A 55,663-nucleotide genomic window follows, 5' to 3' on the forward strand; every position below is an offset into this window, starting at 1 on the left:
CGTTGCCACACGCCCGCACGAGGCTCCGTGCGCTGGTGGTCGCCGCCCTGGCGATCGCGATCACCGGGAGCATCGCGACCGCCGCACACGCGGAACCGTCGACGAGTGAGCTGACCAAGAAGATCGACAAGGCGTCCGACCAGCTCGAGGACGTCGTTGAGTCGTACAACAAGATGAACCTCAGCCTGAAGCAGACCAAGGCCGAGGAGAAGAAGCTGGCCGCGTCGCTGGGCCCGGCCAAGGCCGCCTTGGAGGCCGCCGGCGCGCAGATGGACACCATCGCGCAGTCGGCCTACATGACCGGCAACGTCGGCACCATGAATGTCCTGCTCGAGGGCTCGGACAACCTCATGGACCGGATGAGCTTCCTCGAGCAGATCTCCCGCAGCCGCAGCCGCGACATCGCGGAATACCGCGCCACCACGGAGAACTACGCCGAGCGCCAGGCCGCCCTCAAGGCCACGCAGAAGAAGCAGGAGGCCGAGTCCAAGGAGTTGGCCGGCCGCAAGAAGAAGATCGAGGGCAACCTCAAGGAGCTCTACGCGATGCGGACGGCCGCCTACGGCTCGCCGACCGAGAAGGGCACCAAGTACAGCGGCACCATCCCGAACATCGCGGGTTCGGCGGGCAAGGCGGTCACCTTCGCCTACAACGCCATCGGCAAGATGTACGAGTACGGCGCGGACGGTCCAGGCACTTACGACTGTTCGGGGCTGACCTCCGCGGCCTGGCGGGCCGCGGGCAAGTCCTTGCCGCACAACGCCGCGGCGCAGTACAGCGCGACAACCCGGATCTCCCGGTCCGAGCTCGAGCCGGGCGACCTGGTCTTCTACCGGGGCAACCAGCACGTCGGCATCTTTGTCGGCGGTGGTCAGATCATCGACGCCTCCCGCGCGGGCCAGCCCGTCAAGAAGCGGACGATCGACATCATGACCCCGAACGGCTACGGCCGCGTCAGCTGAGTCAACGGGCACAGTTAAAGGCCGGTGTCCCCCTCGGGGGGCACCGGCCTTAGCCGTTGCTGACTTCCGCCTACGCGGCCTGCAGGCCCTCGGCCCGGGCCAGCTCACGCAGCCGGCCGAGCGCCTGGATCTCGAGCTGGCGGATCCGCTCGCGGGAGAGCGAGAAGCGCGACGCCACCTCGGTCAGCGAGTGCTCGCGACCGTCCTCGAGGCCGTACCGGGCGCGCATGATGCCCGCCGAGCGGTCGTCGAGGTGGTTCAGCAGGCCCTCGATGCGCTGACGCTCCAGCGCGGTCAGGACGATCTCCTCGGGCGACGGCGCGTCGCTGTCGGCGACCAGGTCGCCGAGGTTGGTGTCACCGTCGTCGCCGACCGGGGTGTCCAGCGACACGGTGTCCTGGGCCCAGCGGGTCAGCTCGGTCACGCGCTCGACCGTCACGCCCAGCGCGGCGGCGACCTGCGCGGGCTCCGGGTCGGCGCCGAGCTCACGGACGAGCTGGCGGGTGACGTTGCGCATCCGGTTGACGTCCTCGACCAGGTGCACGGGCAGGCGCACGGTGCGCTCCTGCTGGGCGATGGCCCGGCTGATGGCCTGGCGGACCCACCACGTCGCGTAGGTCGAGAACTTGTAGCCACGCTCGTAGTCGAACTTCTCGACGGCACGCACGAGGCCGGTGTTGCCCTCCTGAATGAGGTCGAGCATCGGCATGCCCGAGCGCACGTAGCGGCGGGCGATCGACACGACCAGTCGCAGGTTGGCGCGAATGAAGAGATCCTTCGCCCGCTTGCCCTCAGTGACCAGCCGCTCCAGTTCCTCCCGGCTCACGCCGCGACGGACCTCGCCGGTGTCGAGCAAGTGCTCGGCGTAGAGGCCGGCCTCGATTGCCTTGGAGAGGTCGACCTCCCTGGCAGCATCCAACAGCGGCGTCCGGGAGATTTCGTGCAGGTAGACTCCGACGAGGTCGCGCTCCTCGGCGACCTGGTCGGTCCTCATCACGGTGTTCTTCTCCACGTTGCCCACGGTCCCCTCATTGCCTTCACTAACCCTGTTACGGGCAATACCTGCGTCCATCAGCTCTCCCCGTAACGTCCGCAGTTCATGCATTGCGGTGCTGACACTTACCTGAACAGTTCGCGCCCTGCGATGATTCCGGCTGGTGAGTCGAAAGTGTCACGAGTGTCTGAGCGCCAGCTGAGAGCCGCGTGGATACTTACTGAAGAGGGCTCTCAGGGAGGTATTCGGAGCCGCACCCGTCTGTGGATGCGTGGTGAGGCGCATACCCTCTGACCGCTTCATGACACCACCGGCCCCTCATTCGTCGCAGCGACCGGCATCACGGATCTGGCTGCGATGCTCGTCACTACCCAGTACGGCCTGGTAGCCGAATGGGTTCACGTCCAGCATCGACAGGTTGCCGTTCGGCATGAACCAAACGCCACGGCAAAAGATCCCGTCGCTGACCGGAGAACGGGACCACCTGCCACGATGCGGCACGACAAGCCGCAGTTCACTCGCCCGTACGGGTGACACACGCATGGATGACGGCCGTTCGGCCAGCCCCGCCACGCCGTCCCACCGACTCCGGGTCGCAGTGATGTAAAACACACCGTTACGGTTCACGATATGGAACGCAGTGTGCTGGTAACCGGCGGTGCGGGCGGGCTCGGTGGAGCCGTCCTCGAGGTGCTCCGGGATCAGGGCTGGCGCGTGGTCGCCCCGGTCCGGGCCGGCGCCACCGGACGGTTGCCGAAGGACGTGGTCCCCGTCGAGGCCGATCTGGTCGACTCCGACGAGGTGGCGGCCGCGGTGGCCACCGCGGCCGCCGAGCCCGGTGCGCCGCTGCGCGCCGTGGTGAACCTGGCCGGCGGGTATGCGGGCGGCGGCCTGGTGCACGAGACGCCGATCGGCGACTTCGAGGCGATCCTGCGGTCCAATCTGCGCCCGACCTACCTGGTGACCGCGGCGGCGCTGCCCCATCTGGTGGCCGCCGGCGGCGGTTCTGTGGTGTGTGTCTCATCCCGGGCGGCGGTGGCCCCGTTCGCCGGGGCCGCCGGATACGCGACCGCCAAGGCCGCCGTGCTGGCCTTCGCGAACGCCGTCGCCGTCGAATATTCCAAGAGCGGTGTGCGCTGCAACACCGTGCTGCCGAGCGTCATCGACACCCCCGGCAACCGGGCCGGCCAGCCGGACGCCGACTTCTCCCGCTGGGTCACCCCGGCCGAGATCGCCCAGGTGATCGCCTTCCTGGCCGGTGACGGCTCCGCGCCGACCAGCGGCGCCGCGATTCCCGTCTACGGCCGGGCCTAGTCTCTGTCGCTCCGCAACGCGAAGCGGCCCTAAGCGGGAGGAAGTAGGTCTACTTCCGAGTTAGAAGCCCTCCGCCAGCTGGTAGGTGAGCACCGAGGCGGCCGCGGCCAGGGTGGCGACCGTCACCAGCAGCACCCGGGCGTGCGCCACGAGCAGCGCCCGGGGGCGCCGCGGGCCGGCCGGCACCCGCGGCTTCGGGACGGCGGCCGGCACAAATGCGCCGAGATGGGCCAGCAGCGCCTGCCGCACCTGCTCCGGGGTGCCGTTCGCGTCGATGACCACGAAACCGGCGTGCTCGGGGAGAGCCTGGTATGCGGCCGTGGCCGCGCGCAGGTAGTCCATCTCCTCGTGGTCGTAGCCGCGCTGCTCGATCCGGTCGTAGGCGACGGCTGGGTCGACCGCCAGCAGGAACGTCACGTCCGGCTGCGGAAACACCCGGTAGGCCAGCCGGGCCCGGCGCTCGGCCCGGTTGAGCCGTTCGGGGCGGGGGGTCTTGGCGTGTGCGCGGATGCTCGCGAACTGGCAGACGGCATACCTGTCCATGATCGCGACCTCCCGGGTGACCGAGCGGCGCAGCAGGGTGCGCAGGATCGCGAGCCAGCGCAGCACCGACTCGACGAAGAGCATCGTCTTGCGGCCGAGCAGGTGCTCACCGTCTCGGCGGCCCAGCGCCGTGGCCAGCCGGCCGAACCAGCGGCGGCCGCCGGCATTGCGCCGGTAGGTCGCCGGCAGGCCCCACTCGGCCAGCGCGGTCGCCAGCTGACGGGCCTGGGTGGTCTTGCCGGAGCCGTCGATGCCGACCAGCGCCACCGTGCGCAGGGGGCGGACCGCGGCGTTGCGGGGGCGCTGATCGTCGAAAGCGGAGCGGGCGGAATCAAGGTCAGGGACCATACCCACCAACGGTACCCGGAGCGGACACCCCCGGTTCCTCCCCCGAACGGCTCCCCGGGTGTGAAGGTGAGCAGGTCCGGGTAGTCGGGAGGTGCCAAATGCACGCCAAACGACGCAGGGAGACGCCATGCCGCACCGGGTGGACGAGGGCCTGGTCAACACGCTCAAACGGGTCGCCTCCGTGCTGAAACAGGCGGAAGTTCCGTTCGCGCTCGGCGGCAGTTTCGCGGTGTACGCCCACGGCGGGCACTCCAGCGATCACGACGTCGACTTCCTGATCCGCGAGCAGGACAAGGCGCGGGCGCTGGAAGAACTGGCCGCGGTCGGCTTCGAGGTGGTGCAGCCGCCCGAGGACTGGCTGGTCAAGGTCTTCGACGACGGCCGGATGGTGGACCTGATCTACCGCCCGGTCGAGTCGCCGGTGACCGACGCCACACTGCGCGACACCGTGATGCGTCCGGTCGAGGCGATCAACATGCCGGTGCTGTCGGCGACCCAGCTGATGGTGCACAAGCTGCTGAGCTACACCCAGCACTACTGCGACTTCGCCACCGGTCTGCCGGTCGCCCGCTCGCTGCGCGAGCAGATCGACTGGGACCGGGTCCGGAGGGAGACCGCGAAGTCGCCGTACGCGGAAGCGTTCCTGGTCCTGCTCGACCGCCTGGACGTGGTCGCGCAGCCGGGGGAAGCCCGACTGACAGTGGGGGGATGACGATGGCACCACAGCTCGACGAATACGTGGAGGCGGAGATCCAGCGCCTGCTCACCGAGAGCGGGGCGATCGCCGAACAGGGCATCACCCTGCGCCGCCGCGACCACCTGCTGGTGCTCGGCGGCGAGGTGGAGAGCGCCCAGCGCCGCGACGAGATCTGCCGGCAGATCACGGCGAACTTCCCGGACGTGGAGATCGCCTGCGACATCGGCATCGTGCGCGCCGCGGCGCCCAGTGAGGTGGAGGAGATCTCATGATCCGGATCGCCGCCGTGGGCGACGTCCACGTCGACAAGGACGTCCTGGGCCGCTACCGGCCCGCCCTGGAACAGCTGCCCGGGGTCGCCGACGCGCTGCTGGTCGCCGGAGACCTGACCCGGCACGGCACCGTCGAGGAGGCCGAGTGCATGGCGACCGAGTTCGGCGACCTGGGCGTACCGGTGGTGGTCGTGCTCGGCAACCACGACCACCAGAGCGACCAGCAGGACGCGGTCAGCGACGTGCTCCGGCGGGCCGGCCTGACCGTGCTGGAGGGCGACGCGACAGTCCTGGAGATCAACGGTCACCGGCTCGGCATCGCCGGGGTCAAGGGCTTCGGCGGCGGGTTCGCCGGCGCGTGCGCCAGCTCGTTCGGCGAGCGGGAGATGAAGAACTTCGTCGGTACGACCGAGGCGGTCGCCGAGCGTCTCGGTGCGGCGCTGCGCGGGCTCGACTGCGACGCCCTGGTGGCGCTGACCCACTACGCGCCGATCCCCGAGACCCTGGTCGGGGAGCCGCTGGAGATCTATCCGTTCCTGGGGTCGTACCTGCTGGGGCAGGCGATCGACTCGGCGCCCACCGCGCTCGCCCTGCACGGGCACGCGCACCACGGCAGCGAGCGGGGACGGACGCCCGGCGGCGTGCCCGTGCGCAACGTGGCGCACCCGGTGATCAAGCAGGCGTACAACGTCTATCAGCTGCTGTCCGCCGACGTCGACGCCGGTCTCGCACGGGTCTAGCCGTACCGGGTCAAAGGTTTTCGATTTCCGGCCGTCGGGTACCAGATCGCCATGACACTGTTGCTCTGGATCCTCGCAGTCATCCTCGTGGTCGCCGGCATCCTCGCGCTGTTCCGGCGGCAGGTCCTCTGGGGCGTCGTCCTCATCATCGTGGGCCTTCTCGTCGGTCCCGGCGGCGTCAGCATCTTCACCAATTAATCCCCTCGGTTGCCGGGGCTGCCCTACGGCGGCCCCGGTTCTCGTTGCGTAGTGGGCCGCACACGAGGTGCGACGCCCCACATCGGACGTATGGCTCAATCCTCAGCGAACTGTTCCCGATGTTCGTGAGGGCGTGACGACAAAGTGGCCGAGGTCCATCACTTCACCTACGGGGCCTTCAATCCGATCGCGGCGTACCTGGTCGCGGTCCTGGGGTCGTTCCTCGGCCTGCTCGCCACCGGCCGGGCCCGCAGCGCCCGTTCCCGCGGCCGGCGCAACCGCTGGCTGATCATCGCGGCGTTCGCGATCGGCGGGGCCGGCGTCTGGCTCATGCATTTCACCGCGATGCTCGGCTTCGACGTGCCGCAGAGCCCGGTGCGCTACAACCCCTGGCTCACCATGTCCAGCCTGGGCCTGGCCGTCGTCGCCGTGGGCATGGGGCTGATGATCGTCGGCCACGGCCGGCGCAGCATGCCGAAGATCGTGCTGGCCGGCCTGTGCACCGGTGCCGGCGTGCTGGCCATGCACTACACCGGGATGGCCGCGCTGCACGTCTCCGGCACGATTCACCTCGACCGGACGCTGGTCGTCGCCTCCGGCATCATCGCGTTCGCGGCCTGCACCGCCGCGCTCTGGTTCGCCGTCTCCGTGCGGGGGCTGGCCCCGATGACCGGCGCCTCGGCCCTGATGGGCCTGGCCATCTTCGGCATGCACTACACCGGGATGGCCAGCGTGTCCGTCGAGCTCAGCTCGTCCGTCTCGACGACGGTCGAGGGCATCAAGCCGCTGCTCATGATCGTGCCGATCACGCTGTGCAGCGCCGCGATGATCCTCGGCGTCGCGCTCAGCGCCCTGCAGGCCATGACCGACGAGGAGTTCACCGAGGGCGACGGCATGCCGCGGCGCGGCATGCACGCCGAGAACCCCTGGTCGCTCAAGCAGGCCTCGATGTCGGCGATGCGGCGCGACCCCGGCAGCCGCCCGTCGCCCGGTGCCCGGCCCTCGCCGCGCCCCGTTCCGCCGCGCCCGAAGCCCCTGCTGGACGAGCCGCTGATCGACATCCGTTCCTGATCGCGGACCCACGCGGCGGCCGCGTCCGGTATACCTGATCGGCATGGCGCCAAGGATGCTGCTGTCGATGCCGTTGCACGCGATCACCGAGGTGTACGGCGAGGCCGGCCTGCGCGAGCGGTTCTCTCTCGAGCTGCTCGAGTTCCCGCCCGACGACCGCCGCCAGCTCGAGGAGGCGCTGGAGCTGGCGGCCCGGCTGCACGCCGACGACCGGCGGGTCCGGGAGCCGTACCTGAACCATCTGCTGCGGGTCGCGATCCGGATCATCCGCTACTACGGCATCCAGGACGTGGACGTGCTCACGGCCGCGCTGCTGCACGACGCCGTCGAGGACCATCCGGCTGAGCTGGCCGGTCTCGACCCCGCGCTCGGCCACCAGGTGCTGACCGACGCCGCGGTGGCCGAGCTGGCGCGGCGGTTCAACCCGCGGATGGCCGGGCTGGTCCGGTCGGTGACCAACCCGGAGTACGACCCGGAGCGCGACAAGCACGAGCAGTACCGCGCGCACGTGGCGGACAGCCTGGAGCGCGATCCGTGGGCCCGGGTCATCAAGGTCTCGGACTTCACCGACAACGGCGTCGGAGTCATCCACACCACATATGACAAGGCTCGCAGCTCGGCGATCAAGTACCGGCCGCTGGTGCCGAAGCTGCGTGAGCTGGTCGGGCGCCCGGACACCCCGCTGTCGCTCGCCGCGAAGGACCACATCCTGGACCAGCTCGATCTGGCGGAGGAGCGGTTCGCCGCGATTCTCGACGGCTGAGCCGGGAGAGCCTGCCGTCGCGGTTAGCCTGGAGCTCATGCCATCCCCCACCGATCCCGATCCGCGGCGGAAAACCCATGCAAATTCGTCAGGTGACTGGTGGCGCGACGCCGTCATCTACCAGATCTATCCGCGCTCCTTCGCCGACAGCAACGGCGACGGGATGGGCGACCTGCCCGGCATCACGACCCGACTGAGCAGCCTGCGCGAACTCGGGGTGGACGCGGTGTGGCTGTCGCCGTTCTACCCTTCTCCGCAGCACGACGCGGGCTACGACGTGGCCGACTACCGCGCGGTCGATCCGCTCTTCGGCGATCTGGGTGACGCCGACAAGATGATCGGCGAGGCCCGGTCCCTGGGCCTGCGGGTCATCGTCGACCTGGTGCCGAACCACACCTCCAGCGAGCACGCCTGGTTCCGGGCCGCCCTCGCCGCGGCGCCGGGCAGCCCGGAGCGCGAGCGGTACATCTTCCGGGACGGCAGGGGCCCAGATGGCAGCGAGCCGCCGAACGGCTGGCGGAGCGTCTTCGGCGGCCCCGCCTGGGACCGGGTCGCCGACGGCCAGTGGTATCTGCACCTGTTCGACGTCTCGCAGCCGGATCTCAACTGGGGAAACCCGGACGTCCGCGCGGAGTTCGTCGACGTGCTGCGGTTCTGGCTCGACCGGGGCGTCGACGGCTTCCGGGTCGACGTGGCGCACGGCCTGATCAAGGACAAGGATCTCGCCGAGTGGCACTACGCCGGCGAGCTGCTCGGCGGTCTGGCGCCCGCGGGTGCCCCGCCGCCGCCGATGTGGGACCAGGACGGCGTGCACGAGATCTACCGGCAGTGGCGCGAGGTCCTGGACAGCTACGAGGGCGACCGCATCCTGGTCGCCGAGGCGTGGGTGCAGCCCGCCGACCGGCTGGCCCGCTACGTCCGCCCGGACGAGATGCACCAGGCGTTCAACTTCGAATACCTGGACACGCCCTGGTCCGCCGACCCGCTGCGCAAGGTCATCGACAACACCACGGCCGCCAACGCCGCAGTCGGCGCCCCGACCACCTGGGTGCTCTCCAACCACGACGTGGTGCGGCACGCGACCCGGCTGGGTTACCCGGTCGGCGAGCCCCGCCGGCACGGCATCGGCATCGGCGACCCGCAGCCCGACGTGGCGCTGGGCCTGCGCCGGGCTCGCGCGGCGACGCTGCAGATGCTGGCGCTGCCCGGCTCGGCATATCTCTACCAGGGCGAGGAGCTGGGGCTGCCGGAGGCCACCGAGATCCCGGACTCCTACCGGCAGGATCCGGCCTGGGAGCGCTCCGGGCACGCCGAGCGGGGTCGCGACGGCTGCCGGGTGCCGATCCCGTGGGAGGCCGACGCGCCCTCGTACGGCTTCGGGCCCGCCGACGCGAGCTGGCTGCCGCAGCCGGATGTCTGGGCCGAGTACGCCCTGGACCGGCAGCGGGGCGTCAACGGGTCGACGTTCGAGCTCTACCGGGCGGCGCTGCGCCTGCGCGCCGGGCACAACCTCGGCGGCGGCACGCTGCGCTGGGTGGACACCCCGGCCGACGTGCTCGCGTTCCGCAACGGCGACCTGCTGGTGCTGACCAACTTCGGCGACGCCCCCGCCGAGCTGCCGCTCAGCGCCCGGGTGCAGCTCGCCAGCGAGCCGCTGACCGCCGACGGCCGGGTGCCGCAGGACGTCACGGTGTGGGCGCGGGTCTGACCCCGTCCTGTTCCCGCTCGCGATAGGTGGCCAGGGCCGCATGGGTGTCCGCCATGTCCCTGGCCACCGTCCGGCTGGCCAGCCAGTACATGACGCCGGTCGGGATGAAGAAGAACTGGAACGCGGCCAGGCCGATCGCGTAGTTGAGCGGCGGCGGGAACGCGCCGGCCAGGTTCCGGAAGACGACCCCGACCAGGGCGTTGCCGCCGGCCCGGCCGAAGCCGTTGGCCAGGTTGCCCAGGCTGTAGACCGTGCCGCGGTGTTCCGGCGGGTTGACGTCGGCGATCAGCGCGAACCAGTTCGGCGAGTTCGCCGAGGTCAGGGCGAGCGCGAAGATCGCGGTGGCGAGGCTCAGCCCGACCGTCGGCTCGGTGACCACATCGCTGAGGATGGCCAGCACGACCGCGCCGGCGCTGCCGCCGTCCGGCACGTCGATGCGGAACGGCACGAAATACAGGACCACGTAGAACGGCACGGCGGCGAGGACGCCCACGGCCGCGACCAGGGCCCGGCCCCGGGGGGTACGGCGCTGCAGCCGGTCGCCGATCAGGCCGCCCAGGATCGACAGCGCCCCGCCGAGCTGGAACAGGGTGGCGAACACGCTGCCCACGATCACCGCCGTGGCGGTCGAGTAGCCCTGGTCCTCGGCCCGGGAACGGAACAGCACCGGCAGCCAGACCAGCGAGCCGAAGGCCACCTGGGCGGTGAAGCCCTGCAGGATCAGCCAGATGTTGGTGCGCCGGGCCAGGATCCGGGGCAGGTCGTCGCGGTGGATCCGCTCGTCGTATTCCACGCCGGCCAGTTCCGGTTGGCTGTCGCCGCGGGGCACGTCGAAGGTGAAGATGTAGGCCACCGTGGCGACCACCCCGGCCACGGCCACCACCAGGAACGGCTGCCGCCAGCCGGACGAGCCGAGCACCCCCGCCAGGAGCGTGCCGATCAGGGTGCCGACGCCCTGCGACAGGCCCCAGAAGCTCATCACCAGGCCCCGGCGCCGCGGTGAGATCAGGTCGCTGACCACGGAGAAGCTGACGCTGGCCACCCCGCCCAGGCCGATCGCCGCCAGCACCTGCGAGAACAGGAACGACGGGTAGCTGCCCGCCAGGCCGGACCAGGCGGTGCCGGCCACCCAGACCAGGGTGCCGGCGATCAGCACGGGTTTGCGGTTCAGCCGGTCGCCCGCGTACGCCCAGGCGATCGCCGCCACCGCGCTGATCAGGAACATCACCGTGGTGGCGAGGGCGATGTGGCCCTCGCCCACGGAGTATTCGTCGGCGATGCTGCCGTACAGCGGCGGGACGAGGTTGATCGCCACGTTGTCCAGGGACGCCAGGACGACGAAGACGATCACGCTGTACGCGCGATGCGCCGGCCCTCCGCCCACCTTCACGCCGGTAGGTTAGCCGGACTCCCCGTCCCACCACCCTTCACCGGACCGAAGGCCTCGTCCGACCCCCTGCACCGGACTACAGGCTTTTTCTGTCGATCACCGCGTCCCGGGCGGCGGCGTACTGCTCCCGGATGAGTGGGACGCTGCTGTCCTCGTACACCTCGGGGGTCTCCGCCGACCACGTCGGCGGCGCGTCACCACCCACGGTGACCCACGCGGCCTGGCGGGCGGCCCCGTCGGCGACGTACTCGCCGGGCGGTGGGACCAGCACCGGCAGGCCGAAGAGCGCCGGCGCGATGCGGCGGACCGCCTCGCTGCGGGCGCCGCCGCCGACCAGCACGATCCGGTTGGCCGTCGCACCCTGGGCGACCAGGGCGTCCAGGCCGTCGGCGAGCGCGCAGAGCATGCCCTCGACGGCGGCCCGGGCCAGGTGCGCCGGGTCCGAGGTGCGCAGGGTGAGGCCGTGCACGGCGCCGGTGGCGTTCGGCCTGTTCGGGGTGCGCTCGCCCTCCAGGTACGGGATCAGCACCAGCCCGTCCGCCCCGGCGGGCGCGGAGAGCGCGAGCCGGGACAGCTCCTCGTGGTCGACGCCGAGCAGCCGGGTCGCCGCGTCCAGCACCCGGGCCGCGTTCAGCGTGACGACGATGGGCAGGAACCGGCCGGTGGTGTCGGCGAAGCCGGAGACGGCGCCGCTCGGATCGTCCGGCGCGACGTCGGAGGAGACGAACACCGTGCCGGACGTGCCGATCGAGATGACCACGTCACCGGGCAGGGCCCCGGCGCCGAGCCCGGCGGCGGCGTTGTCCCCGGCGCCCGGTCCGAGCGGGGCACCGTTCGGCAGGTGCCCGGCGATGCCGGTGGGGCCGAGCACCCCGGGCACCCGCAGGCGCCGGCCGAAGCCGAGCTCCAGCAGGTCGTGGCGGTATTCGTTGGTCTTCGCGGACCAGTACAGCGTGCCGCTGGCGTCGCTGCGGTCGGTGCGCAGAGTGTCCAGGCCCGCAGCACCCGAGAGCTTCCAGGTCAGCCAGTCGTGCGGCAGGCAGACCGCCGCCACCCGCTCGGCGGCGGCCGGCTCGTGGCGGGCCAGCCAGCGCAGCTTGGTCAGGGTGAAGCTGGCCACCGGCACGATCCCGACGGCGTCGACCCAGGCCCGGCGGCCCTTGTCGCCGCCGCCGAGATCCTCGATCAGGTCGGCGGCGGCGCCGGCGCTGCGGGTGTCGTTCCACAGCAGCGCCGGCCGCACGACCTCGCCGTCGGAGTCCAGGACCACCATGCCGTGCTGCTGGCCGGCGACCGAGGCGGCGGCCACATCGGCCAGGCCGCCGGCCTCCTCGATCGCCTGCTGCAGCGCGGACCACCAGGCGTCGGGATGCACCTCCGTCCCGTCGGGATGGCTCGCCCGCCCCTGCCGGACCAGCTTGCCGGTCTCGGCGTCGCGGATGACCACCTTGCAGGACTGTGTCGAGGAGTCGATCCCGGCTACCAGCGTCATGGGGCTCATCTTTCCGTGAGAGTCAGTTGGCGCGCAGCACGTGATCGATGGCGAGTTGGTGCAACCGGACGAAGTGGTAGCCCTGGGCACCGGCCGCGTCCACGTCGTACTCCTCGAAGGCGCCGCGGTCGTTCAGCAGGTCGGTGTAGGTCTCGCCGGCGGACAGCGTCGGCGTCGACAGCTCGAGGACCTTGCTGGCCACCAGCGCCTCCTGCACCTCGGGGTCCGCCCGGAACGCCTGCGCCCGCTCCTTGAGCAGCAGGTACATCCGCATGTTGGCGGCCGCCGACTCCCAGACGCCGGTGTAGTCCTCGGTGCGCGAGGGCTTGTAGTCGAAGTGCCGGGGGCCGTCGTAGCCCGGGCCGCCGCCCGGTCCGCCGTGCTCCAGCAGGTCGACCAGCGAGAACGCGTTGAGCAGGTCGCCGTGGCCGAAGACCAGGTCCTGGTCGAACTTGGGGCCGTGCTGGCCGTTCAGGTCGATGTGGAAGAGCTTGCCGTGCCAGAGCGCCTGGGCGATGCCGTGGGTGAAGTTGAGGTTCGACATCTGCTCGTGGCCGACCTCGGGGTTGATGCCGAACAGCTCCGGCCGCTCCAGGTCGTGCACGAACGCGATGGCGTGCCCGGCGGTCGGCAGCAGGATGTCGCCGCGCGGCTCGTTGGGCTTGGGCTCGATGGCGAACCGCAGGCCATAGCCGCGGTCCTCGGAATACTGGGCGATCAGGTTCAGGCCCTCGCGGTAGCGGTCGAGCGCCGCCTGCACGTCCTTGGCCGCGTCGTACTCGGCGCCCTCGCGGCCGCCCCAGAGCACGAAGGTCTTCGCGCCGAGCTCGGCGGCGAGGTCCATGTTGCGCAGCACCTTGCGCAGCGCGTAGCGCCGGACACCGCGGTCGTTGCTGGTGAAGCCGCCGTCCTTGAACACCGGGTGGGTGAACAGGTTGGTGGTCACCATCGGCACCACCATGCCGGTCTCCTCGAGCGCCTTGCGGAAGCGGGCGATCGCGGCGTCGCGGGCCTGGGCGTCCGAGCCGAACGGGACCAGGTCGTCGTCGTGGAAGGTGATGCCGTACGCCCCCAGCTCGGAGAGCTTGTGCACCGCCTCCACCGGGTCGAGCGCGGCCCGGGTGGCGTCGCCGAACGGGTCGCGGGCCTGCCAGCCCACGGTCCAGAGGCCGAATGAGAACTTGTCTTCGCGCGTGGGCTGGACCGACACGGTTACCTCCACGTAACAGGGCTGATTTGTTTATTGGTTGAATTATTTGAGCACCGTGTGGCATTGTCAAGGGCGTGACGGGCCGGATGATGAGTGCCACGGGGTCCCCGGTCCGGCAATCGAGCGTGCGGGCCCATAATCTCGCGCTCGTGCTGCAAACCGTGGCGAACAGCGCAGATCCGATATCTCGGGCATCGGTGGCCGGCGCCACCGGGCTGACCCGCGCCACCGTCTCCGCGCTCGTCGACGACCTCATCACCGGCGCCCTGCTCACCGAGCGCGAGCCAGCCCCCCGCACCGGCGCCGGCCGGCCGGCCGTGGGCCTCGCGGTCGCCCCGGACGGCCCGGCCGGGCTGGGCCTGGAGATCAACGTCGACTACCGCGGCGCCTGCGTGGTGGATCTGGCGGGCACGGTCCGGCACCGCCTGGTGGAGACCGGCGATCAGCGCCTCGAAGACCCGCGGAGCACGCTCGCCGGGCTGGGCCGGCTCGCCGCCCGGGCCCGCGAGCTGGCTGAGGCGGACGGGCTGACCGTCGCCGGCGCGGTCCTCGCCGTGCCGGGCCTGGTGGCGGCGGGTGGCGTCGTGCGGATCGCGCCCAACCTCGGCTGGCAGGACGTCACCGTCGGGGATCTGCCCGACGGGCTGGCGATGACCGTCGACAACGAGGCCAACCTCGCCGCGCTCGGCGAGCTCGACCTGGGGGAGCTCCCCCGCGACTTCGTCTACGTCTCCGGCGAGATCGGCATCGGCGCCGGCATCGTGCTCGATGGCGCGCTCTATCGCGGCTCTCGCGGCTGGAGCGGCGAGATCGGGCACATCCCGATCAACCCCGACGGCCCGGCCTGCCGGTGCGGCGCCCGCGGCTGCCTCGAGCAGTACGCCGGCCAGGAAGCTGTGCTCCGCGCCGCCGGCGCCGACACCGTCGTGGCCCTGGCCGGTGCGGCGACCGCCGGGCAACCCGCCGCCCTGGCCGCCCTGTCCGCCGCGGGGGCCGCGCTCGGCATGGCCGTCGCCACGGTGGTGAACCTGCTCGACGTGCGGACGATCGTGCTCGGCGGCAGCTACGCGTCCCTGCTCCCCTGGCTGCGCGACAGCATCGCCGCCGAGGCCGGCCGGCGCGTGCTCACCGCGGCCTGGTCGCCGGTCCAGCTCCGGGCCGCGACGCTGGGCCCCGACGCGGCGATGCTGGGCGCGGCCGGCTCGGTGCTGCGCACCGTGCTCGACGACCCGGCGGCCTGGCTGGCCCGCCGGCGATGACATCCGGCCACCCGCGACATTGATCGCGCGAGGGCGCCGGGCCGGCGAGCGAACGGCGGTCAGGCCCGAGCGAACGGCGGTCAGGCCGAGCGAACGGCGGCGCCCGGGGCGTCCCGGTCGGCCACGGCGGCGAACTCTGTCAGGCCGCTCAGCAGCGCCTCCCGGCCCTCCGGCGTCATCCGGGCCAGCACGTCGGTCAGCAGCTCGCGGCGGGTGGTGCGCAGATTGTCGAGCAACTGGCGCGACGCCGGCGTCAGATGCAGCGCGATCTCGCGGCGGTCCGCCCGGCCGGGCACCCGTTCCACCATGCCGGAGGCCACCAGGCGGTCGCAGAGCCGGCTCGCCGAGGAGAGGATCATCCGCAGCTGCGCCGCCAGCCCGCGCAGGTTGATGCCCTCGTCCCGCTCGACGACAAGCAGGGCGTTCAGCTGAGGGCCGGAGAGCAGCGGGGTGGCGAGCTGGCGGGCGGCATCCCACGCGGCCAGCAGGGCGGGCGCGACGTCGTCGACCGCCGCGGCGCGCATCGGGTCCGGCCCATCCGGCCCATGGTGTTCGGCCATGGTGCAGCAGAGACTACCCGTACACCTGAGCCGTCCCGCAGCGGAAAACCAGCCAAATTCGTTGCTGAGCCGGCCCCGCGGCGGAAATCCGTGCAAGCTCGCTGTCTGAGCCGATGGAGAGGTGAAACCGTGTCCGCCCGTCTGACCACCGTCCGGCGCGCCCTGCTCGACGCCCCGGCCGATCGCCTGGTCGAGGCCCTGGCTGCGGCCCTCGCCAAGGAATACGCGGTGACCGGCCTCGAGCTGCTGCTCGTGGACTACCGCCTGGCGGCCCTGCTGCCGCTGCTGGACGGCCAGGCGGTCACCCGCCCCGGCGACCCGGCGTGGCGCTCGTTCGACCACCAGGCCGAGGTCACGGCCGGGCAGGTCTGCTATGTGCCGGTGACGGTGCGCGGGGAACGGACCGGGGTGCTGCGCTACACGCCGGTCCCCGCCGCGGAGACCACCCGGGCCGAGCTCGCCGAGATCGCCACCCTGCTCGGGCACGAGCTGCAGGCGGCGACCGCGGGTACGGACCGGTACGCGGTGGCCTCCCGCACCAGGCGGCTCACGCTGGCCGCCGAGATGCAGTGGGAGCTGCTGCCCGGCCGCAGCCGCAGCCACCCGGCGTTCAGCCTGGCCGGGCAGCTCGAGCCGTCGTACGCGGTCCGCGGCGACAGCTTCGACTGGGCCGAGCAGGAGGGGCGGCTTCACCTCAGCGTGCTCAACGGCCACGGTGACGGCATGAACGCCGCGCTGCTGACGTCGCTGGCCACGTACGCGTTGCGCAACGCCCGCCGCGCCGGGCTGGCGCTGGCCGACCAGGCCGCCCTCGCCGACCAGGCGGTCTTCGCCCAGCACCGCGGTGACGTGCATGTGGAGACGCTGCTGCTGGAGCTGGATCTGCGGACCGGCGTGATGCAGGCGGTCGACGCCGGCTCACCGCGCCTGCTGGTGCTGCGCGCGGGCGAGGTGCTCGACCAGCCGCTCGAGGCGCAGTTCCCGCTCGGCATGTTCGAGACCTCGCAGTACACCCCGCAGTCCTTCACCCTGCGGACCGGCGACCGGCTCTTCATCGTCAGCGACGGCGTGTCCGACGCGGCCGGGGCCAACAGCCGCTACGGCGAGTCGGCGCTGGAGCGCTTCGTCCGGCGGACCGGCACGCTGGCGCCGTTTCAGGCGATCCGCTCGCTGCTCGGTGACGTGCGCTCCTTCGTCGGCAACGACCTGGACGACGACGCGGTGGCCGTCTGCCTCGACTGGACCGGCCCAGCACACTGAAACGGCCGCCGTCTGCCTCGACTGGACCGGCCCAGCACACTGAAACGGCCGCCGTCTCCCTGGTGGGAGCCGGCGGCCGTGGCGTCGTCAGCGGATCAGCTCGCGGCGCCCGAGCGGGACGAGATCGCCTCCAGGAAGATGTCGGCGATCTTCGCGGGGTCGGGCGCGACGAAGACGCCTCCGTCGCGGGTGGCCTTGGCGATCGCCTCGAGCTCGGCGCGGTCGACCTCGTTACCGATACCGATGATCACCAGGCGGACCGGGCGCTTCGCGTCGGCGAGCTCCTTCAACTTGGCGACCAGGGTCTCCCGGCTGATGCCGTCCGGGTTCTTGTTGGCGCCGTCGGTGAAGAGCAGCACCGAGTTGACCCGGCCGGCCTCCCAGCTCTCCTGCACGTTGCGGTAGGCCGCGAGCGCCGTATCGTACAGACCGGTCTGGCCGCCGACCTTGGGCTCGATCTTCTGGATCGAGGCCTGCAGTGCGGCCCGGCGCGAGGAGAGCGGACTGATCGGCTCGATCTGTTTCCAGGGTTGCTTACCCACCAACTCGGTGGAGAAGATCCAGGTGCCGACCGCCCATTTGTCGTCGAAGAGGGCGAGCCCTTGCGCGGCGGCCCGGCGGGTCACCTCGGCGCGGGTGAGGCCGCCGGCCGTCGGCACCTTGGTGAGCATCGAGCCGGAGACGTCGAAGACGGCCAGCGCGCGGCCCGGGAGGGTGATCGCGGCCCAGCTGCCCAGCGCCCTGTTCAGGGCGCCGGCGTCGAGGCCCGAGGCCGCGGCACCCTGGGTGCCGCTGCTGACCGCGGGCTTCGGCGTGGCCTGCGGCGCGCCGATCGGGGCGGCGAAATTGGCGCCGACCGTGCCATCGGCGGCCCGCAGGCCGCTGGCTGCCAGTTCGTTCTTGAAGCTGGGCTGCTGCAGCGCCTCGCGCAGGCCGGTCGCGGCAGCGGACTTGGTCAGGTCGACCCCGGGCATGACCGCGAACGGGTAATCCAGCGCGGGCGGGGTCGGTTCGAGGTAGAGCGCGGCGAGCGTCACCTGCGGCCGCTCCGCGTTGTAGGCGATCACGTCTTCCTCTGACAGCGGCGCGGCGCTGATGCTGCTGGCCAGGTCGGCGGCGTCGAGCGAGCGCGGGAACTTCTGCAGCAGGTCGTCGCGCAGCGAGGAGCTGCCGGCGGCCAGCGCGCGCAGCGCGCCGACCTGGGTCGCCTTGGCCTCAGGGTCGGTGCCGGTGGCGCTGCCGAGCGCGAGCAGCCCGGCGAGCCCGGCCGCGTCGCGGGTCGGGTCGACGATGCCGGTCCGCAGCGAGTTGCCGGTCGTTATCTTGGTCACCAGGTCGGACCACCCGAGCTTCCGGTCGGGCCAGCCGACCTCCTCGGCGACGGGCTTGGGCATCGCGACGACGACCGGGCTCCGCGCGATCGAATTGCCGTCGGTGGGCACGAAGCCGGAGGCCTGCGTGCGCAGCCGGAGCAACCAGGTCGACGAGTCGGGAACCCACACGTCGGGGACGGAAGCCGACTGGCCGGCCGGGCCGAGCCCGGTGAGCGCTACGCCGTGCTTGAGCGCCAAGGCCGAGGCCGTGGTCGCGGGATTGACACCGGTCACGTTAACGGCGACACAGGTTCCATTGACGTTGGCACCGCCGTCGCTCCACTGCTGGGCAGCGCGCTCCACGGCGGGGGCGATCTCGGTGGCGGCGGCAACGGTCAGTTTGATCTGACCGGTGCACTTGTCCTCAGCGAGACTTTGGTAGCCGAGCCAGGAACCAGCGAGGACTACCACGATCGCCATCGCGGACGCGACGACGGTGGCTCCTCTGAGATTGAAATTTCTGCGATGGCGGCCTGACACGCGATCCATACTGCGCAGTAGGGGAGCCGATTGCCATATACGTTCGGCCGAAAGTTACTCGGATTGGATTTTTCACGTACTTAATTCACGTTAAGTGAGGGACCCAATCCGAGCAGTGCGCGGCCCCGCCGGATTTCGGCCTAAAGCGACGACACTCCTCCGGAGTCCGTTTACGGCTTATCGACCGGCCTGTGGGGGGATCCAGCGCAGTACACAGGTCGGGCTGCCCTCCCCCACCGGCTCGCCCTGCGCCTGCGGGATCCCCGTCTCGCGGTCGACGCGGAAGACGGTGACGTTCTGTGAACGCTCGTTGGCTACGTAGAGGTGATCGCCGAGCAGGGCCAGATGCCGGGGCCACTGCCCGCCGGACACCACCTCGGCGATGCGGGTGGCGCCCTCGGGCTCCCAGGCGAAGACGGAGACCGTGTCGGGACCGCGGTTGGCCACATACACGAAGCGGCCGTCGCGCCCGGTCGCCAGCTCCGACGGGAAGTTCGCGCTGCTCGCACTGCTCGGCTCGGCGCCGGCCACCCGCAGGCTGCCGTCCGAAGTGTCCGGCCGGTACCAGGTCAGGTTGCCGGCCAGCTCGCCGACCAGCAGCAATGCCCCGTCGATCGCGTAGCGCAGGTGCCGCGGGCCGGTGCCCGGCGCCGCGACCACCGCCGCGCCGACGAGAATCAGCCGGCCCGAGACCGCGTCGAGGCGGGCCCGCCACACCCGGTCCGAGCCCAGGTCGGCGATCAGCACGTCCGGGCCGTTCGGGTCCGGCGCGACCATGTGCGCGTGCGGGCCCTCCTGGCGGTCCGCGACCGGGCCCCGGCCATCGAGGTGGAGCAGATCGGAGCGCTCGCCCGGCACACCGTCGGCGTCGAGCGGGTGCACGGACACGCTGCCGCTGGTGTAGTTGGCCACCAGCAGGTGCCGGGCATCGGCGGAGACCGCGAGGTGGCAGGGGGCGGCACCGCCGGTGGACTGCACGGCGAGCGGGGTCAGCGCCGCATCATCGGCGACCGCGAACGCGCTCACCGTGCCCGCTTCCAGCTCGTTGACCGCGTACAGCACCGGCAGGCGCGGGTGCTGGGCCAGGAAGGACGGTGACGGGGTGCGGGCGACGACGCCGAGCCGGGTCAGGTCGCCGGTGGCCGGATCGCGCCGCAGCAGCGCGATGCCCTCCCCCTCGCCGCCGCTCTCACCGGTGTAGCAGCCGAGGAAGACGTACTCATCGTTCGCGCCCATGCCCCAGATCCAATCACGTGCGAGCGGCAGGAGCGCGGACCCCCGTCAGACCCGCGCGCCCGCCGCTTCGCCCGCTGCTCAGGCGTTGATCAGCTGGTAGGCGTCCTTGGTCGCCGGCTGCTGCTCGTCCGCCGGCGGCGCCGCCGGGGTGGGGGTGGTCCCGTACCCCGCGTAGGTGATCACGTACCGGCTGGCCTTGGCCTTGCCCGCGGCCGGGATCTTCACGATCGTCGAGGTCAGCCGGCCCTGGCTGTCGACTGTCGCCTCGAACGGCACCGCCTTGGCCTGCTCCCCCAGCGCCTTCAGCCGGGCGTCGTCGACGATGTCCGACTCGCCCTTCAGGGTGAGGTCCGTGGTGCCGGCGAAGCGCCCGGCGCCGGTCTGCTTGACGTCGACGATCGCCCGCAGCACCGCCCCCGCCTCGCCCGGGTCGGTCTCGTTGTCGTACGCCACCGGCACGTCCTCGGTCTTGACCTTGGCCGGGTCGAGCAGCATCCACTTCTTCGGCAGCTTCGGCAGCCCGGTCAGTCCCTCGGCGCCCTTGAAACTGATCTTGATCCAGGACTGCTTCTTCACCACGAGATAGTCCGAATGCAGCGTGAAGCCGGCCTCCGGTTCCCGGTACCGGAAACCGACCCGGTAGCTCTGCCGGCCGGCGTCGATCTCCCCGGCGGTCGGCGCCTCGCCGCCGGAGATCGTGAACCGGAAGCTGCCGGTCGACGCGTCCGGCAGCGCCTTCAGCAGTGCGTCCCGTGGTGCGAGCGGCTTGGCGGAGGCGGGTGCCCCCGCGTCCTTGACGGCGTCCGCGACGCCGCAACCACCGGCGGCGGCGACGCTCACCGCGAGCAGAACACCCAGACCGGCCCGCCGGGCCTCAGCGACGTTCATCAGTTCCTCGTTTCTCGAGCATGGCGGCCGGCCGCACCGGTCGCCGCTGTCGGGTTGACGCAGTGGAGCCTGGGGGACAGTGCTGCCATCCGGCTGCCGCTATGCTGCTGCCGGCTGCCGTTCCGCTGCCGTTTCGCATCCGGGCTGCTCAAGGGGGGTGTCGCGGTGACCGACGCGCCGTCGGATCCCGCGCTGAGGTTCGAGATCCTCGGTGGTGTGCGCGCGCTGCGCGGCGACGAGCCGATCGATCTCGGGCCCGCCAAGCAGCGAGCGGTGCTGGCCGTGCTGCTGCTGCACGCCGGCCAGCCGGTGCAGCCGCACCAGATCATCGATGCCGTCTGGGGCGACGAGCCGCCGGAGAACGGCGCTAACGTCGTCCAGAAGTACGTGGCCGGCCTGCGCCGGGCGCTGGAGCCGCAACGCTCCCCACGGACACCGGGTGAGCTGATCACCCTGACCACCGGCGGATACGAGCTGCGCGCCGAAGCGAACGCCCTCGACGCCGACCGCTTCCAGGAAGGTCTGGCACGGGCCTCCACCGAGCGCAAGGCGGGGCAGCTCGCCGAGGCGGCCGACACCCTGCGGCGGGCGCTGGATCTCTGGCAGGGCGAGGCCCTCGCCGGGCTGACCGGGCCGATCTTCGACTCGGCCCGCAACCGGCTCACCGACGCCCGGGCCACCGCGTGGGAAAAGTGGGCCGACATCGAGCTGGCCCGGGGCAACCACACCGGGCTGATGCCGGACCTGGCCCGGCTGATCGAGCAGTTCCCGCTCCGCGAGGGCCTGCGCGCGCAGCTGATGATCGCGCTGCACCAGGGCGGCCGGCAGGCCGAGGCGCTCGCGGCGTTCCGCGACGCCCGCGCCTACTTCCTGGAGGAGTTCGGGGTGGAGCCGGGCGAACGGATGCAGGAGACCCACCGGCGCATCCTGCGCGGCGAGCGGTTCTACGCCGAGCCGGTCGACCCGTGGGCCGACAGCGACGACCTCCCGGCGCCCCCGGCCGCCACCGCATCGCCGCCGTCATTCGTGCAGCAGTACGTCCCGCCCGACGTCACCGTGGTGGTGCCGGACCACCGGCCGACCTCCACCCCACCGAGCTACCCCACCGGCGCGGCGGCCTGGGGGCTCGGCCCGCCGGCGCCGCCCGCATACGCACGCTCCGGCCGCGGCTTCCCGATCGGCGAGGTCATCGTGGCCACCCTGCTGCCGATCGTCATCTGCGGGCTCGGCGGCTGGATCTTCTTCGCGTACGCGGGCGTCCGCCGCCAGGACAAGCGTCAGTATCTGGTCGCCCTGGGCTACGCGGCGCTGTTCGTCCTGGCGGTCTTCATCATCCTCATCGACCCCAGCGCGGCCGAAAACCCGGACCCGAGCTCGACCGAGTGGATCGGCGTCATGCTGCTGGCCGGGGTCACCGTCGGCTCCTCGGTGCACGGCGCGGTGCTGGCCTCGCACCCGGGCGACACTCCGCGCAGCCGCAACCTGCGCCTCCAGGCGCGCCAGTTCGCCGCCTTCGACCCGCAACGGGCCCACGGCATCGGCATCGGCCGGCCGGATCTGCTGCGCGCCTTCGACGACGGCGGCCTGGTCGACGTCAACCACGTGCCCGGCCACGAGCTGGCCCGGCTGCCCGGGATCAGCTCACGCGAGGCGCACGGAATCGTGATCGACCGGCTCAACCGCGGCCCGTACACCCGGCCCGAGGATCTGATCGTCCGCGGCGTGCTGCCGATGCGCACGGTGCACCGGCTCTCGTCCCGGCTGATCTGCCTGCCGACGCCGCCGACCACGACCCCGCCGAACGGCTGGCCGTCGACCTACCCGCCGCACTCAGCGCAGCACTACAGCTGACAGCCACCGGCGGCCCCGCCGGTGGCTCGCTGCGCTCAGCGGGCGCTGGCGGCCAACTGTTGACGGCGGGCTACGTACTCGACCAGTTCGATCAGCACGTTGCGGGCGGCCAGCGGCTCGCGGGCGTCGAACTCCACCACCGGCACGTCGGCGTCCAGGTCGAGCGCCCGGGCCACCGCCTGCGCGCCGAAGCGGCGATCGGAGTCGAAGCAGTTGACCGCGACCACGAACGGCGTGCCCCGCTGCTCGAAGTAGTCGATCGACGGGAAGCAGTCCGCCAGCCGCCGGGTGTCGGCGAGCACGACGGCGCCCAGCGCGCCCTGCGACAGCTCGTCCCAGAGGAACCAGAAGCGATCCTGACCCGGGGTGCCGAAGAGATAGAGCTGCAGATCCTCGGTGATCGTGATGCGACCGAAGTCCATCGTGACCGTGGTCGTCCGCTTTTCCTCGACACCCGAGGTGTCGTCCGCGCCCTCGACGCCGGTCAACACCTCCTCGGTTTGCAACGGCCGGATCTCGCTGACCGAGCCGACCATGGTGGTCTTGCCCGCACCGAACCCGCCGGCGATGAGGATCTTGAGCGCGACCGGGATACGCGAGCGCGTGCCGTCTCGGTCAGAGCGCACGGAGTCCATTGACAACCGCCTTGAGTACGTCGACGTCGTGCGGCTGAGAGGCCGCGGGGGGCTCGTAGAGCGAAATCAGTCCCGCCGAGCGTAGATCACCCAGCAAAACCCGGACGACCCCGATGGAGAGGTCCAGTTTGGAGGCTAGTTCCACGACGGACGTGGGCTCCCACGCCGCGCCGACAAGAGCATGATGCTCCGGTTGCAGCGACGGTAACGGCGGCGCCTCCGGCATGGTCGCCACCACGAACGCGACCAGATCGAACGCGCCGCCGGACGGCGCGACCCGGCCCTGGGTCATCGCGTACGGCCGGACCACCGGGCCAGCCTCGTGGTCCATCCAGTCGTGCGGGGCCCGCAACGGGTCAGCAGGCATCGAACCCCCGTCCTGGACCGTCGTGCGAGGCCCGCCGCCGATCAGCGGCCATCGGACCCGGCGGGCCGTTCGGGCGCGTCCATCGTCTGCCCGACCCGGGTGACGAGCATGGCCATCTCGTACGCGATCAGGCCCAGGTCGGCGTCGCTGGCCGCGAGCACCGCCAGGCATGCGCCCAGCCCCGCGGCCGTGACGAAGAGGAACGCGTCCTCCATCTCGACCACGGTCTGGCGCACCGGGCCGGCCCGGAAGTGCCGGCTCGCGCCCTTGGCCAGGCTCTGGAAGCCGGCCGCCATCGCCGACAGGTGTTCGGCGTCCTCCCGGCTCAGCGCCGCCGAGGCCCCCATCAGGAGCCCGTCCGCCGACAGCACCACAGCCTGCTGCGCGGAGGGCACCCGATCGATCAGATCGTCGAGGAGCCAGGTCAGGTTGGCGCTCTGGTTTGTCGTGTATGCCACTTATGCGTCCTTATCCGGCCGGTACTCGTGGTTCTCGGGCGCGTTGTCGGTGCTGTCATCGGTCCCGGCCGCCACCGGGTCCTGCACTGCCGGGAAGGTGACGGTAGCCGCCTCGGACCACGTCGGCTCCCCAACCGTCTCGTGTTTGTCAGTTTTCGGACCGTCGCCGGCCCTGTCGGCCGCCCGGTCGTCGGCCCAGTCACCCGTCCTGCCACCGGTCCTGTCACCGCTCCGGCTCCTGCCGGCCTTGCCTCCGGCTTTGTTACCGGCCGGGCTGCCGGCTTTGTTGCCGGCCGGGTCGCTGGCTTTGTTGCTGGCCGGGTCGCCGGATTTGGTACCGGCCGGGTCGCTGGCCTTGTTACCGGCCGGGTCGCCGGCTTTGTTACCCGCCGTCGCGGCGGCGCTCAGGCCGGCTGCCTCTCGCCGGCCCCGGGCGGTGCCCTGCTGCAGCGCGCTCATCAGGGAGCGGACCTGCTCCGGCGACCGCGACGTGACCGCGGCCTGCTCGACGACCGGGCCACGCAACTGCGGCGCGAGGTTGGCCTGGCGCACCCGGCGCGGCAGCAGCGGCTCGTCAGCAAGCCCATCATCAGCCGACGGCGTCGCGGCAGGCCTCGCGACCTGCCTCTCGGCGGATCTCTCGGGGTGCTTCTCGGCGGGCGTCGCCGTCGGCACCCCCTCCGGGCCTACGCGGGGCGATGGGATGCGCGGCGGCGTCGGCAGAGCATCCGGACCCGACAGCAATGCCGGCCCGTCGCCGTGCCGAAGCGGACCATCGGGACCGGACCCGCCGCCGGCACCCAGCCCGCGACCCGCCAGCCCACGGCCCGCCGTCCCACGGCCCGCCGACCCACCGCCGGACCGGGCGTCACCGCCGGACCGGGCGTCGCCGCCGGTGAAACCCACGCCGTCGAGGTCCGTGCCGGTCAGGCCGCTGCCGCTCGCCGTCCGGCCGTTGCCGACGGACGGAAAATCCGAGCCCAGCGAGGCCGGCGGCGTGAAGCCGGCCGGTGAGACCGGGCCCGACGCTGAGGTCAGGCCGGCCGGCGAGGTCAGGTTGGGTGGCAGCAGGGCGGGCGGTGCCGCCGGCTCGCTGTTCCCCCGGCGCGGCTTGGTGCGGCGACGCTGCACCAGCCCGTCCTCGGTGAGCCCGTCCACGACCGCGCTGGGCGCCGGACCGCCGGCGGCCTCGGTCGGCTCCGCGACCGGCATGCCCGGCTCCGCGGGCGGCAGACCCGGCTCACCCGGCTCCGCGAGCGGCTTGCCGGGCAGGCCCAGGCTGTGCCGGCTCAGTGGACGGGTGGGATCGGCCGTGCCCGGGCTCGCGCCGATGGCCGGGCCGGGCAGGATCGGGCCCAATGGCCCGGCCGGGCCCGGCGTCGCCGATCCGTTGATCGTGACCGGGCGCCCGGTCACCGCGATCGAGCGCAGCTCCTCGGTGCCCTGCCACTGCAGCGAGGCGAGCGAACTGCGGGCCGGATCCTCGGTGCCGGTGCCGACCAGCGGCCTGTCCCAGGACTTGTCCGGCGGGGTCACGCCGGCCGGCAGCGCGGCCTGGCCCGGGCCGTTGGCGACCAGGTCGCCCGGCACCAGCACGATCGCCGTCACGCCGCCGTAGCCGCTCGGCCGCAGCGAGACCCGGATGCCGTGCCGGCCGGCGAGCTGGGCCACCACGAAGAGGCCGAGCCGGGCACTGTCGGCGGGGTCGAAGTCCGGCGGTTCGAGCAGCTTGCGGTTGGCCTCGGCGAGCGCCTCGGGGGACATGCCCAGCCCGCGGTCCTCGATCTCCAGCGCGTACCCGTTGGGCAGGATCTGGCCGACCACCTGGACCCGAGTCTGCGGCGGCGAGAACGACGCCGCGTTTTCCAGCAGCTCGGCGAGCAGGTGGATGACGTCGCCCACGGCCCGGCCGAGCACCGCCGACGACTCGACCGAGACGATGTCGACCCGCTTGTAGTCCTCGACCTCGCTGATCGCGCCGCGGACCACGTCGATCACCGGCACCGGGTTGCGCCAGCCGCGGCCGGGGGCGGCGCCGGCCAGGATGACCAGGTCCTCGGCGTGCCGGCGCATCCGGGTGGCGAGGTGGTCGACGCGGTACAGGTCTTCGAGCTCGTCCGGCTCGGTCTCGCGCCGTTCCATCTTGTCCAGCAGGGCCAGCTGGCGGTGCAGCAGGGTCTGGCTGCGCCGGGCGATGTTGAGGAAGACCTCGTTGATGCCGCGGCGGACGTTCGCCTCTTCGACCGCCGACTGCACGGCCGTGCGCTGGACCTCGTTGAACGCGTGGCCGAGCTGGCCGATCTCGTCCCGGCCGTACTCCAGGGGTGGCGTCTCCACCTCGACGTCGACGGCCTCGCCGCGCTGCAGCCGCCGGACCACCGCCGGCAGGCGCTCGCCGGCCATCTCCAGGGCCTCGCCGCGCAGCCGGGTCAGCCGGCCGACCATCGAGCGGCCGACCCGGATCGACACGACGATCGAGATGACGAACGCGGCCAGGCCGATCAACCCTGCCAGGCCGAGGCGGACGAGCACGTCCACGGCGACCGGGGTGGTCTCCTCGGCGATCGAGTCGGTGGCGTTGATCACAAACGCCCGCAGTTGCTGCGCGGTCAGGTCGTAGACGGGCTGCCAGGCGGTCGCGGAGACCGGCGACGCGGCGCCGGAGCCGGCTGTCGTTGAGCAGCTCGTCCTGCAGCACCCGCAGCTGGCTGGCCGCGGCGCCGCTGCTCAGCTGCTGGAAGGCGGCCCGCTCCCGCTCGGGCAGGTCGTTGACGCCCTGGATGAGCAGGAACCGCGAGGTGCCGATCCCCTGCAGCAGCTCGCTGCGGCTCGCGGCGCTGAGCCGGCCGGCGGCGAACGCGCCCGCGAGCAGCGAGTCCACCCGGCTGAGCTGCTCCTGGCCGCGACCGATGGTGGTCAGCGCCCGGATCTGCTGGTCGATGCGATCGTCACCGAAGGAGGCCGTGGCCGTGAACATCCGGAAGGTGGTGTCGACGATGGTGTTGTACAGGTTCTGCGCGCCGACCGGGTCGACCTCGCGCCGGTCGATGTGTTGCCGGTTCGCGGCGAGGCCGTCGAGGTCGGCGAAGACCTGCCGGATCGGATCCCGCAGGATGCCGCCGGCCGTGTCCTGGGCTTCCTCGCTGCCGGCGCTGCGCCGGAACTCCGCGGCGGCGCGGTCGGTGGCCGCCCGCTGGTTGGTCAGCACGCCGGCGCTGCCCTGCGCGGCGGAGAGGAACTCGACTGACATCCGCCGCTCGCGCTGCACCTCGCGGATCAGCACCTCACCCGGGGTGCCGACGTTCTCCATCAGGGACTGCGCGGACAGCAACGCGAACGCCGGCCGGGCTGTGACGCCCGTGGCGAGGGCCCACAGCACGAGCAGCGCTGTCAGCGGCACCGCGACCAACGCGATGATCTTCGAACGGATCGACCAGTTGCGGGTTCTCATCAGACTCCGCCCGAGGGGCTTGCAGGACCGGCGTGACACAGAATGATACGGCCGGCGAGGGATCGACGGCCGTTGACGAGAGCTGCGCACGCCCCCGGCAGAATACGTAATCAAGGCCATCGGAGCTACCTCGCGGCGTGCCAGGTCTGAGGAGACTGTCCTGTTTGTCCAGGGAAAATGCACGTGGCCTCGGCTTGCCCGCCGGGTCAATCTCACAACAAAGCAGGCCCGAACCGGTCGAACCGGTGCCAGGGCCGCTTCGCCGCCGCCCGAAGACACGGTCGACGGTTTTTCAGCCCGGTATCTCGAATCGGATTGATGACCCTGGTTGAGTGGGCATACCTCCGGGTGAAGAAGGAGGACCTCCAATGTCCGCTTGGCTCACCATCGTCCTGATCATCGTCGTGCTGGCGATCGTCGCCGCGATCCTGTTCGCGGTGCGAGCCGGCCGGCGCAAGCAACTGCAGAAGACCTTCGGTCCCGAGTACGACCGGGTTGTCGCCGACGCCGACAGCCGCACCGAAGGCGAGCGCGAGCTGCGCGACCGCGAGAAGCGGCACGCCGAGCTCGAGCTCAAGCCGCTGTCCGCCGAATCCAAGGCCCGGTATTCGGTCGCCTGGGAAGAGGTGCAGATCCAGTTCGTGGACGCGCCCGAGACCGCCGTGACGACCGCCGACGAGCTGACCACCAAGCTCATCACGGAGCGCGGCTACCCGACCGGCGACTACGACGACCGGCTCGCCACCCTCTCCGTGGTGCACGCCCGCACACTGGAGCACTACCGCGACGCCCACGCGATCAGCGAGCGCAGCAAGGGCGGCGAGGCGACCACCGAGGACCTGCGGCAGGCGCTGGTCCACTACCGTGCGCTCTTCGCCGACCTCCTCGGCGAAAATCCGGTTCGCAGCGAGGGTGCGGCCGCTCCGGAGTCCGAGCCCGACGTTCCCGCACAGCAGATCAACAACCACGACAACGACGTCGCGGGCTCCCGTCCCGACGCCACGAGCCGCTGAGGAGCCCCCGACCATGCGTTTCTTCTCCAACGACGCCCGCGAGTCCACCGATGAGCAGGCGCACGACGAGCGACCGGAGCGGGTGCAGTCCGACCCGGTGGCCGTGCCGGGCCAGCGTCCGCCGTCGCCCTGGTCGAACACTCCCGCGACCGACGACCCGGCCGCCGCCGACACCGACCGCCGCGACGGCGTCGAGGACTCCGACGCCGACGCGGACCGCACGGAGACCGATGCGCCGCCGTTCCACGAGCCGAGCCAGCAGCCGACCGCCTTCGGCGCGCCGACCGTCGGCGGCGCGGCCGCTGTGTCCGCCACCGCCAACCCGGAGGACGACCGCCGGGACGCGACGGACCGCGACCCGGCCGCCGACAGCGGCGTCGGCGACGATGCGAGCGCCGCTCCCGGCGACCGCGTGGTGACCTCCTCGACCAGCACGTACGCCGGCAGCACCGCGAGCACGGCCCCGGACACCGTCCCGGCCACCTGGACGGAGCACGGCGGACGCAACGGGCACGACCACGGCGAGCCCGACGGCGCCGTCGATCTCCCCCTCGACGACAAGCGCACCACCGACTCCGACGCGACCCCGGCCGACACCGATCGCGACCCGGACACATCGACCACTCCGGACACCGACCAGGCCAAGAACGAGGAGGACACGGTCACCTTGAAGTCCGACACGCTCAAGGACGACGCCGTTGATCAACACCCCGACGACTCGACGGTGGAGGACAGCGACCGGCCCGGCCCGGAGGCCGTCGCCGCGACTGACGCCGATCCGAAGACCGACGCCGACTCGAAGACCGACGCCGGCCCGCTCAAGGACGACGGCGACTTCGACGACCCGAAGGCCGTCGACCCGGTCACCGACACCCCGCTCGACGCGGACCGTACGCCCGATGACAGCCCGTCGGATGACAGCCCCGCGCAGAGCACCCCGGCCGAGGCGGTGGCGGTTCCGGTCGCCGCGGCCGTGGCCGCACCCGCCGCCACGACCGACACGCTCTTCGACCGGGAGGACGCCCGGACGTTCCAGGAGCGCTGGCGGGACGTGCAGCTGCGCTTCGTCGACAGCCCCAAGGACGCCGCCACCGAAGCCGCCGGACTGGTCGACGAGGCCGTGGAGAAGCTCACCTCCGGGCTGCGCTCGCAGCGCGATGGTCTGACCAACGACACCGAGGACACCGAGCAGCTCCGCGTGCAGCTGCGCGGCTACCGGGACATCCTCAACCGCATCCTGAGCCTCTGAGCCGACCGCACACACCGGCCGCGTGCCCACCGCACGCGGCCGGTGCCATGCTGAGCGGATGCGCGCGTCCCGACTGCTGTCCCTGCTGCTGTTGCTGCAGACCCGCGGCCGGATGACGGCCCAGGAACTGGCCGACGAGCTCGAGGTGTCGGTGCGGACCGTCTATCGCGACGTCGAGTCGCTCGGATCGTCCGGCGTGCCGGTCTACGCCGACCGGGGACCGGCCGGCGGTTATCAGCTGCTCGACGGCTATCGCACCCGGTTGACCGGCCTGACCGGCGACGAGGCCGGCACCTTGTTCCTGGCCGGGATGCCGGGGCCGGCCGCGGAGCTCGGCCTCGGCTCGCTGCTGGCGACGGCGGAGCTCAAGCTGCGGGCCGCGCTGCCGGGCGAGCTGGCGGACCGGGCGGACGGGGTGCGCGAACGCTTCCACCTGGACGCGCCCGGCTGGTTCCGGGCGGACGAACCGACCCCGCACCTGGCCACGGTGGCGGACGCGGTGTGGCGGGCCCGGCTGCTCGAGGTGCGCTACCGGCGCTGGAAGGCGCCGCGCGAGGTGACCCGGACGCTGTCCCCGCTGGGCGTGGTGCTCAAGGCGGGACGCTGGTATCTGGTGGCCGGCTTCCGGGAGCGGATCACGGCGTACCGGGTGGTCAACGTCCTCGACGCCGCGGTGCTGGACGAGCCCGCGCACCGGCCCGCCGGCTTCGACCTGGCGGACTTCTGGCGAGAGTGGACCGAACGGTACGAGCGCGGCGTCTACACCGCGCAGGCGACCGTACGGATGACGACCGAAGCGCTCGACCGGATGGCGTACGTCTTCCCGCCGGAGATGGCGCGGGTGGCCCGCGCCGGCGCGGGGCCGCCCGGCGACGACGGCTGGCTGACCACGACGGTGCCCATCGAATCGATCCGGCACGGCCACATCGAGCTGCTGAAGCTGGGCGCTGACGCCGAGGTGCTCGACCCGCCGGAGCTGCGCGAGCGCTTCGCGGCGACCGCACGCGGCCTGGGCCGCACCTATCTTGCCGCCGGCCAGGACAACACTCCTGCCGCCCGCCAAGACAGCACCCCCGCCGCCTGCCAAGACAACACTCCCGCCGCCCGCCAAGACAGCACTCCCGCCGTCGGCCAAGACAGCACTCCCGCCGTCGGCCAGGACAGCACTCCTGCCGTCAGCCAGGACAGCACGAAGCCCGGGCCGGATGGGCCCGGGCTTCGGGTGGATCAGTCGTCAGACCAGTGAGGTCTGCGCGGTGACCGGGTCGCTCTGCGGCTCGGTCTCCGGGACGGTCGGCGGTGGTGGCACGTCCGGGTCCGGGTCATCCTTCGTCGGCGGGATCGTCGGCGGGGTCGACGACTCCGGCGGCGGCTCGCTCTCCTCCCCACCGGGATCCGGTGTGGGCGGCGAGGACGGGCTGGCCGGTGGCGTCGACGGCTTGTCCGACGGGGACGGCGACGGCGAGGCCGACTTCGTTCCCTTCGGGCGGGAATTCTTGGTGCGGTAGAGCGGCTCGGTGTTGGACTTCGGTTCGGTGCGGATCGCCTCGGCACCGGTCGGCGCGTCACCTGCGCCGGAACCGCCCCGCGGCGCCTCTACGTTTTGCACGGATGTCACGGCGGGCGGACGATCAGACGACAACCCCGCCTCACCGAACTGCGCGCCGAGCCACATTGCCGGTCCGAGGCCGATCGCGATGATGGCCCCGAAGAGCGCCATTGGTCCCCGTTCCACAGCGCCCCTCCCCCCTTGTTCACGACTATCATCGCCGCCTTGGGTGACCTTCAGCTACCCAAATTCGGCGAAGGGTAAGCGAACGAACACATGTCCCATGATGACCCCTGGTGACAAGTTGGTGACTCGTCCCGTCGGACATATGACCGTCCCCTCTTCACCACGCATCAAGCCGCCGAACGGTTCAGCTTGCGCGGCAACTATCGGGTTCGGGACAGGTATGCCACGGCGTCGTCGAGCGCCGCCCAGCCACCGGGCAGCTCGTCCGAGTCGAGCCCGGCCCGCACGCTCACCGTCCCGCCGTTGCGCAGGCTCAGATCCCAGCTCTTCCGCCGGGTCCGGGTGGCGCCCGCGACCTCGGCGAACGGCACGAACCGGCTGCCGGGCGCGGTCTCGTCGCGCTGCGGCACATCGGCGGCCGCGAACCGGGCCAGCCGCCGCTTCGCGGAGCCGTTCTGGGAGCGGGGCAGCCCGGGCACCAGGAACAGTCCGGTGTCGACGATCAACAGGTCGGTGCGGGCCCCGTCGACCACCAGGTTGACCACGCCGCCGACCACCTCCGGCCGGGTCTGCGCGGTCTCCGCACCCGGCCCGGCGGCGGCGTCGATGCCCAGCCCGGCCAGCCGCTCCCGCGCGGTGACGACCGTCGCCGGGTCGCTGGCCAGCGCGGCCAGGCCCCCGAGGTCGAGGTGCGCCCCGTCGGCGGCGATGAGCTCGGCGTTGCCCGTCCAGCTGTGCCGCCAACGCGCGGCCCCGCTGCGCAGCGCGGCCAGGGCGAGCAGCAGGGTGACCAGCTCGGCGACCCGGCCGGCGGTCTCGTCGGCGGGCAGCCCGGCGAAGACGGACTCGGCGGCCTTGTGCAGCCGGCCGTCGGCGGCCAGGTCGAGCACGTCGGCTGCGTTCGTGACCGGGACGCCGGCGGCCCGGGAGATCGTGGCGAGGGCGGCGTCGGCCTCCCGCTGCATCTCGACCGTCCGGGCCGCGCCGAAGAACGCATCCCAGTCCACGGTCGTCCGGCCCTGCGCGGGGAAGGCGACGCCCTGCAGCGCCCGCCCGAGGCCGGGCAGGTCAGGAACCAGCTCCCCGGCGGGCGCGCCGAAGTCGTCGTCCCTCGACGCCTCGCCAGCCGCGGAGGCCGGAGCGTCGGCGGCCGTCGGCCGCCCGGTCGCTGCCGACGCGTCAGCGAAGGGCATCGGGTCGCCCGGGGCGGATGGTGAGGCGGCGGCGGCCGTCGGCCGCCCGGTCGCTGCCGACGCGCCGGCGAAAGGCATCGGGTCGCCCTGGGCGGAAGACGGAGCGTCGGTGGCCGTCGCCGCCAGCGCGCCGGCGAGTGGCATCGGGTCCCCCGTGGCGGAAGCCGGGGTGTCGGTGGCCGTCGCTGCCAGCGCGCCGGCGAAGGGCATCGGGTCCCCCGGGGCGGAAGCCGGAGCGTCGGCGGACGTCGGCCGCCCAGTCGCTGCCGGCGCGTCGGCGGAGGCAGCGACGGCCGCGCCGACCAGCTCCGATTTCTCTGGGGCCGGCACCGCCGGGGTGGCGGCCGGTGCCGGGGTCAGGGCGGCGAGCCGGGCCGCCACCGGCGGATGGGTGTCCCAGGCCGTCGGGGTGCCCGGGTCGCGAGCGCGCAGCACAGCCACGTCGTCCGCGCGGGCCGCGAGCACCCGCAGGAATCCGCCGAAGAGGTCGTCCGGCACGTGGCCCGCCTGCCAGCCCGGCCCGAGATATTCGGCGTGGAAGATGCGTTGCAGGGCCTCCAGCGCGGGCAGGTCGCGCAGCACCGCCGCAGCCGCGGTGCGGCCGGCGTATTCGGCGGCGATCTGGTCGGCGATCAGCTCCTGGGCGCGGCTGAACGGCGCGTCGACGCGGCGGTAGAACTTCGCGTACGTCCGCAGCAGCGGCCCGGCCGGGTTGCGCGCGGGGATGCGGGGCACCGTGCGGCCGATCGCCACCCGGCCGCGATAGGCCAGGGGCGCCAGCCGGCCCAGCCGCGGGGAGAAGTGGCCGAGCTCGTGCGCCGTGACCGCGCGCAGGTGCGCCTCGTCCCAGGCCTGCAGCAGCGGCAGCCCGAGATAGAGGTCGCGGCGGCCGCCGAGCAGGCCGAGCAGGTGGGTGCGTTCGATGATCTTCGCGGCGGCGTCGGCCACGATCGTCACGCGGTCGGGGGCCCGGGTGCCGGCCGCCGCCGCCGCGCCGTCGAGCAGCGCCCAGAGCTGCGGGGCGTCCGCCCTGGCCACCGGGATGCCGACCGGCTCGGGGCGGCGGGTGTGCAGGGCGCGCCAGGTCGCGTAGGCCATCACGCCGACCGTCGCGATGCAGACCGGCAGGCCCAGCCGCAGCGCGGCGGCACCCGGCAGCATCGAGAGCAGCAGCAGGACCGGCACCACGACCAGCGCGAGCTGCAGGGCCGCGACGAGCAGGAACCCGGCCAGCGCGGTCGCCGATGCCAGCACCCTCTTCTGCACCCGGCTAGCCTAGGTCGAGCTTGCGACAACGCCACGGCCGCGGGCCCGCCACCCGGTCACGATTCGGTGCCGAAGAGCCTCCTGACGTGCGTGGACCAGCCGCTGTGCCGCCGGCGCCCCGCCAAGAAAATTAAGGAAGATTTCGGGACGTTCACTCCCGCGAAACACCGCAGCCCCGCAACGGCGGCCCGGTGCGGGCCGTCAAGATCCGCGAAAGCCTGGGTGCGTCTAGGGGGTCTCGCGGATCGCAGGTAGGCCAGTGGCGGTTTACCAAGATTGAGGTGCCCGCGAGGAATCCGGCAAGATCGAGAGGGCCACAAGATCCGCGCTGTGGCTCGCTGTTCCGGATTCCTTGGCATGGATCCTCTAGCCGACCCAGGGGACCTCGGGGGACGGGTGGAAGGCGATGCCCTGGTTGCGCCAGCGCGGGGCGAAGGCCGCCAGCCGGCGCCGGAAGGATGCCCAGTCGTGGGTCGCGCGGGGGGACCAGCCGATCTCCGCGACGGCCGGCAGGCGGGGGAACGTCATCGTCCGGACGTCGGTGAGGGTGCGCAGCGTCTCGGACCACAGCGGCGCCTCCACGCCGAGCACGTTCTCCTCGCCCACGCCCGGAAGGCGGTCGGCCGGATCCCAGCCGTACGCCTGCTCGACGTCGATCAGGCCCGCCCAGTCGAGGCCCAGCGGGCTCGCCGCCGTGTACTTCATGTCCAGATACGCACGGTCCGCCGGCGACATGATCACCTTGCTGCCGTTCGCGGCCGCGCGGGCGGTGCCGTCGTCGGTCGCCGCGACCGCCCAGAACTGCGGGATCGCTGTCTCCGGCAGTTCCATGCCGGCCATCTCGTGCCAGCCGACGACGCGCTTGCCGTACTTGGCGACCAGCGGCAGCACCCGCTGGATGAACGTGCGGTAGTCGTCGGCCGTGGTGGCCTGCGCCTCGTCGCCACCGATGTGCAGGTACGGCCCCGGGGTCAGCGCGGCGACCTCACGCACGACATCCTCGATGAACGCGTACGTCTCTTCCTTGCCGGCGGCCAGCGAGCTGTAGCCGACCTCGATGTCGGTGCGCACCGCGACCGCGACCCCGTCGGCGGTCAGTTCCGGGTATGCGACCTGCGCGGCGTTGACGTGTCCCGGCATGTCGATCTCGGGCACGATGGTGACGAACCGCTCGGCCGCGTACGCGACCAGGTCGGCGTAGCCGGCCCGGGTCAGGTAGCCGGGCCCGGCGCCGTCGACACCGGTGCCGGCGCCGCCGCTGACCTCGGTGAGCCGGGGCCAGCCGTCGATCTCGAGCCGCCAGCCCTGGTCGTCGGTGAGGTGCAGGTGCAGGTGGTTGATCTTGAACTGGACCAGGGAGTCGATGTAGGACTTGATCTCGTCGGCGGTGAAGAAGTGCCGGGCGATGTCGAGCATCACCCCCCGGTAGCCGAACCGCGGCCGGTCGACGATCCGCCCGCCGGGCAACACCCAGTCGCCGGACTGCGGGCCGGGCGCGTCGATCGCGGCGGGCAGCAACTGCCGCAGGGTCTGCACGGCAGCGAACAACCCGGCGGGCGCGGCGGCCCGCACGGTGACACCGGCCGCGCTGATCTCCAGCCGGTAACCCTCGTCGCCATCCGCGAAGCCGCCATCCGAAAGACCGTCGCCGTCCAGCAGCAGGGCTATCGTGCCGGTCTCTTCGTCGACCGGCAGCGCGTAGCCGGTGGCCGGGCGCAGCAGCGCGGCGAGGTGCTCACCGACCCGGCGGGCGGCCGCCGACCCGGGGGCCGTGCGGATGGCCGTACCCTCGTCGATCGTGAAATCGGCGGCCGGGTCGGGCCGCACGTCGGCCGGCACGGGGATCACGTCGCCGAGCTCTCTGCGCTGGAATGCCGGTTCGCTCACCGCTGCACCCTCCGGTTCTTCGACCGCCGATCGGTCGGCACGACTCTAAACCCTCTTTCCAGTTTCCGGGCAGGACGATGGCCCGCGTCACTCCGCGGCTATCGTGGCGCCCATGGCGATCACTACCCGGCGCGCCGCCCTGGCGGACGCGGCTGAGCTGCACGAACTAGCGGCTCGCACGTTCGTCCTGGCCACCCCGGCGGGCACCCGGCAGACCGACGTCGACGCGTTCGTCGCCGAGCATCTCTCGCGGGCGAAATTCACCGACTACCTCGCGGATCCGGCCCGGATCGTGCTGCTCGCCGAGGATCGGGGCACGGCGGTCGGCTACACCATGCTGATCAGCGACCCGATCGGCGACCCGGAACTGGCCAAGCTGGTCGCGTCGGCGCCCGGCGCGCCGGGCGCCGACGCTATCGAGCTCAGCAAGTTCTACGTCGCCGCGGAAAGCCACGGCGCCGGGGTCGCGGCCACGCTGATGGCGGCGACCCTCGCGGCGGCGGCCGCAACCGGGGCCGGGCTCTGCTGGCTGGGGGTGAACCAGCACAACGAGCGGGCGGCGCGGTTCTACGCGAAGAACGGCTTCGAGATCATCGGAACGAAGCGCTTCCTGGTCGGCGAGGTCTGGCACGACGATCACGTGCGCGCCCGCCCGCTCTGAGCTCACTCAGGGACGCTGAACCAGGCGTCCGCGCCCGGGGCCAGGGCACACTCGATGCGCCGGCGGTTGAGCTCGTTGATCGGGGGCAGGTCCGCCAGCGCGAACCAGCCCACCGCCAGCGATTCGTCGTCGTTGACCCGGGCCTCGCCGCCGACCGCCCGGCAGCGGAAGGTGATGTCGACGAACTCGGTCTGGTCGCCGTTCGGGTAGGTGTTCGGCGGCTGGGTCAGCACGCTGGTGATCCGTTCCGGGACGACGTGGACGGCCGTCTCCTCGTAGACCTCGCGGACGACCGTCTCCGCGGGCTGCTCTCCCGGGTCCATGGAGCCGGCGATCAGGGCCCACGTGCCGTTGTCGGCGCGCTGCCCCAGCAGCAGCCGGCCGGCGGCGTCGAAGACCACGGCGGTGACGCCCGGCAGCAGGAGCATCCGGTGTCCGACGACCTCCCGCAGGCTGTGCAGATACGGCGAAATGGGCATGCCGGACAAGATAGTGCCTCCTGGGCACTCAGCCCGGCATCCCGCGCGCGTCAGCTGGCCGGCGGCGCACCCCCCGCACCCGACTACGTCACCGGCTCATCGTCCATGGTTGCCACGACAGCACCCGACCGGTCTCCAGCAGCGTCTTGAGGTTCGCCAGCACTGCCGACCAGCCGCCCGCCGCCTTGGCCCGGTCCTGCTCGTCGGCGAGGTTCTCGTGGGTCACGGTGAGCCGGACGATCTCGTGGTACGGCTCGATCTCGAAGGTGACCTGCGAGGAGTCGTCGTCGCCGTCCCAGGTGGTGACCAGGCGCCGGGGCGGGGTGCTCTCCACCACCGTGCCCGCCACGTCGGCCACGCCCGAGCCGTCGGTGCGGACGTGCTCCCAGCGGGAGCCGGCCACCCAGTCCGAGACGTTGGAGTGCCCCCAGTAGCGCGCCGTGATGTCGGCGTCGGTGAGCGCCTCCCAGACCAGCTCGGGAGTGCTCTCGATGTAGGTGACGTAGACGAAGGTCGGCCGGTCGCTCATGGTCTCCTCAGCTCTGCGCTTGAGCGCGCTCAGTGTCCGCAGCCGGGGCTGCTCGAACTTGTCGATCCACCGCTGCTGGATCTCGTGCAGCGGCACCGGATTGAGGTAGTGCAGCTTCTCCCGGCCACGGCGAACCGTGGAGACGAGATTGGCCGCCTCGAGCAGGGCCAGATGTTGCGTCGCCGACTGCCGCGTCATCTCCAGGCGCGCGCAGAGCTCAGCGAGGGTCTGCCCGTTCTGCTCGTGCAGCTGGTCGAGCAGGTAGCGCCGGGTCGGATCGGCCAACGCCTTGAAAACCTCATCCACACGCTAAGTTATGCAGTCAATCACCTGCATGTCAAGGCCCGGCAAACGGCCGAACCCGTACGGGTGAGCTTCGTTGACCGCTCGCGGGTGGCGGTCGAGACTGCCTGGTACCCGGACACGGGTGTCGTCCGAGGAAGGGCCCGCCCCATGGAGGAGAACCCTCCGTACCTTTTCGTGCCCGCGTTCGACGGGGTCCGTGCCCCGGTCGCCGTCACCGCGGACGTGGACGGGGCGGTCATCGACATAACCGTGCACGGCGCCTGGCATCCACGGCTGGGCGCGACGGTCGCGTTGGAGATCGGCCGCTGCCTGGCCGAGAGTCCCACCACGATCGTCATCGACGTGACGGGGGTGACCGACCCGGAGGCCGACAGCGTGCCGGTGTGGCTCTCGGCCACCCAGGCAGCCGCCGCGGCCGATCCGCCCGCCCGGCTGGCCCTCTGCCTGCCCGCCGAGTCAGCGCTGGCCACCCGGCTGGACCGGATCGGCGCCCAGCGCTACCTGTCGCTCTTCGGCTCCCCGGCGGCGGCCCGGGCGGCCCTGACCGGCAGCCGCCCGCTGGCCGACGTGGCGCGGCTGCGCCTGCCGCCGTCTCCCGGCTCCCCCAGCGCCGCGCGCAACCTGCTCGGCGGCGCCTGCGAGGCCTGGAACCTCGGCGCCGTGCTGCATCCCGGCCGGGCCGTGCTGTCCGAACTAGTGGCCAACGCGGTCGAGCACGCGCGCACGGAGATGGAGGTGTCGATCTCCCGGCGCGGCTCCGCCCTGCACCTGGCCGTCCGGGACCGGAACCCCTCGCTGCCCCGGATCATCAGGCTTCGCCCGGTCGAGCCGGGACGGCCCCTCGACGAGCGCGGACACGGCCTGCGCGTGGTGCACGCGGACTCGGTCGCCTGGGGCGCGATCCCGAGCATCGGCGGCAAGGTGGTCTGGGCGACGGTGCGCGACCGCGCCGGCCGCCGGCGCCGCTGGTAACCGCCCCGCCGAGCCGAACGACCGGGGCCGGACGACCGGGCCGAACCGACCAAGCCGAACCGACCAAGCCGAACCGACCGGGCCGCCCGGCTCGAGAAGCGTCAAGGCGCGAAGCCGGCTCATCCGCTGAGCTGGGCGCGGGCCTCCATCAGGGCGAAGCCCAGCAGGTTGAGCCCGCGCCACTGCGCCGGGTCGGCCGCCCGCTCGTCGGTGGCAGCCAGCCCGATCCCCCAGATCCGGTCGGTCGGGCTGGCCTCGACCAGGATCCGCTCCCCCGTGCCCAGCAGGAAGTCGCGCAGCTCGGCCCGCTGGCCGAATTTCGCCAGGCTGGCCTCCCTGACGATGGCCCGGCGCTGGTCGACCCAGGTCTGCTCGTCGAAGCCGCGGACCCGGCGGCCCAGCATCTTGGCCTGGCGGGGGTGGCTGGCCGCGACGATCCGCACCGCGGCCTCCTCGTCGCCGAAGAGCAGCGCCTTGCGCCACATCATGTAGTGCTCCGCCGTGGCGAAGCGGACACCCTCCACTGTGAACGCCGACGGCCACCACTGGCTCAGGCAGCCCGTGCCGATGCTGCCGTCGCGCTGGGGGCGGTGCCCCCAGAAGAACACGTATTTCAGTCGCCGGCCCGACCGGGCCAGCATGACGACCTCGTCGACGTCGCTCGGCTGCTCGCTCACGCCGGACAGTATGCCGGTCGGCACCGACAATCTCCTGAGGGTATTTGGCCCGGCCAGCCCGTGTTTCGTAAGGGGGTCGACGGCCAGGCGGCGCCTGGGCCCGCCGCGGCCCGGCCCCGATCCGAAACACGGGCTGGTCGGACGCGTTCAGCGGATCCGGCGGCCGCGCAGGATCACCGCCAGGGGGTGGTCGAGCTGGTCCAGGTCGGTGCGCGGGTCCGCCGCGTAGACGACCGCGTCGGCCGGGGCGCCGGGTTCCAGGCCGGGCAGCCCGAGGTACGCACGGGCCGTCCAGGACGCGGCACCGAGCGCCTCGTGGGCGGGCACCCCGGCGCCTGCCAGGGCACGGACCTCGGCGGCGATCCGGCCGTGCGGCAACGAATCCGTGCCGGCCAGCAGGGTCACGCCCGCCTCGGCCGCCACCGCGACAAGCCCCGGATGCGCGGCCACCCCGGCCAGGAACCAGCTGCGCTTCTCGCTCTCCGGCCGGGCGGTCACCCTGGGTACGCCGTCCAGCAGCACCGACAGCGTCGGGGTGAGTGCGGTGCCCTGGGCGGCCATCCGGTCGAGCAACCCGGGGTCGAGCCAGGTGCCGTGTTCCAGCGAGTCGACGCCGGCCTCGACTGCGGCCGTACCCCCGGCTCGTTGCTGGGAATGCACCGCCACCCGGCCGCCGACGGCGTGGACCCGCTCGACGATCGCGCGCAGCACGTCGACCGGGATGTGCTCGTCGCCGGGCAGCCAATCGGCGATGAGCTTCGCCCAGCCGGTGCGGGCCGCCTGGCCGGCGGCGAGGTCGGGCAGCTCGGCGTGGGTGGCGCGCCGGCCCCAGCCGTCGAAGAACTGACCGTGCTGGGCGATCCACGGCCCGGCGTGCACGGCGCGCGGCACGTCCGGGTCGGTGCCGAACCAGTCCGGCGGGTCGCCGGCCAGCCCGGGCGCGCGGATCAGCGTCACTCCACTGTCGACGTGCTGATGCAGGTGGCCACGCAGCGCCTCGTGGTCGAGCGGGTCACCGATCTCGGCATAGCCGGGGTGGGTATGCGCGTCGACCAGGCCGGGCAGCAGCCAGCCGGTCGGCACCAGCTCGGCGGACGGCACCGGGTCGGTGGTCCAGCGGTCCCCGTCGGCGTAGAGGTCGACGGGTTCGCCGGTCGCGACGGCGGTGCCACGGACTCTGAGGACGGTCATCCCGGCAGCCTAGGCGGGGCCCGTTAATTCAGTGAATACTTATATAAGCTCACGCGCAGGTAGCGCGGAAAAATGTCGTAGGCGGTCGATAGGTTGTTCATGCGGATCGGCGCCACGGGGGCGCCGATCCGTCCAAACTCCTCAGTGGCCGGCCCGGCTACCGGTCCGCACCGCGCAGCAGGGTCTGGCCCGCCGCCCGGACCCGGTCGCGCAGTTCCGGTGGCGACTCCACCGCGAAATCGGCGCCCAGCGTGCCCAGCACCATCACCGGCCAGCCGAGGTCGTCCACATTCATCCGCAGCCGGCAGCTCGCCGCCGAGACCGGCTCCACCGTGCCCCACTGGCCCACATATTGCCGCACCTCCGGCGCCGCCGTGTCGATCACGACCGACACGTCGTAACGCGCCGGCACCGCGGCCAGCCGGGAGCGCATCCAGGCCACCGGATCGCCGCCGGGGATCTCCCGCGGGCGGAAGCGGGCGCCCGTCAGCTCCGGCACGCTCATCCGGTCGATGCGGAAGCTGCGCCAGTCGCCGCGGTCGAGGTCCCAGGCCACCAGATACCAGCGGCGGCCGAGCGAGACCAGCCGATGCGGTTCGACATATCGCGACGACCCGGCGCCCGCCCGCGCCGTGTAGTCGAAGCGCAGCCTCTCCTCGCCGCGGCAGGCCAGCGCGATCGTCGTCAGGGTCGCCGCGTCGAGGGTGGGGCCGCCGCCGAAGACGCCGGGCGCGGTCGCCGCCTGCAACGCGTCGATCCGCTTGCGCAGCCGGGGCGGGAGCAGCTGGATGACCTTCGCCAGGGCGCGCACCGAGGTCTCCTCGAAACCCGCCACCGCACCCGCCGCCGCCGTCCGCAGCCCGACCGCGATGGCGACCGCTTCCTCGTCGTCGAGCAGCAGCGGCGGCACCGCCGCGCCCGCCTGCAGTTGATAGCCGCCGGCGACGCCGCGGGCCGCGTCGACGGGATAGCCGAGCTCACGCAGCCGGTCGACGTCGCGGCGCAGCGTGCGCGGGCTGACCTCGAGCCGGCCGGCCAGCTCCGTGCCGGGCCAATAGCGGTGGGTCTGCAGCAGGGAGAGCAGCCGCAGCATCCGGGCACTCGTGTTCGCCATGCCCTCAGTCTCCCGTTCATTGCGGTCAGAAACTGGCCGCATAGCACCCTAGCGTTGGTCTCATGATTGAGACACACGAGCTGACCAGGCACTTCAAGGATGTGCAGGCGGTGCGCGGGATCAACCTCACGGTCGCGCCGGGCGAGCTGGTCGCGCTGCTCGGCCCGAACGGCGCCGGCAAGTCGACCACCCTGCGCATGCTCACCACGCTGATCCCGCCGACCTCCGGCACCGCGCGGGTCGCCGGCCACGACGTGGTCCGGGCGCAACGCGAGGTCCGGCACCGGATCGGCTACATCGGCCAGGGCAACGGCGCCGCGCACAGCCAGCGCGGCCGCGACGAGTTGATCAGCCAGGGGCGCGCGTACGGGATGAAGGTCGCCGACGCCCGGCGGCGGGCCGCCGAGCTGATCGACTCGCTGGACCTCGGCGAGGTCGCCGACCGCACCGTGTCGACGCTGTCCGGCGGTCAGCGCCGCCGGCTGGACATCGCGATGGGTCTCATCCACGCGCCCGAGCTGCTCTTCCTCGACGAGCCGTCGACCGGGCTGGACCCGCAGAACCGCGCCAACCTGCAGCGGCACATCGTCGAGCTGCGCGAACGGCACGGCACCACGATCGTGCTGACCACCCACTACCTCGACGAGGCCGACGCGATGGCCGAACGGGTGATCGTGATCGACCACGGCCGGATCATCGCCGACGACACCCCGGCGCGGCTCAAGAACGAGCACGTCGGCGACCGGATCATCCTTGGCTTCGAGCACGAGACCGACGCGGCGGCGGCCGCGTCGCGCGTCCCGCACAAATCCCACCGGTACGGCACCGAGCTCACGATCACCGTCCCCGGCGCACCCCGCCTCGTCACCGGGCTGCTCGACGACCTGCGCGCCACCGGCCTGTTCCCGGCCGACGTGGAGGTCAAGCGGGCCACCCTCGACGACGTCTTCCTCGAACTGACCGGACGCAGCCTGCGCGAAGGCGGCGCCGCCCAACCCACTCTCGTGGAGGTCTGAACGATGACCAACCTTGTCACCGACACCGGCGTGGTCTTCAGCCGCGAGCTGCGGCCGGTTCTGCGCAACCCGTTCACCGTCGTCTTCTCGATGGTCCAGCCGCTGATCTTCCTCGGGCTCTTCGCGCCGTTGCTGCCGGACGAGCTGAGCCTGCAGTGGTTCGTGCCCGGCATCGTGGTGATGTCCTGTCTGTTCGGCACCTCGATGACCGGTTCCAACCTGCTCTTCGAGATCCAGACCGGGTCACACGAGCGGATGCTGGTCACCCCGCTGCGCCGGCCCGCGCTGCTGATCGGCCGGGCGCTGAAGGAGATCGTGCCGGTCGTCGTGCAGGCCGCCGTGATCGTGGCGATCTGCCTGCCGTTCGGCTTCCAGCTGCACCTGGGCGGCGCGCTGCTCGGCCTGGTCATCCTGAGCGTCTTCTGCCTGGGGCTCGGCTCGCTGTCGTACACCCTGGCGCTGGCGGCGAAGAACCAGGAATGGCTGTTCTGGACCGTGCAGCAGACGCTGCTGTTCCCGCTGCTGCTGCTCGCGGGCATGCTGCTGCCGATCGAGGCCGGGCCGGGCTGGCTGCAGGCACTGGCGAAGTGGAACCCGCTCACCTACGTCGTCGACGCGGAACGGGCCCTGTTCAACGGGGACGTCTGGGCGTCGACGACCGTGACCGGCGCGATCGCCGCAGCGGTGGTGGGCGCGGGCGGTCTGCTGGTCGGCACCCGGGCCATGCAGCGCTCGACCTGAGACCCACCGTGCGGCGGAGGTGGGCGGTCTACCGCTAGCGTGATCTCCGCACGGCGGGCGAGCGATGGGGGAACGACGGATGTTCGGGTTGCGGCGGAGAGAGGCGGGCTCGCTGCCGCGTACGCTCGGCCGGCTCATCGAGGGCCTGGGCAAGCAGGTGCCCACCGGCGTGCAGCCACGCCGCGGCAATCCCGACTCCGTCGTCGACTGCGCTGTCTACCACGGCGGTTCCCGGCGGCCCGGGCAGCTGCACTACACCCACGCCGCCCGGCAGGCGCAGCGGCAGACGGGCGCGTTCGTCTGGCTCGGGCTGCACGAGCCGGACGAGGCCACGATGGCCGCGATCGCCCGGGTCTTCGGCCTGCACGAGCTCACCGCCGGGCAGGCCGCCGCGGCCGGGCACCGGCCCGCCGCCGAGGTGATCGGGGACGTCACCCGGCTGGTGCTGCGGACCGCGCGGTATGTCGAGCACGAGGAGCTCACCGACACCTCCGAGGTCGTCGACACCGGCGACGTCACCGTGCTGATCGGGGAACGGTTCGTCATCACCGTGCGGCACGGGGCGGCGGGATCGCTGCGGCCCGTCCGCGAGGAGCTCGAACAGCGGCCCGCCCTGCTGGCCGAGGGTCCATGGGCGGTCGCGTACGCGGTGAGCAGCCGGATGGTCGACGAGTATCTGGACGTCGCCGGGCACGTCGAACGGGACCTGGAGGCGCTGGAGGAGGTCGCGTTCTCCGCCAGCAAGCCGCCCGACATCGCGCACATCTACCAGCTCAAGCGGGAGATGGTGGAGTTCAAGCGAGCCGTCATGCCACTGCAGGAGCCGCTGCAGCGGTTGCTCGACCGTGACGTCGTGCCGGAAGGCCTGCATCCGTACCTGGTCGACGTGCGGGGACGGCTCGGCCGGGCGGTGGACCGGGTTGCCGGTTTCGACGACCTGCTGAACTCGATCCTGCAGGCCCGGCTGGCGCAGGTCTCGGTGGACCAGAACAATGACATGCGCAAGATTGCGTCCTGGGCCGCGATCGCCGCGGTGCAGACCGCCATCGCCGGCGTCTACGGGATGAACTTCGAGCACATGCCCGAGCTGGGCTGGAAGTACGGCTACGCCGGCGTGCTGCTGCTGATGACAGGCGCCGCGGTGATCCTGCATCGCCGACTGAAGAAGGCGGGTTGGCTGTGACGATTGCGGAACCGGACCTGCGGTGGGCCGGCCTCGGCCAGCAGGCCTGCCTCGTGCTGGCGCCCCTGTTCCTGGCGATCGAGCACGTCGGCAGCACCGCCGTGCCCGGACTGCCGGCCAAACCGGTGATCGACCTGATGGCCAGCGTCGACGACCTCGACGAGGTCAACGCCGGCGCGCTGGAGACGCTCGGCTACCGGACGGAGCCGACCGACATGCCGGAACGGCTCTTCTACCGGCGTGAGGACTACGACAGCACCGCCTACCACCTGCACGTCGTCACCGCGGAAAGCTGGCCGACGCGCAACGAGCGGCTGCTCCGCGACCACTTGCTCACCCATCCCGCCGACCGTGACCGCTATGCGGCGCTCAAGCGGGAGCTGATGGACAAGTTCGGGCCGGGCCTGGCATATACGCGCGGTAAGACCGAGCTGATCCAGGAGCTCACCGACGCGGCCCGGGCCGCGCGGGGCCTGCCGCCCGTGCCGGTCTGGGAGGCCTAGTCACCCCCGCCCCAGGCGTCCCAAGAGATCCACCGAACGGTCCTGCCTCCACTCCGGACGGTATGCGGAGTGTGCACCACTCTGCCGTGGCAGTCGGATACGCCCGGTAACTACCGTTTGGCTCCGATGCACTGCACTGGGGGCGGTAGTAGTGGAGAATTCGGTAGCCGAGGCCGCACCGCGGAGCCCGGATCCCGGGCCGGCGGGGCCTGCTCGTGGCGGCCTGGTCGCCGCCCTGCGCGGGCACCTGGACCTGTTCCTGAACGCCGGCTCGCTCATGGCCACCACGGCGATCACCTCGCTGTTCGGCTTCGCGTACTGGTGGGTGGCGGCCCGCGCCGCGCCCGCCGAGGCCGTCGGCCAGGCCTCCGCGGCGGTCTCGGCGATGACCCTGATCGGCACGATCGGCATGTTCGGCATGGGCACCATGCTGATCTCCGACCTGGGCTCGCTGCGCGGCCGCAAGTGGGAGCTGATCTCCACCTGCCTGCTGGTGGCCGGCAGCGCCGCGACGCTCGGCGGCCTGGGCTACGTCGCGCTCGCCCACCTGGCCGCCCCCGGGCTGCAGCACGCGCTGGGCGGCACGGCCGCCACCGCGCTGCTGGTCTTCGCCATCGCGCTGAACGCGATGACGCTGGTCCTGGACGAGGCCCTGGTCGGGCTGCTGCAGGGACCGCTCCAGCTGATGCGCAACGCCTGGTTCTCGGTGGTGAAGCTGGTCCTGCTCGGGCTGCTCGCCGTGCTGCCGATCACCCTGACCGGCGGCGAACTGCTGCTCACCTGGGTCGCCGGCATGGTGCTCTCGGTCGCGATCCTCGGTCGCGCCCTGCGGCGCAAGGGCATGGTCGATTCGGTACGGCCGCGACTGTCGCTGCTGCGCGGCCGTGGCCAGGCGACGTTCGACCACAATCTGCTGAACCTGGCCACCTACCTGCCGCGGGCGGCGCTGCCGCTGGTCGTCACGGCGGTGCTCTCGGCCGAGGCGAACGCGTCGTTCTACACCGCGTTCATGGTGCTGTCGTTCCTGGCGATGGTGCCGGGCAACGTGGCGCTGACGCTGTTCGCGGTGGCCAGCGGCGACAAGGCCGCGCTGCGCTCCAAGGTGCGGATGGGCCTGCTCATCTGCCTCGGCGTCGGCTTCCCCGCCTCGCTGGTCGTGGTCTTCGCCGCCAAGCCGATCATGGGCCTGTTCGGTGCGAGCTACGCCGAGTCCGCGGGCACCGCACTGATGATCCTGGCGCTGACCTACGTGCCGTTCGTCTTCCACCACTTCTTCCTGGCGATCTCCCGGGTGCAGGGCCGCGTCCGGGGCGCCGGCATCTTCTCGGTCTTCGCCGGCGTCGCGGAGCTCGTCGCCGCCTGGTACGGCGGCAGCCGTGGCAGCCTCACCGAACTCGTCACCTGGGTGGCGCTGGTCATGGCCGCGGAGACGGTGCTGGTCGCACCGACCGTGCTCCGGGTCGTCTTCGCCCGCCCGCCCCTGGAGGAGAACATCATGTCCACCACCAGCCTCACTCTGCGCGAGCGCGCCTGGCTGCCACTGGAGTACATCCGGACCGTCGGCCCGCTGACCGGGATCACCGCCGAGCGGCTGCGCGAGGCCCTGATCGGCCTGCACGCCGCCGACCCGGCGCACCGCGCCGTGTCGCGCCTCGACCGAGCCGGCGCCAAGTGGCTGCACCTGGACGCGCCCGCGTTCGCGGCCTACGTCCGGGAGGCGGTCACCGATCTCGGCGACGGGCCGGCCGACTTCGACGAGATGACCCGGCAGCTGCAGGCCGAGCCGCGCGGTCACCACCCGGTGCGGATCCTGGCCGGCGGCGGGTACGTGGCGATGAAGGTGGCCCACGCGTACGGCGACGCGGGCCCCGTGAACACACTGCTGCGCGAACTGGTCCGCGCGGCCGGCGACGAGCGCGCCGCGGTGATCGCCCCGTCCGTGCGGCACCGGTGGGCCCTGCCGAAGGCCTGGTGGAAGCAGTTCGGCACCAAGCCGGGCCGGTGGAAGGAGGGGCTGAGCTTCGCGCGGCCGCCGCACCCGCAGGAGTCCCCGACGCGGCCATGGGCGGCGGGTCTCACCGTGCGGACCGACCGGTCCGCGGAGGTGCTGGGCAGCATGCGCACCTGGCGCGACCAGTACGCGCCGGGCGTCACCACCTCGGCGATCACGTTCGCCGCCTTCGCCTCGGCGCTGCGGGAACTGGGCCTGAACCCGGACCTGTCCGGCGGCACGTTCCTGGCTGACGCCCGCCGGTACGTGGACAAGGGCGTCAGCATCGACAGCAACTTCTGCATGGGCCCGTTCCTGAGCCCGCCGAGCCTGACCGACCCGCAGGCGATCCACACGACGCTGAAGGCGGAACTGGCCACCGGCCGGATCCTGACCATGATGCTGCTGCGCGAGGGCAAGATCGCGGTGGCCGGCGCGCCGGGCCTGCCGGAGGAGTATCCGGCGGAGCTGCCGATCGAGCCGCGGCCCCGGCTGACCTTCAGCAACCAGGGCCGGCACGACGTGCTCGCCGACCTGCCCTGGGCGGTCGAGGCGGCCGGCCGGGTCAACCAGAGCGTGCCGACGCTCAACGGCCCCGAGGGCATCACGCTCACCACCTCCGAGATGGGCGGGGTGTTGCACCTGGAGGCGACGTTCCACGCCTCGACCTACGACCCGGCCGTGGTGGCCCGGGCGCTGCGGCTGGTCTGCACCGACCCGGCCGCGCTGATCATGGCGACCCGCTAGGGCTTCGTCGAGGTCACTACCGTCGCGACACCGGGAGTGTCAGCCGGTAGGTCCGGGCCTTCTCGACCGGGTGCCGGCCGCAGGTGTGGTAGCTCAGGGTCGCCTCCAGCCGCAGGAACAGCTCCTCGTCGTCGGTGGGACGCACGGTGAAGGCGGTGTAGTCGGGGCGGCCCGGCTTGAGCTTGTCGCTCCGCGAGAACGACGTGTGCGTGCCGGTGGTGCCGGGGTAGCCGATCCGGACGTCGTCGCCCTCGACAGTCATGGCGGCGTCGCAGATCTTCCGGCCGGTCGTCCAGGAGACGCTGACCCAGGACGTCTCACCCGTCGGCACGGCCTGAAGCCAGGTGGTGACCGGCCGCGGACCCGGGCCGGACGCTGTCGCGGGGGTCGTCGTCGCTACCGTGGCCAGGCCCGTCGCCAGACTCAGGGCCGCCAGCGTGACGATTCGTCGACTCCTCATGGGCACTCCCTCAGGCGCATGAAACGGCGATATGACCAATAATATTGCGATTTCGGTCACGTCGTCGCTGCTTGGGGAAATGAGAAACGCGCGGGCGGCCGGGTGGCCACCTCGCGCGTTTCCTCAGTGCTCAGTTACTTGATGATCACTTACTTCAGTGACGCGGGCCGTTGCCGCTACCCGGGCCATTGCCGTTGCCCTGACCGTTGCCCGGCCCGTTGCCGTTACCCGACCCATTGCCGTTGCCCTGACCGTTGCCCGGCCCGTTGCCGTTGCCGTTGCCCTGACCGTTGCCCGGCCCGTTGCCGTTACCCGGCCCATTGCCGTTGCCCTGACCGTTACCCGGGCCATTGCCGTTACCCGGACCGTTGCCGTGGCCCGGGCCGTTGCCGTGGCCCGGGCCGTTGCCGTGGCCGCCGCCGATCGGGCCGTTGCCCGGGTGGAACGCGACGACCGGCATGGCCAGGATGAACGACCTGCGGATGGTGCGGTCGCGCCGCCCGCAGCCGTCGTACGCGATCGTGGCGCGCAGCTGGGCCACGCCGGAGCGGGCGAAGTCGGCGTTCACGCGGAACGCGGTGAAGTCGCTGCCGCCCCGGCGCAGCGTGTTGCCGCGCGAGAAGGAGGTGAAGCGGTTCCCGCGCGGGTACTCGACATCCACGCGCCGGCCGTTCACCCACACCACGGCGTCGCAGATGCGACGGTCGGTCTGCCAGCGAACGCTGACCCAGGTGTCGGTGTGCGCTCGCACCCGCTGGACGAAGTTGGAGACGGGCTGCGGTCCCCGCGGCGCCGCTTCCGCAGCGGTGGGCGCGACCAGCGACGCCATGCCGACCGCGGCCGCGGTGGCAGCGACGAGGGCTCCGATACGCCGAGACTTGTTCATCCCATTCCTCCGAAACTAGTTCGTCATCAGGCCGAGGGCTGGCCTGATGAGCAAGAGGCTATGGGCGTTTTGCTGCCTACTACGGGATTTGGAGGCGTTTCGGGCGTCTTTATAGCTTTTTAACCATTATGTGGAGCCCGACTCGTCCTTTCGACTGATGATCAAATGCTTCGGGAACCGTCCCGACGATCACGAAGCCCAGTGCCTGCCACAGCCGCACGGCAGCGTCATTGACCTGCACAACGGCGTTGAACTGGATGCTGTGATAGCCGTTGTCCCGGGACCACGCCACGACGTACTCCCCCAGCGCCCGGCCCACGCCACGCCCCTGCCGGCCGGGGTCGACCATGAAGCTGCCGGTGGCCACGTGCGCGCCGCGGCCCGGCCGGTTGGGCCCCATCTTCGCCGAGCCCACGATCTCGCCGCCGTCCACCGCGACCACGGTCAGGCCGGGTGGCTCCTCCATCCACAGCGCCCGGGCCTCGTCGGCGGAGAGCCCGAGCGGGTACGCGTACGTCTCGCCGGCTTCCACGATCCGCGACCAGAAGGGATAGATCCGGGGCCAGTCCTGCGGCGTCGCCGCTCTGATCTCCATGGCGGAACCATAGGCAGACGCCGGCAGCCGAGCGCCACCGCATTTCGGGCGCGCCCTCAACCGGCGACCGGGCTGATCCGGTCGTTGCGCAGGTGCTCGTAGACCACCGAGGTGCGCACGTCCGCCACGTGGGCGTGCCCGGTCAGCCGGTCGATGACGAAGGCGTAGAGGCTCTCGTTGTCCGGCACCGCCACGTGGATCAGGAAGTCCTCGGAGCCGGTGGTGACGAAGACGCCCAGCGTGTCGGGCAGGGCCGCCGCCCAGTTCCGGAAGGCCTCGATGTTCTGCCGGGACGGCGGCCGGATCCGGACCGCGATGAGGGCCTGCACCGGCCGGCCGATCGCGGCGAGGTCGACGGTGAGGCTGGCACCCCGGATGACGCCACGCTCGCGCAGCGCCCGGGTCCGGTCGAGGGCGGTGGTCGGCGAGACGCCCACCGCGGCGGCGATGTCGCGGTTGGTACGCCGTGCGTCGACCTGCAGTTCCCGCAGTAACGCCGTATCAAGTTCGTCCAAGTGCACCATCCGCGCAGCGTAGCCGAATTAAGTACGGATTCGTTGCCGCGAGACCGTGTGAATGCCTACCGTCTGTGGTCATGGACGGTATTAGTCAGATCGGCTTCGAGCCCGCCGAGATCCGCACCGACGAGCCCACCCGGTCCGCCCGGCTCAAATGGGTGGTCGTCGTCGACGAGGCGCTGCCCGCCGGGCGGGCCACCAACGCCGCGATCTGTGTCGCGGCGGCCACCACCGCGACGGTCACCGGGCTGATCGGTCCCGACGCCAAGGACGCCGACGGCTCGCCGCACCCCGGCCTGCCCTGGGCGGGCTGCTCGGTGCTGGGCGCTCCCGCCGGTCGGCTCGCCGAGATCCGGACCCGGGCAGTCGGGTCGCTGGGTGTCTTCGTCGCCGACATGCCGGTCCAGGGCCAGGCCACCCGGGTCTACGACGAATACCTGCGGCAGGTCGGTGAGACTGCCGGCGCCGAGCTGGCGTACCACGCGATCAGCCTGGTCGGCCCGCGCAACCGGATCGACAAGCTGGTGCACCGCCTGGGTCTGCTCGTCTGATTCTCCGGTTCAAATCACCGGTAAAGCTCCGACAAGGGACGATAGAGGCACTTAACCACCGAGGGAGACGGCATGTCGCTCAGTGCGGCCCATTCGGCGGCGTTCCGTCGCGAGGTGCCCCGCGAGGGCCGGGTCTGGTCGATCCGGGACGCCGCGGGTCATCCCGCCCCGCAGGACGCGACAGGCAGCCGCGCCATGCCGTTCTGGTCCAAGCGCTCCCGGGCCGAGCGGGTCGTCGGAGCCGTGGCGGCGTACCGGGGGTTCGACGTGGTGGAGATCCCCGTGCGCGACTGGCTCGACAGCTGGCTGCCCGGGCTGCGCAGCGACGGCCTGCTGGTCGGCGTGAACTGGGCGGGCCCGCGCGCCACCGGCTTCGACGTGGCGCCCGACCAGGTCACCGGATGGTTCGCCGACCTGCCCTGAGTGGGCTGTGGTCTCCACAGGCGGCACCCCCTATGCTTGCCGGACTGCAAACAAGGGGGTACCGGTGCGGAGTCTCGAGATCCTCGTCGTCGATGACGACGATGCCGACGCCCTGATGATCTCGGAGGCCCTCGAGGACACCGAGACGCGGACGACGGTCAACCGGGTGGTGGACGGGCGCGAGGCGCTCGACTACCTGCTGCGCACCGCGCCGTACGAGAATGCCCAGCGCCCCGACCTGATCCTGCTCGACCTGAACATGCCGAGGATGGACGGCCGCGAGACGCTCGCGGCCATCAAGACCGACGACCGGCTGAAGACCATCCCGGTGGTCATCCTGACCACCTCGGGTGCGGCCCCGGACATCGAGTCGAGCTATCAGCACCGGGCGAACGCGTACGTGACCAAGCCGTTCGGGCTGGACGAGTTCGAGGCCACGGTCCGCACGATCGACCGCTTCTACCGCGAAGTGGCGATGCTCCCGCCGGGCGACTGACCTGCGGTTACCGGAGACCAACCCGGGGTACGAGCAGGAACATGCCGGACAACACCGCCCCTGAAGACCTCGGGGCTCCGCAGTCGTTCCTGGTCCTCGCCGACGGCACGCCGGTCTTCGACCGCGCGGGCGACAAGGTCGGCGTGGTCGCGCACGTCCTCTCCGACGACCAGGACGAGATCTTCCAGGGCCTGGTGGTCAAGACCGCGGACGGCCACCGGTACGCGAACGCGAACCAGATCGACGGCCTCTTCGAGCATGGCGTGATCGTGTCGGTGCCCGCCGCCGAGCTGCCCGAGCCCAGCCAGGAGACGACGGCCGACGGCGACGACTCCTTCACCGAGGGGCTGCGCCGCGCCTGGAACTGGCTCATCCAGCCGAAATGACCGCCCCAGCCGCGATCAGACCGAAGCGGCCCAGCGTGGCGTTGTCGTGGAAGCGCGTCAGCCCGCCGATCCGATCGCCGCGCACGGTGACCACCATCAGCCCGGCCGGCCGCGCGACCGCCTCGCCGGGCTCGGCCAGATAGCAGGCGTACGCCGGCTGCGTGTTCACCCGGGCCGGCACGAGCAGCATCCGCCGCGACCCGCGCCATGCGTCGCTCGCCCGCAGGAAGGCCCCGATCGCGGCCGGCCCCTGATACTCGTGCGGCGCCGGCGGCATGGCCAGCCAGGCATCGTCGACGAGCAGCCCGACGACCGCGTCGACGTCGCCGGCGGTGAAGGCCTCGGCGAAGCGCCGCGCCAGCCGCTCATCCCCCGGCGGTGCCTCCCCGTCGGCGCAGAGCCGGCCGAGCGTGGCCCGGGCCCGCTGCAGCGCGCCCTTCACCACGGTGGTTGACGTCGCGAGCATCCCGGCGACCTCGGCGGTCGAATAGCCGAGGACGTCCCGCAGCACCAGCACGGCGGCCTGCCGGGGCGGGAGCCGCTGCAGCCCGGCGATGAACGCCAGCGCCACCGCCTCCTTCATCCCGTACCGCGCCTCGGGCCCGGGCGCGCTGTCGGGAACCTGGTCCAGCAACGCGTCGGGCCAGGGCTGCAACCAGGTCACCGCGTCACGCCGGGTGGGCTCGGGCGGCTGGAACGGGGGCACGGGCGCGGCGGGAACCCGCCGGGCCGCATCGCGCCGGGCGTTGAGACAGCGGTTGGTCGCGATCCGGTACAGCCACGACCGCAGCGAGGACCGCCCCTCGAAGTCCGCCAGCCCCTTCCAGGCCGCCACCAGCGTCTCCTGCAGGACGTCCTCGGCGTCGCTCAGCGACCCGAGCATCCGGTAGCAGTGCAGCAACAGCTCACGGCGATGCGGCTCGACGAGCTCGGCGAACCCCGTACCGTCCACGACCGCAGCATCTCACCCGCCCGGACCGTTCCGATCGGGCGTTCGCCGGTGTCTCGACAAGAGAGCGAACAACGCGACCGGAAGGAACCCCGATGCCCGACGAACCGAGCGCCGCCCTGCGCGTGGCCCTGGCGTACCACGAAGCCTGGACGACCAAGGACCTGACGCTGGCCCTGACCTACGTCGCGGACGACATCGTCTGCGACGCCCCGGCCGGCCGCATCGAAGGCCGGGAGGCCTACCGCGCGTTCCTCGCGCCGTTCGCGCGGACGCTGATCAGCGCCACCCTGATCGCCGCCTACGGTGACGAGCGAAAAGCACTGATGATGTACGACACCAGCACGCCTCTCGTGGCCAGCGGCCCCGGCGCCGAGTGCCTGACCGTCGAGCTCGGAAGAATCACCTACAACCGGTTCATCTTCGACCGGCTCCCGTTCGCCGCCGCGAGGCAGGCCACGGGCTAGCAGATGATCGACGCTCTGCACGAGGAGGAGCTGGCCGTGCTGGTCGCCGGGGAGACCGGGATCACCTGGTTCCTCGGCAGCCTGCGCGGCAGCATCGGCGGCTCGCCGTTCGAGGCCCGGATGCGCTACACCCGGACCTGGGTGCGCGACGCCGGGCATGGCTGGCGCATCGTCGCCGCGCACGCCAGCGTGGTGTGAGACGGGCTGTTCGGGGGGTCAGCCGACTGTTTCCAGGCCCGAGTCGCCGCAGATCTTCACTAGTTCCGCGGCTGCCGCGCTGACCGCTGCCACCGCGTCCGGTTCGGCGTCCGTGTCGTAGGCGGCGACCGCTTTGCGGTAGGCCGCCGACAGGCCCTGCGCCGCGTCGGCCACGGGGGCGTCCGCCGTGCCCGTGGCGGCCGTGATGTCGGTGATCACGCCCGGATTCATCAGGGTCGCCTCCCGGACCGCCTGGACCGCCTTGCCGCAGGCGATCGTGCCGGGCGGCTCGTCGACCTGGGCTGCCGCCGCTCCTGGCGGCTCGCCGTCCGGGGCGGCCGAGGCTCCGGGTTGTTCGTTGCCGGGGGCGCTGGGCGCGGCGGCTGTCGGCGAGGTGGCCGCATCGGGTGACGGGTCGGAGCAGCCGGCGACCGTGCTTCCCGCGATCAGGACGGACAGCATCAAAGCGGACAGTGATCGCGACATTGGCACAGCGTAAGACCGCCGTGGGCGTACCGCCGGGAAACGGCACGCGGGCCGGTCGGAAACCGACCGGCCCGCGTCACGCGGTGTTTGTTCAGGACGCGCTCAGATCGCGCTGCCCTTCTTGTATTCCGCCCAGCTCATGTCCCAGTCGGTCCAGCCGTTGTATCTCTTCAGCTTCTCCTCGGTGCCGCTGACCGTGACCGGGTCGCCGAGCATCGTGCGGGAGAACAGCCACTTGCCCATCGCCATGGAGACGTTGATGCAGCCGTGCGAGACGTTGGAGCGGCCCTGCACGCCCTCGGACCACGGCGCGGAGTGGATGAACTGGCCGCTCCAGGTGACCCGCTGCGCGTAGTCGATCTTGGTGCGGTAGCCCTCGCCCTCGGGCAACTCGTCGGTCGTGTCGAAGACGGTGTGTTCCTTCTTCTCGATGATGACCATCGTGCCGCTTGACGAGGGGGTGCTCTTCTTGCCGAGGCTGACCGGGATGGTCTTGATGACCTTGCCGTCCCGCTTGACGGTCATCTTCTTGGTCTTGTTGGAGACCGTCATCACGAACGAGCGGCCGACCTTGAGATCCACCGTCAGGTCGGAGCGGCCGTACCAGCCGTCGCCCATCGGCACGCCGGCGAGCTGCACCTTGTAGAAGATCTTGGTGTTGGCCTTCCAGTACGTCTTCGGGCGGTAGTGCACCTCGGTGGGGCTGATCCAGTGCCAGATGCCCTCCTGCACCGGCGACGCCGTCACCGGCATGCGGCGCTGGACCTCGGCGCGGTATTTCTCCGGCACCGAGCGGCCGAACCTGACGATCATCGGCATGGCGACGCCGACGGTCTGGCCGTCGCCGAGGAAGCTCGTGACGCGGACCAGCTTCGACGGCTTCTTCATCACCGTGAACGAGCTGGTCGTGCTGCCACCCTTGTCGCCCGAGGGGGTGCCGTTGACCGTCACCGTGTAGGTCTTGCCCCAGCCGAGCGTCTTTGCGGGGGTAAAGACCTTTTTGTCCTTGTCGAGGGTGCCCTTGACCTCGGCGCCGTCGGCGTCCTTGACCTCCACGGAGGTGTTCGCGGCATCCTCGGAGTCGTATTTGATCTCGGTGGCCGCGACGACGTCCGTGGCGTCGGCCGCGGGGAAGGTCACCGCCACCGTGCTCAGCGTGGGCTGCGGCGATGGAGACTCGGAGGCCGTGGAGCCGTCGCTCTGCGCGCCGCCCTGCCACGATGGCGTCTCGGCCTTGTCACCGCTGCAACCGGCGGTGACCAGCACGCTCGCAACC

The 55,663-nt window shown here is 71.8% G+C and carries 56 protein-coding genes and 1 pseudogene (1 of these 57 cut by a window edge); 28 read left to right on the plus strand and 29 right to left on the minus strand.

The genetic code is table 11. The annotated features are described in order from the left end of the window. Nucleotides 1-962 (plus strand): NlpC/P60 family protein (locus tag DMB66_RS37450; protein ID WP_233625115.1); only part of this gene is annotated, 962 nt, incomplete at its 5' end. Nucleotides 963-1,032: 70 nt separating this feature from the next. On the opposite strand, the gene DMB66_RS37455 is transcribed toward DMB66_RS37450, so the two are convergent. Then, nucleotides 1,033-2,034, minus strand: coding sequence for an RNA polymerase sigma factor RpoD/SigA (locus DMB66_RS37455; protein ID WP_041840672.1), 1,002 nt, complete (start codon nt 2,032-2,034; stop codon nt 1,033-1,035). A 552-nt stretch (nt 2,035-2,586) separates the two neighbouring features. Between DMB66_RS37455 and DMB66_RS37460 the strand changes: the two genes are divergently transcribed. Beyond that, nucleotides 2,587-3,270: an SDR family NAD(P)-dependent oxidoreductase gene (locus DMB66_RS37460; protein WP_125808868.1), complete on the plus strand. Its 684-nt coding sequence runs from the start codon at nt 2,587-2,589 to the stop codon at nt 3,268-3,270. 60 nt (nt 3,271-3,330) lie between these two features. On the opposite strand, the gene DMB66_RS37465 is transcribed toward DMB66_RS37460, so the two are convergent. Then, entirely contained in the window at nt 3,331-4,161 is an 831-nt protein-coding gene (locus tag DMB66_RS37465) for a dTMP kinase (protein WP_125808869.1), read from the minus strand. A 127-nt stretch (nt 4,162-4,288) separates the two neighbouring features. Between DMB66_RS37465 and DMB66_RS37470 the strand changes: the two genes are divergently transcribed. The 7 genes from DMB66_RS37470 (at nt 4,289) to DMB66_RS37495 (ending at nt 9,610) form a co-directional block, all read left to right on the plus strand. After that, nucleotides 4,289-4,873 (plus strand): nucleotidyltransferase, encoded by a 585-nt coding sequence (locus tag DMB66_RS37470; RefSeq protein WP_125808870.1) that lies wholly within the window; start codon nt 4,289-4,291, stop codon nt 4,871-4,873. A gap of 2 nt (nt 4,874-4,875) precedes the next feature. After that, nucleotides 4,876-5,130, plus strand: a complete 255-nt coding sequence (locus tag DMB66_RS37475) for a hypothetical protein (RefSeq protein WP_125808916.1) — start codon at nt 4,876-4,878, stop codon at nt 5,128-5,130. Continuing rightward, nucleotides 5,127-5,870: a metallophosphoesterase gene (locus DMB66_RS37480; RefSeq protein ID WP_125808871.1), complete on the plus strand. Its 744-nt coding sequence runs from the start codon at nt 5,127-5,129 to the stop codon at nt 5,868-5,870. Before DMB66_RS37475 ends, DMB66_RS37480 begins: the two co-directional genes overlap by 4 nt. A gap of 51 nt (nt 5,871-5,921) precedes the next feature. Continuing rightward, entirely contained in the window at nt 5,922-6,068 is a 147-nt protein-coding gene (locus DMB66_RS62945; protein WP_148112794.1) for a GPGG-motif small membrane protein, read from the plus strand. Between the two features lie 144 nt (nt 6,069-6,212). After that, nucleotides 6,213-7,139, plus strand: coding sequence for an MHYT domain-containing protein (locus DMB66_RS37485; protein WP_125808872.1), 927 nt, complete (start codon nt 6,213-6,215; stop codon nt 7,137-7,139). A gap of 43 nt (nt 7,140-7,182) precedes the next feature. After that, nucleotides 7,183-7,902, plus strand: a complete 720-nt coding sequence (locus DMB66_RS37490; RefSeq protein WP_125808873.1) for an HD domain-containing protein — start codon at nt 7,183-7,185, stop codon at nt 7,900-7,902. Between the two features lie 37 nt (nt 7,903-7,939). Next, a complete protein-coding gene (locus tag DMB66_RS37495; RefSeq protein ID WP_125808874.1) occupies nt 7,940-9,610 on the plus strand; it encodes an alpha-amylase family glycosyl hydrolase in 1,671 nt (556 codons plus the stop codon). On the opposite strand, the gene DMB66_RS37500 is transcribed toward DMB66_RS37495, so the two are convergent. The 3 genes from DMB66_RS37500 to xylA form a co-directional block, all read right to left on the minus strand. Beyond that, nucleotides 9,588-11,000, minus strand: a complete 1,413-nt coding sequence (locus DMB66_RS37500; protein ID WP_125808875.1) for an MFS transporter — start codon at nt 10,998-11,000, stop codon at nt 9,588-9,590. The two genes, DMB66_RS37495 and DMB66_RS37500, sit on opposite strands and share 23 nt — an antisense overlap. A 76-nt stretch (nt 11,001-11,076) precedes the next feature. After that, entirely contained in the window at nt 11,077-12,492 is a 1,416-nt protein-coding gene (gene xylB / locus DMB66_RS37505; protein ID WP_125808876.1) for a xylulokinase, read from the minus strand. A 22-nt stretch (nt 12,493-12,514) separates the two neighbouring features. Beyond that, nucleotides 12,515-13,702, minus strand: a complete 1,188-nt coding sequence (xylA, locus tag DMB66_RS37510) for a xylose isomerase (protein ID WP_125808877.1) — start codon at nt 13,700-13,702, stop codon at nt 12,515-12,517. 89 nt (nt 13,703-13,791) lie between these two features. Between xylA and DMB66_RS37515 the strand changes: the two genes are divergently transcribed. Continuing rightward, nucleotides 13,792-14,961, plus strand: a complete 1,170-nt coding sequence (locus tag DMB66_RS37515) for an ROK family protein (protein ID WP_125808917.1) — start codon at nt 13,792-13,794, stop codon at nt 14,959-14,961. 80 nt (nt 14,962-15,041) lie between these two features. On the opposite strand, the gene DMB66_RS37520 is transcribed toward DMB66_RS37515, so the two are convergent. After that, nucleotides 15,042-15,521 carry a MarR family winged helix-turn-helix transcriptional regulator gene (locus tag DMB66_RS37520; protein WP_125808878.1) on the minus strand — a complete coding sequence of 160 codons (480 nt, stop codon included), beginning with the start codon at nt 15,519-15,521 and terminating at the stop codon, nt 15,042-15,044. 129 nt (nt 15,522-15,650) lie between these two features. On the opposite strand from DMB66_RS37520, the gene DMB66_RS37525 reads away from it, so the two are divergent. After that, complete coding sequence (locus tag DMB66_RS37525) at nt 15,651-16,781, plus strand: PP2C family protein-serine/threonine phosphatase (protein WP_233625116.1); 1,131 nt, start codon at nt 15,651-15,653, stop codon at nt 16,779-16,781. Nucleotides 16,782-16,876: 95 nt separating this feature from the next. On the opposite strand, the gene DMB66_RS37530 is transcribed toward DMB66_RS37525, so the two are convergent. The 3 genes from DMB66_RS37530 to DMB66_RS61635 all read right to left on the minus strand — a co-directional run bounded on the left by DMB66_RS37530 (nt 16,877) and on the right by DMB66_RS61635 (nt 20,758). Further along, entirely contained in the window at nt 16,877-18,574 is a 1,698-nt protein-coding gene (locus DMB66_RS37530) for a VWA domain-containing protein (RefSeq protein WP_125808880.1), read from the minus strand. 237 nt (nt 18,575-18,811) lie between these two features. Further along, the gene (locus DMB66_RS37535; protein WP_125808881.1) at nt 18,812-19,870 is read right to left on the minus strand and encodes a lactonase family protein; all 1,059 of its coding nucleotides are present in this window, start codon (nt 19,868-19,870) and stop codon (nt 18,812-18,814) included. 78 nt (nt 19,871-19,948) lie between these two features. After that, nucleotides 19,949-20,758: a hypothetical protein gene (locus DMB66_RS61635; RefSeq protein ID WP_158647498.1), complete on the minus strand. Its 810-nt coding sequence runs from the start codon at nt 20,756-20,758 to the stop codon at nt 19,949-19,951. A gap of 165 nt (nt 20,759-20,923) precedes the next feature. Between DMB66_RS61635 and DMB66_RS37545 the strand changes: the two genes are divergently transcribed. Beyond that, nucleotides 20,924-22,609 carry a BTAD domain-containing putative transcriptional regulator gene (locus DMB66_RS37545; protein WP_158647499.1) on the plus strand — a complete coding sequence of 562 codons (1,686 nt, stop codon included), beginning with the start codon at nt 20,924-20,926 and terminating at the stop codon, nt 22,607-22,609. Between the two features lie 35 nt (nt 22,610-22,644). Here the strand turns inward: DMB66_RS37545 and DMB66_RS37550 are convergent, their stop codons facing one another. The 5 genes and pseudogenes from DMB66_RS37550 to DMB66_RS66150 form a co-directional block, all read right to left on the minus strand. Beyond that, nucleotides 22,645-23,244 carry an ATP/GTP-binding protein gene (locus DMB66_RS37550; RefSeq protein ID WP_125808884.1) on the minus strand — a complete coding sequence of 200 codons (600 nt, stop codon included), beginning with the start codon at nt 23,242-23,244 and terminating at the stop codon, nt 22,645-22,647. Further along, nucleotides 23,225-23,611: a DUF742 domain-containing protein gene (locus DMB66_RS37555; protein ID WP_199752854.1), complete on the minus strand. Its 387-nt coding sequence runs from the start codon at nt 23,609-23,611 to the stop codon at nt 23,225-23,227. The genes DMB66_RS37550 and DMB66_RS37555 overlap by 20 nt, the downstream gene beginning before the upstream one ends. 41 nt (nt 23,612-23,652) lie before the next feature. Then, a complete protein-coding gene (locus tag DMB66_RS37560; protein WP_125808885.1) occupies nt 23,653-24,069 on the minus strand; it encodes a roadblock/LC7 domain-containing protein in 417 nt (138 codons plus the stop codon). Further along, nucleotides 24,070-26,655, minus strand: a complete 2,586-nt coding sequence (locus DMB66_RS64380; RefSeq protein WP_233625117.1) for an ATP-binding protein — start codon at nt 26,653-26,655, stop codon at nt 24,070-24,072. A gap of 127 nt (nt 26,656-26,782) precedes the next feature. Then, a pseudogene (locus DMB66_RS66150) lies at nt 26,783-27,640 on the minus strand (nitrate- and nitrite sensing domain-containing protein); the annotation flags it as partial. 248 nt (nt 27,641-27,888) lie between these two features. On the opposite strand from DMB66_RS66150, the gene DMB66_RS37570 reads away from it, so the two are divergent. Genes DMB66_RS37570 through DMB66_RS37580 form a run of 3 tightly spaced genes read left to right on the plus strand, consistent with a single transcriptional unit; the run spans nt 27,889 to nt 31,028 of the window. Next, the gene (locus DMB66_RS37570; RefSeq protein ID WP_125808886.1) at nt 27,889-28,533 is read left to right on the plus strand and encodes a hypothetical protein; all 645 of its coding nucleotides are present in this window, start codon (nt 27,889-27,891) and stop codon (nt 28,531-28,533) included. Nucleotides 28,534-28,546: 13 nt separating this feature from the next. Beyond that, nucleotides 28,547-29,782, plus strand: coding sequence for a hypothetical protein (locus tag DMB66_RS37575; protein WP_125808887.1), 1,236 nt, complete (start codon nt 28,547-28,549; stop codon nt 29,780-29,782). Between the two features lie 58 nt (nt 29,783-29,840). Continuing rightward, nucleotides 29,841-31,028: a YafY family protein gene (locus tag DMB66_RS37580; protein WP_199752855.1), complete on the plus strand. Its 1,188-nt coding sequence runs from the start codon at nt 29,841-29,843 to the stop codon at nt 31,026-31,028. Here DMB66_RS37580 and DMB66_RS37585 read toward each other — a convergent pair. From DMB66_RS37585 to DMB66_RS37595, 3 genes are all read right to left on the minus strand, one after another. Next, entirely contained in the window at nt 31,017-31,391 is a 375-nt protein-coding gene (locus DMB66_RS37585) for a hypothetical protein (protein ID WP_125808888.1), read from the minus strand. The genes DMB66_RS37580 and DMB66_RS37585 overlap by 12 nt on opposite strands. Nucleotides 31,392-31,717: 326 nt before the next feature. After that, nucleotides 31,718-33,976: a M48 family metallopeptidase gene (locus tag DMB66_RS64390; RefSeq protein WP_233625118.1), complete on the minus strand. Its 2,259-nt coding sequence runs from the start codon at nt 33,974-33,976 to the stop codon at nt 31,718-31,720. Between the two features lie 366 nt (nt 33,977-34,342). Beyond that, the gene (locus tag DMB66_RS37595; RefSeq protein WP_125808889.1) at nt 34,343-35,863 is read right to left on the minus strand and encodes a family 20 glycosylhydrolase; all 1,521 of its coding nucleotides are present in this window, start codon (nt 35,861-35,863) and stop codon (nt 34,343-34,345) included. A gap of 112 nt (nt 35,864-35,975) precedes the next feature. On the opposite strand from DMB66_RS37595, the gene DMB66_RS37600 reads away from it, so the two are divergent. After that, nucleotides 35,976-36,524, plus strand: coding sequence for a GNAT family N-acetyltransferase (locus tag DMB66_RS37600; RefSeq protein ID WP_125808890.1), 549 nt, complete (start codon nt 35,976-35,978; stop codon nt 36,522-36,524). 2 nt (nt 36,525-36,526) lie between these two features. Here the strand turns inward: DMB66_RS37600 and DMB66_RS37605 are convergent, their stop codons facing one another. Together DMB66_RS37605 and DMB66_RS37610 are read right to left on the minus strand one after the other, a co-directional pair. After that, nucleotides 36,527-37,003 carry an NUDIX domain-containing protein gene (locus tag DMB66_RS37605; RefSeq protein ID WP_125808891.1) on the minus strand — a complete coding sequence of 159 codons (477 nt, stop codon included), beginning with the start codon at nt 37,001-37,003 and terminating at the stop codon, nt 36,527-36,529. 88 nt (nt 37,004-37,091) lie between these two features. Then, on the minus strand, nt 37,092-37,838 hold the full coding sequence (locus DMB66_RS37610) for a metalloregulator ArsR/SmtB family transcription factor (RefSeq protein WP_125808892.1): 747 nt from the start codon (nt 37,836-37,838) through the stop codon (nt 37,092-37,094). Nucleotides 37,839-37,985: 147 nt separating this feature from the next. Here DMB66_RS37610 and DMB66_RS37615 point away from each other — a divergent pair, with 147 nt between their 5' ends. Further along, the gene (locus DMB66_RS37615) at nt 37,986-38,810 is read left to right on the plus strand and encodes an ATP-binding protein (RefSeq protein ID WP_125808893.1); all 825 of its coding nucleotides are present in this window, start codon (nt 37,986-37,988) and stop codon (nt 38,808-38,810) included. 119 nt (nt 38,811-38,929) lie between these two features. On the opposite strand, the gene DMB66_RS37620 is transcribed toward DMB66_RS37615, so the two are convergent. The 3 genes from DMB66_RS37620 to DMB66_RS37630 all read right to left on the minus strand — a co-directional run bounded on the left by DMB66_RS37620 (nt 38,930) and on the right by DMB66_RS37630 (nt 41,792). Continuing rightward, a complete protein-coding gene (locus DMB66_RS37620; RefSeq protein ID WP_370319964.1) occupies nt 38,930-39,487 on the minus strand; it encodes an NADAR family protein in 558 nt (185 codons plus the stop codon). Between the two features lie 147 nt (nt 39,488-39,634). Next, nucleotides 39,635-40,678, minus strand: coding sequence for an amidohydrolase family protein (locus DMB66_RS37625; protein WP_125808894.1), 1,044 nt, complete (start codon nt 40,676-40,678; stop codon nt 39,635-39,637). Nucleotides 40,679-40,835: 157 nt separating this feature from the next. Continuing rightward, on the minus strand, nt 40,836-41,792 hold the full coding sequence (locus tag DMB66_RS37630) for a YafY family protein (RefSeq protein WP_125808895.1): 957 nt from the start codon (nt 41,790-41,792) through the stop codon (nt 40,836-40,838). Between the two features lie 62 nt (nt 41,793-41,854). Here DMB66_RS37630 and DMB66_RS37635 point away from each other — a divergent pair, with 62 nt between their 5' ends. From DMB66_RS37635 to DMB66_RS37655, 5 genes are all read left to right on the plus strand, one after another. Next, the gene (locus tag DMB66_RS37635; RefSeq protein WP_125808896.1) at nt 41,855-42,808 is read left to right on the plus strand and encodes an ABC transporter ATP-binding protein; all 954 of its coding nucleotides are present in this window, start codon (nt 41,855-41,857) and stop codon (nt 42,806-42,808) included. Nucleotides 42,809-42,811: 3 nt separating this feature from the next. Next, nucleotides 42,812-43,549, plus strand: a complete 738-nt coding sequence (locus DMB66_RS37640; RefSeq protein ID WP_125808897.1) for an ABC transporter permease — start codon at nt 42,812-42,814, stop codon at nt 43,547-43,549. Nucleotides 43,550-43,628: 79 nt separating this feature from the next. Further along, nucleotides 43,629-44,732, plus strand: coding sequence for a magnesium and cobalt transport protein CorA (locus tag DMB66_RS37645; RefSeq protein WP_125808920.1), 1,104 nt, complete (start codon nt 43,629-43,631; stop codon nt 44,730-44,732). After that, nucleotides 44,729-45,235, plus strand: a complete 507-nt coding sequence (locus DMB66_RS37650; RefSeq protein ID WP_158647500.1) for a GrpB family protein — start codon at nt 44,729-44,731, stop codon at nt 45,233-45,235. Before DMB66_RS37645 ends, DMB66_RS37650 begins: the two co-directional genes overlap by 4 nt. A gap of 151 nt (nt 45,236-45,386) precedes the next feature. Then, nucleotides 45,387-47,972, plus strand: a complete 2,586-nt coding sequence (locus DMB66_RS37655; protein WP_125808899.1) for a lipopolysaccharide biosynthesis protein — start codon at nt 45,387-45,389, stop codon at nt 47,970-47,972. 16 nt (nt 47,973-47,988) lie between these two features. Here the strand turns inward: DMB66_RS37655 and DMB66_RS37660 are convergent, their stop codons facing one another. The 4 genes from DMB66_RS37660 to DMB66_RS37675 all read right to left on the minus strand — a co-directional run bounded on the left by DMB66_RS37660 (nt 47,989) and on the right by DMB66_RS37675 (nt 50,437). Next, nucleotides 47,989-48,432: a hypothetical protein gene (locus DMB66_RS37660; protein WP_125808900.1), complete on the minus strand. Its 444-nt coding sequence runs from the start codon at nt 48,430-48,432 to the stop codon at nt 47,989-47,991. A 154-nt stretch (nt 48,433-48,586) separates the two neighbouring features. Further along, nucleotides 48,587-49,318, minus strand: a complete 732-nt coding sequence (locus tag DMB66_RS62950; protein WP_199752856.1) for a hypothetical protein — start codon at nt 49,316-49,318, stop codon at nt 48,587-48,589. Nucleotides 49,319-49,427: 109 nt separating this feature from the next. After that, the gene (locus DMB66_RS37670; RefSeq protein ID WP_125808901.1) at nt 49,428-49,913 is read right to left on the minus strand and encodes a GNAT family N-acetyltransferase; all 486 of its coding nucleotides are present in this window, start codon (nt 49,911-49,913) and stop codon (nt 49,428-49,430) included. 56 nt (nt 49,914-49,969) lie between these two features. Then, nucleotides 49,970-50,437 carry an Lrp/AsnC family transcriptional regulator gene (locus DMB66_RS37675; RefSeq protein WP_233625119.1) on the minus strand — a complete coding sequence of 156 codons (468 nt, stop codon included), beginning with the start codon at nt 50,435-50,437 and terminating at the stop codon, nt 49,970-49,972. 71 nt (nt 50,438-50,508) lie between these two features. Between DMB66_RS37675 and DMB66_RS37680 the strand changes: the two genes are divergently transcribed. From DMB66_RS37680 to DMB66_RS37695, 4 genes are all read left to right on the plus strand, one after another. Further along, a complete protein-coding gene (locus tag DMB66_RS37680; protein WP_125808902.1) occupies nt 50,509-50,982 on the plus strand; it encodes a DUF2000 domain-containing protein in 474 nt (157 codons plus the stop codon). Nucleotides 50,983-51,054: 72 nt separating this feature from the next. Continuing rightward, nucleotides 51,055-51,405, plus strand: coding sequence for a DUF2750 domain-containing protein (locus tag DMB66_RS37685; RefSeq protein WP_125808903.1), 351 nt, complete (start codon nt 51,055-51,057; stop codon nt 51,403-51,405). Nucleotides 51,406-51,469: 64 nt separating this feature from the next. Further along, on the plus strand, nt 51,470-51,901 hold the full coding sequence (locus tag DMB66_RS37690) for a response regulator (protein ID WP_125808904.1): 432 nt from the start codon (nt 51,470-51,472) through the stop codon (nt 51,899-51,901). Between the two features lie 41 nt (nt 51,902-51,942). Beyond that, entirely contained in the window at nt 51,943-52,287 is a 345-nt protein-coding gene (locus DMB66_RS37695) for a PRC-barrel domain-containing protein (RefSeq protein WP_125808905.1), read from the plus strand. Here the strand turns inward: DMB66_RS37695 and DMB66_RS37700 are convergent. Next, complete coding sequence (locus DMB66_RS37700; protein WP_125808906.1) at nt 52,271-53,239, minus strand: RNA polymerase subunit sigma-70; 969 nt, start codon at nt 53,237-53,239, stop codon at nt 52,271-52,273. The genes DMB66_RS37695 and DMB66_RS37700 overlap by 17 nt on opposite strands. A 92-nt stretch (nt 53,240-53,331) precedes the next feature. Between DMB66_RS37700 and DMB66_RS37705 the strand changes: the two genes are divergently transcribed. Together DMB66_RS37705 and DMB66_RS37710 are read left to right on the plus strand one after the other, a co-directional pair. Continuing rightward, the gene (locus DMB66_RS37705; protein WP_125808907.1) at nt 53,332-53,703 is read left to right on the plus strand and encodes a nuclear transport factor 2 family protein; all 372 of its coding nucleotides are present in this window, start codon (nt 53,332-53,334) and stop codon (nt 53,701-53,703) included. 3 nt (nt 53,704-53,706) lie between these two features. Further along, complete coding sequence (locus tag DMB66_RS37710; RefSeq protein ID WP_125808908.1) at nt 53,707-53,901, plus strand: nuclear transport factor 2 family protein; 195 nt, start codon at nt 53,707-53,709, stop codon at nt 53,899-53,901. An 18-nt stretch (nt 53,902-53,919) separates the two neighbouring features. On the opposite strand, the gene DMB66_RS37715 is transcribed toward DMB66_RS37710, so the two are convergent. Then, on the minus strand, nt 53,920-54,387 hold the full coding sequence (locus DMB66_RS37715) for a hypothetical protein (RefSeq protein WP_125808909.1): 468 nt from the start codon (nt 54,385-54,387) through the stop codon (nt 53,920-53,922). A 102-nt stretch (nt 54,388-54,489) separates the two neighbouring features. Then, nucleotides 54,490-55,663, minus strand: partial view of an Ig-like domain-containing protein gene (locus DMB66_RS37720; protein ID WP_125808910.1) — the 3' portion only. The gene runs 98 nt beyond the window's last position; 1,174 of the gene's 1,272 nt are visible here — the last part of the coding sequence; the start codon falls outside the window, past its right edge; the stop codon is at nt 54,490-54,492.

This window comes from Actinoplanes sp. ATCC 53533 (assembly GCF_003947245.1).

Coding starts and splice junctions, on each gene's coding strand:
- DMB66_RS37455 (WP_041840672.1), bottom strand. CDS start 2,034: ATGGACGCAGGTATTGCCCGTAACAGGGTTAGTGAAGGCAATGAGGGG.
- DMB66_RS37460 (WP_125808868.1), top strand. CDS start 2,587: ATGGAACGCAGTGTGCTGGTAACCGGCGGTGCGGGCGGGCTCGGTGGA.
- DMB66_RS37465 (WP_125808869.1), bottom strand. CDS start 4,161: ATGGTCCCTGACCTTGATTCCGCCCGCTCCGCTTTCGACGATCAGCGC.
- DMB66_RS37470 (WP_125808870.1), top strand. CDS start 4,289: ATGCCGCACCGGGTGGACGAGGGCCTGGTCAACACGCTCAAACGGGTC.
- DMB66_RS37475 (WP_125808916.1), top strand. CDS start 4,876: ATGGCACCACAGCTCGACGAATACGTGGAGGCGGAGATCCAGCGCCTG.
- DMB66_RS37480 (WP_125808871.1), top strand. CDS start 5,127: ATGATCCGGATCGCCGCCGTGGGCGACGTCCACGTCGACAAGGACGTC.
- DMB66_RS62945 (WP_148112794.1), top strand. CDS start 5,922: ATGACACTGTTGCTCTGGATCCTCGCAGTCATCCTCGTGGTCGCCGGC.
- DMB66_RS37490 (WP_125808873.1), top strand. CDS start 7,183: ATGGCGCCAAGGATGCTGCTGTCGATGCCGTTGCACGCGATCACCGAG.
- DMB66_RS37495 (WP_125808874.1), top strand. CDS start 7,940: ATGCCATCCCCCACCGATCCCGATCCGCGGCGGAAAACCCATGCAAAT.
- xylB (WP_125808876.1), bottom strand. CDS start 12,492: ATGACGCTGGTAGCCGGGATCGACTCCTCGACACAGTCCTGCAAGGTG.
- DMB66_RS37515 (WP_125808917.1), top strand. CDS start 13,792: ATGAGTGCCACGGGGTCCCCGGTCCGGCAATCGAGCGTGCGGGCCCAT.
- DMB66_RS37520 (WP_125808878.1), bottom strand. CDS start 15,521: ATGGCCGAACACCATGGGCCGGATGGGCCGGACCCGATGCGCGCCGCG.
- DMB66_RS37530 (WP_125808880.1), bottom strand. CDS start 18,574: ATGGCGATCGTGGTAGTCCTCGCTGGTTCCTGGCTCGGCTACCAAAGT.
- DMB66_RS37535 (WP_125808881.1), bottom strand. CDS start 19,870: ATGGGCGCGAACGATGAGTACGTCTTCCTCGGCTGCTACACCGGTGAG.
- DMB66_RS61635 (WP_158647498.1), bottom strand. CDS start 20,758: ATGAACGTCGCTGAGGCCCGGCGGGCCGGTCTGGGTGTTCTGCTCGCG.
- DMB66_RS37550 (WP_125808884.1), bottom strand. CDS start 23,244: ATGGACTCCGTGCGCTCTGACCGAGACGGCACGCGCTCGCGTATCCCG.
- DMB66_RS37555 (WP_199752854.1), bottom strand. CDS start 23,611: ATGCCTGCTGACCCGTTGCGGGCCCCGCACGACTGGATGGACCACGAG.
- DMB66_RS37570 (WP_125808886.1), top strand. CDS start 27,889: ATGTCCGCTTGGCTCACCATCGTCCTGATCATCGTCGTGCTGGCGATC.
- DMB66_RS37575 (WP_125808887.1), top strand. CDS start 28,547: ATGCGTTTCTTCTCCAACGACGCCCGCGAGTCCACCGATGAGCAGGCG.
- DMB66_RS37580 (WP_199752855.1), top strand. CDS start 29,841: ATGCGCGCGTCCCGACTGCTGTCCCTGCTGCTGTTGCTGCAGACCCGC.
- DMB66_RS37600 (WP_125808890.1), top strand. CDS start 35,976: ATGGCGATCACTACCCGGCGCGCCGCCCTGGCGGACGCGGCTGAGCTG.
- DMB66_RS37605 (WP_125808891.1), bottom strand. CDS start 37,003: ATGCCCATTTCGCCGTATCTGCACAGCCTGCGGGAGGTCGTCGGACAC.
- DMB66_RS37615 (WP_125808893.1), top strand. CDS start 37,986: ATGGAGGAGAACCCTCCGTACCTTTTCGTGCCCGCGTTCGACGGGGTC.
- DMB66_RS37625 (WP_125808894.1), bottom strand. CDS start 40,678: ATGACCGTCCTCAGAGTCCGTGGCACCGCCGTCGCGACCGGCGAACCC.
- DMB66_RS37630 (WP_125808895.1), bottom strand. CDS start 41,792: ATGGCGAACACGAGTGCCCGGATGCTGCGGCTGCTCTCCCTGCTGCAG.
- DMB66_RS37635 (WP_125808896.1), top strand. CDS start 41,855: ATGATTGAGACACACGAGCTGACCAGGCACTTCAAGGATGTGCAGGCG.
- DMB66_RS37640 (WP_125808897.1), top strand. CDS start 42,812: ATGACCAACCTTGTCACCGACACCGGCGTGGTCTTCAGCCGCGAGCTG.
- DMB66_RS37645 (WP_125808920.1), top strand. CDS start 43,629: ATGTTCGGGTTGCGGCGGAGAGAGGCGGGCTCGCTGCCGCGTACGCTC.
- DMB66_RS37660 (WP_125808900.1), bottom strand. CDS start 48,432: ATGAGGAGTCGACGAATCGTCACGCTGGCGGCCCTGAGTCTGGCGACG.
- DMB66_RS62950 (WP_199752856.1), bottom strand. CDS start 49,318: ATGAACAAGTCTCGGCGTATCGGAGCCCTCGTCGCTGCCACCGCGGCC.
- DMB66_RS37670 (WP_125808901.1), bottom strand. CDS start 49,913: ATGGAGATCAGAGCGGCGACGCCGCAGGACTGGCCCCGGATCTATCCC.
- DMB66_RS37675 (WP_233625119.1), bottom strand. CDS start 50,437: ATGGTGCACTTGGACGAACTTGATACGGCGTTACTGCGGGAACTGCAG.
- DMB66_RS37680 (WP_125808902.1), top strand. CDS start 50,509: ATGGACGGTATTAGTCAGATCGGCTTCGAGCCCGCCGAGATCCGCACC.
- DMB66_RS37685 (WP_125808903.1), top strand. CDS start 51,055: ATGTCGCTCAGTGCGGCCCATTCGGCGGCGTTCCGTCGCGAGGTGCCC.
- DMB66_RS37695 (WP_125808905.1), top strand. CDS start 51,943: ATGCCGGACAACACCGCCCCTGAAGACCTCGGGGCTCCGCAGTCGTTC.
- DMB66_RS37705 (WP_125808907.1), top strand. CDS start 53,332: ATGCCCGACGAACCGAGCGCCGCCCTGCGCGTGGCCCTGGCGTACCAC.
- DMB66_RS37710 (WP_125808908.1), top strand. CDS start 53,707: ATGATCGACGCTCTGCACGAGGAGGAGCTGGCCGTGCTGGTCGCCGGG.
- DMB66_RS37715 (WP_125808909.1), bottom strand. CDS start 54,387: ATGTCGCGATCACTGTCCGCTTTGATGCTGTCCGTCCTGATCGCGGGA.